Origin of the sequence: Microcystis aeruginosa NIES-4325 (assembly GCF_008974145.1) — a bacterium.
Classification (GTDB): domain Bacteria; phylum Cyanobacteriota; class Cyanobacteriia; order Cyanobacteriales; family Microcystaceae; genus Microcystis; species Microcystis aeruginosa_G.
On sequence record NZ_BJKP01000003.1, the window covers coordinates 1 to 57,671 of the forward strand.

The 57,671-nt window shown below is 42.9% G+C and carries 51 protein-coding genes and 1 pseudogene (2 of these 52 only partly in view); 31 read left to right on the forward strand and 21 right to left on the reverse strand.

All coding sequences use genetic code 11. The features are described from left to right. Nucleotides 1–172, reverse strand: a 172-nt coding sequence (locus MiAbW_RS19865) for a 4-Cys prefix domain-containing protein (protein WP_373996344.1), incomplete at its 3' end; no start/stop codon positions are given. A gap of 316 nt (nt 173–488) precedes the next feature. Here MiAbW_RS19865 and MiAbW_RS02095 point away from each other — a divergent pair. Beyond that, nucleotides 489–1,277: an ABC transporter permease gene (locus MiAbW_RS02095; protein ID WP_151694725.1), complete on the forward strand. Its 789-nt coding sequence runs from the start codon at nt 489–491 to the stop codon at nt 1,275–1,277. A gap of 186 nt (nt 1,278–1,463) precedes the next feature. Next, nucleotides 1,464–2,048 carry a pseudouridine synthase gene (locus MiAbW_RS02100; protein ID WP_151694726.1) on the forward strand — a complete coding sequence of 195 codons (585 nt, stop codon included), beginning with the start codon at nt 1,464–1,466 and terminating at the stop codon, nt 2,046–2,048. Between the two features lie 21 nt (nt 2,049–2,069). Here MiAbW_RS02100 and MiAbW_RS02105 read toward each other — a convergent pair whose 3' ends face one another. Continuing rightward, complete coding sequence (locus MiAbW_RS02105; RefSeq protein WP_045362028.1) at nt 2,070–2,498, reverse strand: hypothetical protein; 429 nt, start codon at nt 2,496–2,498, stop codon at nt 2,070–2,072. 198 nt (nt 2,499–2,696) lie between these two features. Here MiAbW_RS02105 and MiAbW_RS02110 point away from each other — a divergent pair, with 198 nt between their 5' ends. Continuing rightward, nucleotides 2,697–3,998, forward strand: a complete 1,302-nt coding sequence (locus MiAbW_RS02110; protein ID WP_151694727.1) for a hypothetical protein — start codon at nt 2,697–2,699, stop codon at nt 3,996–3,998. 424 nt (nt 3,999–4,422) lie between these two features. Here the strand turns inward: MiAbW_RS02110 and MiAbW_RS02120 are convergent, their stop codons facing one another. After that, a complete protein-coding gene (locus tag MiAbW_RS02120; RefSeq protein ID WP_151694729.1) occupies nt 4,423–5,949 on the reverse strand; it encodes a YifB family Mg chelatase-like AAA ATPase in 1,527 nt (508 codons plus the stop codon). A 181-nt stretch (nt 5,950–6,130) separates the two neighbouring features. Here MiAbW_RS02120 and MiAbW_RS02125 point away from each other — a divergent pair, with 181 nt between their 5' ends. Then, complete coding sequence (locus MiAbW_RS02125) at nt 6,131–6,472, forward strand: histidine triad nucleotide-binding protein (RefSeq protein WP_002803707.1); 342 nt, start codon at nt 6,131–6,133, stop codon at nt 6,470–6,472. 83 nt (nt 6,473–6,555) lie between these two features. Then, nucleotides 6,556–7,092, forward strand: coding sequence for a retropepsin-like aspartic protease family protein (locus tag MiAbW_RS02130; protein ID WP_151694730.1), 537 nt, complete (start codon nt 6,556–6,558; stop codon nt 7,090–7,092). 31 nt (nt 7,093–7,123) lie between these two features. Here the strand turns inward: MiAbW_RS02130 and hppD are convergent, their stop codons facing one another. Further along, nucleotides 7,124–8,209 carry a 4-hydroxyphenylpyruvate dioxygenase gene (gene hppD, locus MiAbW_RS02135; protein ID WP_151694859.1) on the reverse strand — a complete coding sequence of 362 codons (1,086 nt, stop codon included), beginning with the start codon at nt 8,207–8,209 and terminating at the stop codon, nt 7,124–7,126. Between the two features lie 133 nt (nt 8,210–8,342). Next, on the reverse strand, nt 8,343–9,047 hold the full coding sequence (locus tag MiAbW_RS02140; protein ID WP_151694731.1) for an SDR family oxidoreductase: 705 nt from the start codon (nt 9,045–9,047) through the stop codon (nt 8,343–8,345). Between the two features lie 131 nt (nt 9,048–9,178). Here MiAbW_RS02140 and sat point away from each other — a divergent pair, with 131 nt between their 5' ends. The 4 genes from sat (at nt 9,179) to msrA (ending at nt 14,943) form a co-directional block, all read left to right on the forward strand. Next, entirely contained in the window at nt 9,179–10,348 is a 1,170-nt protein-coding gene (gene sat / locus MiAbW_RS02145; protein WP_151694732.1) for a sulfate adenylyltransferase, read from the forward strand. Further along, a complete protein-coding gene (locus MiAbW_RS02150; RefSeq protein ID WP_151694733.1) occupies nt 10,345–12,420 on the forward strand; it encodes a caspase family protein in 2,076 nt (691 codons plus the stop codon). The genes sat and MiAbW_RS02150 overlap by 4 nt, the downstream gene beginning before the upstream one ends. Before the next feature lie 75 nt (nt 12,421–12,495). Continuing rightward, complete coding sequence (locus MiAbW_RS02155) at nt 12,496–14,142, forward strand: DUF6930 domain-containing protein (RefSeq protein ID WP_151694734.1); 1,647 nt, start codon at nt 12,496–12,498, stop codon at nt 14,140–14,142. Between the two features lie 138 nt (nt 14,143–14,280). Beyond that, nucleotides 14,281–14,943, forward strand: coding sequence for a peptide-methionine (S)-S-oxide reductase MsrA (msrA, locus tag MiAbW_RS02160; protein WP_151694735.1), 663 nt, complete (start codon nt 14,281–14,283; stop codon nt 14,941–14,943). Between the two features lie 50 nt (nt 14,944–14,993). Here the strand turns inward: msrA and MiAbW_RS02165 are convergent, their stop codons facing one another. After that, complete coding sequence (locus MiAbW_RS02165; RefSeq protein WP_151694736.1) at nt 14,994–17,393, reverse strand: ATP-binding cassette domain-containing protein; 2,400 nt, start codon at nt 17,391–17,393, stop codon at nt 14,994–14,996. Between the two features lie 196 nt (nt 17,394–17,589). On the opposite strand from MiAbW_RS02165, the gene sir reads away from it, so the two are divergent. The 3 genes from sir to MiAbW_RS02180 all read left to right on the forward strand — a co-directional run bounded on the left by sir (nt 17,590) and on the right by MiAbW_RS02180 (nt 22,116). Next, nucleotides 17,590–19,527, forward strand: a complete 1,938-nt coding sequence (sir, locus tag MiAbW_RS02170) for a sulfite reductase, ferredoxin dependent (RefSeq protein ID WP_151694737.1) — start codon at nt 17,590–17,592, stop codon at nt 19,525–19,527. A 247-nt stretch (nt 19,528–19,774) separates the two neighbouring features. Further along, nucleotides 19,775–21,034: a DUF262 domain-containing protein gene (locus MiAbW_RS02175; RefSeq protein WP_151694738.1), complete on the forward strand. Its 1,260-nt coding sequence runs from the start codon at nt 19,775–19,777 to the stop codon at nt 21,032–21,034. Nucleotides 21,035–21,036: 2 nt separating this feature from the next. Beyond that, nucleotides 21,037–22,116: an MAE_28990/MAE_18760 family HEPN-like nuclease gene (locus MiAbW_RS02180; protein ID WP_151694739.1), complete on the forward strand. Its 1,080-nt coding sequence runs from the start codon at nt 21,037–21,039 to the stop codon at nt 22,114–22,116. Nucleotides 22,117–22,137: 21 nt separating this feature from the next. Here MiAbW_RS02180 and MiAbW_RS02185 read toward each other — a convergent pair whose 3' ends face one another. Continuing rightward, on the reverse strand, nt 22,138–23,814 hold the full coding sequence (locus MiAbW_RS02185; RefSeq protein ID WP_151694740.1) for a DnaJ domain-containing protein: 1,677 nt from the start codon (nt 23,812–23,814) through the stop codon (nt 22,138–22,140). Between the two features lie 68 nt (nt 23,815–23,882). Beyond that, nucleotides 23,883–24,002 (reverse strand): annotated as a pseudogene (locus MiAbW_RS02190) (IS30 family transposase); the annotation flags it as partial. A gap of 347 nt (nt 24,003–24,349) precedes the next feature. On the opposite strand from MiAbW_RS02190, the gene MiAbW_RS02195 reads away from it, so the two are divergent. Together MiAbW_RS02195 and MiAbW_RS02200 are read left to right on the forward strand one after the other, a co-directional pair. Further along, nucleotides 24,350–25,411, forward strand: coding sequence for a CIA30 family protein (locus MiAbW_RS02195; protein WP_151694741.1), 1,062 nt, complete (start codon nt 24,350–24,352; stop codon nt 25,409–25,411). Nucleotides 25,412–25,497: 86 nt separating this feature from the next. After that, nucleotides 25,498–26,121, forward strand: a complete 624-nt coding sequence (locus MiAbW_RS02200) for a CPP1-like family protein (RefSeq protein ID WP_151694742.1) — start codon at nt 25,498–25,500, stop codon at nt 26,119–26,121. Here MiAbW_RS02200 and MiAbW_RS02205 read toward each other — a convergent pair. Continuing rightward, a complete protein-coding gene (locus MiAbW_RS02205) occupies nt 26,118–26,813 on the reverse strand; it encodes an HAD family hydrolase (protein WP_151694743.1) in 696 nt (231 codons plus the stop codon). The genes MiAbW_RS02200 and MiAbW_RS02205 overlap by 4 nt on opposite strands. 501 nt (nt 26,814–27,314) lie before the next feature. On the opposite strand from MiAbW_RS02205, the gene sds reads away from it, so the two are divergent. Then, nucleotides 27,315–28,286 (forward strand): solanesyl diphosphate synthase, encoded by a 972-nt coding sequence (gene sds, locus MiAbW_RS02215; RefSeq protein ID WP_151694744.1) that lies wholly within the window; start codon nt 27,315–27,317, stop codon nt 28,284–28,286. Here sds and MiAbW_RS02220 read toward each other — a convergent pair. Then, nucleotides 28,283–28,828, reverse strand: coding sequence for a hypothetical protein (locus MiAbW_RS02220; RefSeq protein ID WP_151694745.1), 546 nt, complete (start codon nt 28,826–28,828; stop codon nt 28,283–28,285). The genes sds and MiAbW_RS02220 overlap by 4 nt on opposite strands. Nucleotides 28,829–28,929: 101 nt before the next feature. After that, nucleotides 28,930–29,265 carry a 2Fe-2S iron-sulfur cluster-binding protein gene (locus MiAbW_RS02225; RefSeq protein WP_151694746.1) on the reverse strand — a complete coding sequence of 112 codons (336 nt, stop codon included), beginning with the start codon at nt 29,263–29,265 and terminating at the stop codon, nt 28,930–28,932. A 62-nt stretch (nt 29,266–29,327) separates the two neighbouring features. Here MiAbW_RS02225 and cimA point away from each other — a divergent pair, with 62 nt between their 5' ends. Together cimA and MiAbW_RS02235 are read left to right on the forward strand one after the other, a co-directional pair. Further along, on the forward strand, nt 29,328–30,968 hold the full coding sequence (gene cimA, locus MiAbW_RS02230; protein ID WP_151694747.1) for a citramalate synthase: 1,641 nt from the start codon (nt 29,328–29,330) through the stop codon (nt 30,966–30,968). Nucleotides 30,969–31,340: 372 nt separating this feature from the next. Continuing rightward, entirely contained in the window at nt 31,341–33,122 is a 1,782-nt protein-coding gene (locus MiAbW_RS02235; RefSeq protein ID WP_238707176.1) for a hypothetical protein, read from the forward strand. Nucleotides 33,123–33,294: 172 nt separating this feature from the next. Here MiAbW_RS02235 and MiAbW_RS02240 read toward each other — a convergent pair whose 3' ends face one another. The 4 genes from MiAbW_RS02240 to rimM form a co-directional block, all read right to left on the reverse strand. Continuing rightward, nucleotides 33,295–33,789 carry a hypothetical protein gene (locus MiAbW_RS02240; protein ID WP_151694861.1) on the reverse strand — a complete coding sequence of 165 codons (495 nt, stop codon included), beginning with the start codon at nt 33,787–33,789 and terminating at the stop codon, nt 33,295–33,297. A 64-nt stretch (nt 33,790–33,853) separates the two neighbouring features. Then, nucleotides 33,854–34,318 carry a hypothetical protein gene (locus MiAbW_RS02245; RefSeq protein WP_151694748.1) on the reverse strand — a complete coding sequence of 155 codons (465 nt, stop codon included), beginning with the start codon at nt 34,316–34,318 and terminating at the stop codon, nt 33,854–33,856. Nucleotides 34,319–34,382: 64 nt separating this feature from the next. After that, complete coding sequence (locus MiAbW_RS02250) at nt 34,383–35,162, reverse strand: ABC transporter permease (RefSeq protein WP_151694749.1); 780 nt, start codon at nt 35,160–35,162, stop codon at nt 34,383–34,385. A 273-nt stretch (nt 35,163–35,435) separates the two neighbouring features. Continuing rightward, a complete protein-coding gene (rimM, locus tag MiAbW_RS02255; RefSeq protein WP_151694750.1) occupies nt 35,436–36,014 on the reverse strand; it encodes a ribosome maturation factor RimM in 579 nt (192 codons plus the stop codon). Nucleotides 36,015–36,164: 150 nt separating this feature from the next. Here rimM and MiAbW_RS02260 point away from each other — a divergent pair, with 150 nt between their 5' ends. Further along, nucleotides 36,165–36,962 (forward strand): Tab2/Atab2 family RNA-binding protein, encoded by a 798-nt coding sequence (locus tag MiAbW_RS02260; RefSeq protein WP_151694751.1) that lies wholly within the window; start codon nt 36,165–36,167, stop codon nt 36,960–36,962. Here the strand turns inward: MiAbW_RS02260 and MiAbW_RS02265 are convergent. Together MiAbW_RS02265 and MiAbW_RS02270 are read right to left on the reverse strand one after the other, a co-directional pair. Further along, a complete protein-coding gene (locus MiAbW_RS02265; protein WP_151694752.1) occupies nt 36,945–37,739 on the reverse strand; it encodes a CPBP family intramembrane glutamic endopeptidase in 795 nt (264 codons plus the stop codon). The two genes, MiAbW_RS02260 and MiAbW_RS02265, sit on opposite strands and share 18 nt — an antisense overlap. Nucleotides 37,740–38,103: 364 nt before the next feature. After that, nucleotides 38,104–38,490: an AbrB family transcriptional regulator gene (locus MiAbW_RS02270; protein ID WP_151694753.1), complete on the reverse strand. Its 387-nt coding sequence runs from the start codon at nt 38,488–38,490 to the stop codon at nt 38,104–38,106. Nucleotides 38,491–39,021: 531 nt separating this feature from the next. Between MiAbW_RS02270 and MiAbW_RS02275 the strand changes: the two genes are divergently transcribed. From MiAbW_RS02275 to MiAbW_RS02285, 3 genes are all read left to right on the forward strand, one after another. After that, nucleotides 39,022–40,008, forward strand: a complete 987-nt coding sequence (locus MiAbW_RS02275) for a succinate dehydrogenase/fumarate reductase iron-sulfur subunit (protein ID WP_151694754.1) — start codon at nt 39,022–39,024, stop codon at nt 40,006–40,008. 59 nt (nt 40,009–40,067) lie between these two features. Then, nucleotides 40,068–41,069, forward strand: coding sequence for a CsgG/HfaB family protein (locus MiAbW_RS02280; RefSeq protein ID WP_151694862.1), 1,002 nt, complete (start codon nt 40,068–40,070; stop codon nt 41,067–41,069). Nucleotides 41,070–41,272: 203 nt separating this feature from the next. Further along, a complete protein-coding gene (locus MiAbW_RS02285) occupies nt 41,273–42,235 on the forward strand; it encodes a protochlorophyllide reductase (RefSeq protein WP_151694755.1) in 963 nt (320 codons plus the stop codon). Nucleotides 42,236–42,304: 69 nt separating this feature from the next. Here MiAbW_RS02285 and dnaK read toward each other — a convergent pair whose 3' ends face one another. Next, nucleotides 42,305–44,209, reverse strand: a complete 1,905-nt coding sequence (dnaK, locus tag MiAbW_RS02290; RefSeq protein ID WP_151694756.1) for a molecular chaperone DnaK — start codon at nt 44,207–44,209, stop codon at nt 42,305–42,307. Between the two features lie 449 nt (nt 44,210–44,658). Between dnaK and MiAbW_RS02295 the strand changes: the two genes are divergently transcribed. The 6 genes from MiAbW_RS02295 to eno all read left to right on the forward strand — a co-directional run bounded on the left by MiAbW_RS02295 (nt 44,659) and on the right by eno (nt 53,892). Beyond that, nucleotides 44,659–47,007: an HD family phosphohydrolase gene (locus MiAbW_RS02295; protein WP_151694757.1), complete on the forward strand. Its 2,349-nt coding sequence runs from the start codon at nt 44,659–44,661 to the stop codon at nt 47,005–47,007. After that, nucleotides 47,004–47,471 (forward strand): DUF29 domain-containing protein, encoded by a 468-nt coding sequence (locus MiAbW_RS02300; RefSeq protein WP_151694758.1) that lies wholly within the window; start codon nt 47,004–47,006, stop codon nt 47,469–47,471. Before MiAbW_RS02295 ends, MiAbW_RS02300 begins: the two co-directional genes overlap by 4 nt. A gap of 38 nt (nt 47,472–47,509) precedes the next feature. Continuing rightward, entirely contained in the window at nt 47,510–48,157 is a 648-nt protein-coding gene (locus MiAbW_RS02305; RefSeq protein WP_151694759.1) for a Uma2 family endonuclease, read from the forward strand. 1,434 nt (nt 48,158–49,591) lie between these two features. Beyond that, the gene (glgX, locus tag MiAbW_RS02315) at nt 49,592–51,670 is read left to right on the forward strand and encodes a glycogen debranching protein GlgX (protein WP_151694760.1); all 2,079 of its coding nucleotides are present in this window, start codon (nt 49,592–49,594) and stop codon (nt 51,668–51,670) included. A 115-nt stretch (nt 51,671–51,785) separates the two neighbouring features. Beyond that, nucleotides 51,786–52,547, forward strand: coding sequence for a DUF3887 domain-containing protein (locus tag MiAbW_RS02320; protein ID WP_151694761.1), 762 nt, complete (start codon nt 51,786–51,788; stop codon nt 52,545–52,547). A 46-nt stretch (nt 52,548–52,593) separates the two neighbouring features. Continuing rightward, nucleotides 52,594–53,892 carry a phosphopyruvate hydratase gene (eno, locus tag MiAbW_RS02325; RefSeq protein WP_151694762.1) on the forward strand — a complete coding sequence of 433 codons (1,299 nt, stop codon included), beginning with the start codon at nt 52,594–52,596 and terminating at the stop codon, nt 53,890–53,892. A gap of 204 nt (nt 53,893–54,096) precedes the next feature. Here the strand turns inward: eno and MiAbW_RS02330 are convergent, their stop codons facing one another. Then, nucleotides 54,097–54,462, reverse strand: a complete 366-nt coding sequence (locus tag MiAbW_RS02330; protein WP_151694763.1) for a phage holin family protein — start codon at nt 54,460–54,462, stop codon at nt 54,097–54,099. A gap of 108 nt (nt 54,463–54,570) precedes the next feature. On the opposite strand from MiAbW_RS02330, the gene MiAbW_RS02335 reads away from it, so the two are divergent. Beyond that, a complete protein-coding gene (locus MiAbW_RS02335; protein WP_002757335.1) occupies nt 54,571–54,738 on the forward strand; it encodes a YqaE/Pmp3 family membrane protein in 168 nt (55 codons plus the stop codon). 418 nt (nt 54,739–55,156) lie between these two features. Here the strand turns inward: MiAbW_RS02335 and MiAbW_RS02345 are convergent, their stop codons facing one another. After that, a complete protein-coding gene (locus MiAbW_RS02345) occupies nt 55,157–55,546 on the reverse strand; it encodes an AbrB family transcriptional regulator (protein ID WP_002798186.1) in 390 nt (129 codons plus the stop codon). A 300-nt stretch (nt 55,547–55,846) separates the two neighbouring features. Between MiAbW_RS02345 and MiAbW_RS02350 the strand changes: the two genes are divergently transcribed. The 3 genes in view from MiAbW_RS02350 to cbiB are tightly spaced (at most 2 nt apart) and all read left to right on the forward strand, a layout consistent with a single transcriptional unit that may run on beyond the window. Continuing rightward, nucleotides 55,847–56,290, forward strand: a complete 444-nt coding sequence (locus MiAbW_RS02350) for an Rrf2 family transcriptional regulator (protein ID WP_002738021.1) — start codon at nt 55,847–55,849, stop codon at nt 56,288–56,290. Next, nucleotides 56,238–56,711: a GFA family protein gene (locus MiAbW_RS02355; protein WP_151694764.1), complete on the forward strand. Its 474-nt coding sequence runs from the start codon at nt 56,238–56,240 to the stop codon at nt 56,709–56,711. The genes MiAbW_RS02350 and MiAbW_RS02355 overlap by 53 nt, the downstream gene beginning before the upstream one ends. Nucleotides 56,712–56,713: 2 nt before the next feature. Beyond that, nucleotides 56,714–57,671 carry the 5' portion of an adenosylcobinamide-phosphate synthase CbiB gene (cbiB, locus tag MiAbW_RS02360; protein WP_151694765.1) on the forward strand. Its footprint extends 23 nt past the window's final position, so the window shows 958 of its 981 coding nt (coding positions 1–958); the start codon lies at nt 56,714–56,716; its stop codon lies off the right edge, out of view. After that, nucleotides 57,665–57,671, reverse strand: the 3' portion of a protein-coding gene (locus MiAbW_RS02365; RefSeq protein WP_108936990.1) for a hypothetical protein. It continues 338 nt past the right edge of the window; 7 of the gene's 345 nt are visible here — the last part of the coding sequence; its start codon lies off the right edge, out of view; it ends in the stop codon at nt 57,665–57,667. The genes cbiB and MiAbW_RS02365 overlap by 30 nt on opposite strands.

Genomic DNA, 57,671 nt, shown 5'->3' on the forward strand with positions numbered 1-57,671 from the left:
CCTCATAAACAACCCCAAAACCGGTCGTATCACTCAATAGCCGACTTACCCTATATTGACCATTTAACAACAATTGAGAGCCGCAACTTTGACAGTAACGAGTATTCGAGTTATTATTACTCGGATGCTCCGGTTGAGAACAATCGGGATTAATGCAGTAACAGGGTTTCATCTCGGCTATCAGTTATTTTATCGGGTGAATAATTGAAGGTTCCCTTTACTTGTCTTTGAAAGCATTCTATCATAAGTAAGCTAAAACGGATTTTAACCGCCTATCCTTAGATTAGCTGAATCTCCTCAAATCCCTTTACTCTTGCCTTTTGCCTCTTGCCGATCCTTAAATTAGCTGAATCTCCCTTAATCCCTTTACTGTTGCCTCTTGTCTATCCTTAGATGATTATTTTTCTGGTCCGAAAAGATCGCCCTTGAAAAAGGGGACAATTATTAATTATTATTAAAAGTATATTTACTAATTAACCAAAATACCAGTGAAACTAGCTCAAGCTCAGACGATATTAACAGACACTTTAACCGTATTTTGGGGAGAATGGCTAGATTTACGGGCGAGAGTCCTTCAGATCGCCGCCACAGGTTTAGTTTCTCCCCTAATCTATATTATCGGTTTCGGGTTGGGGTTGGGAAGCGCCCTCGATCGCTCGATGAAACCCTCGCTCGGCGATTCTTATCTAGAATTTATTTTACCCGGAATGGTGGCCCTGTCCTCAATGGCGATCAGTTTCGGGGGAACCACCTTTTCTATCTGTGGCGATCGCTTATTTAGTAAAACCTTCGAGGAATTATTATTACTTCCCGTCCATCCCCTCTCATTATTTTTAGGCAAAGTTTTCGCGGGAATTTTGCGCGGTGTAATGACTTCTGCATCAGTGATTCTCGTTGCTATCTTATTTACAGGAAAATTTGTCAGTTTTCTCAATCCCCTCTTTTTATTAGTTTTAATCTTAAATTGTGCCGTCTTTGCCGGTTTAGGGGCAATTGTCGGATTGCGAGTTAAATCCCTCGAAAGTGTCGGTCTGTATAATAACTTTTTAATCGTGCCGATGTCTTTTTTAGGAGCAACTTTTTTCGATCCCCAAACCTTACCCTGGCCATTAAAAGTTATTGTTTATTCCTTGCCCCTCACCTATGCTAGTCTGGGATTAAGAGCCGCAGCCTACGATATAAATCAATTTCCTTGGTTCGCTATCCCCATTTTATTAATCGTCGCTATTCTTCTCTCGATTGTCGGTGCTTATCAATTCTCCCATCAACGGGATTAAATCAGTTATCAGTTATCAGTTATCAGTTATCAGTTATCAGTTATCAGTGGTTAGTAATCAGTAATCAGTGATCAGTTAAGTACCCAGGCAAAATTAATTAAACATATCTAACTACCTCTTGCCTTTTGCCTATTCTAACCAAGAAATTAATTTTGCACAACTACTTATCTCCTGACTCTTTTTCCCTTGAATAAAAATATCCTTTTTTATAAACCCTACGATGTATTATGTCAGTTTACTGATGAAAATGGGCGCTCGACTTTAAAAGATTATATTCCCATCCCCAATATCTATTCTGTCGGTCGTTTAGATAGGGAAAGCGAGGGATTATTATTACTCACAGATAACGGTCAATTACAGCATCGTTTGGGTCATCGTCAATTTGCACATCCGCGCACCTATTGGGTACAAGTCGAAAGAATTCCAGACCTAAACGCTTTAGAAAAATTGCGTCAAGGTCTTCCTATTCAGGATTATCGCACTCGACCGGCAATAGTTAATTTACTAGATTTTGAACCGGATTTACCCCCCAGAGAGCCAGCGATTCGTTATCGAAAATCTGTCCCCACCGCTTGGTTAGAAATTACCTTAACTGAGGGAAGAAATCGTCAGGTAAGAAGGATGACGGCTGCCGTTGGTTATCCGACTTTAAGATTAATTAGAACAGCCATTACTATTGACAAAAACAATAAATTATGCTTAACAGGATTACAACCCGGTCAATGGCGAGAAGTGACTGAAAAAGAGAGAAAAGCCTTAGAAAAATTGTAGATCAAATTATTGATAAATCAGCTATAGATTCTCATTTTTAAAAACTTCAAACACCTGCCGGCTGAAATATTTTAACTTATCAGCCACCTTAGGAGAGGGTTGATAATTGCCGACTAATTGCCAATTTTCCACCGTAGATAGTCGCCAAGCGGTTCCTTGATGGTTAAAAGCCTGCATTTCTAAGCCAATCAAACGCTGATGCTGATCCTCGCTATCGAGATGAAAACGAATTTGTACAAGAATACTGCGCCCTTGAATTCTGGGACTCCAACCGGGAAAATGGAAAGCGATATCGATCGAGTCAGGATCCGTTAACTCCCTTGTGTGGGGATCGTTGCGCCAAGGTTTCAGATCTGCCTTTGCATCGGGGAATTGTTGTTTAAACAGGTTGACGAGTGTGGCGATCTTCGCCGTTAATTCTAATCCTTTTGCCTGTTCCGACGCATTCATGCTCACCTCTGATAATTGCTTATAAAGTAACTATTTATACAGTTTAGCCCTGCTTTTTGCGACTATTGGAACAATTATAACGATATTTTCTTGATCGAGTTAAAAATGCCGCACCTGTCAATCAAGATAGCCGCCGCCAAAAAGACAAAATCAAAACTACACTAGAAAAGAGGATAATCGACAGGAACAGTATTTTCTATGAATCCCCAAGAGTCTCTATTACAATCGATCGAAAAATTAGGCTATCGGGTTACGGTGGGTGATGTGGCGGCAAAATCGGGTTTAGAGATTAACGCTGCACAACAGGGATTATTAGCTTTAGCGGCGGAAGCGGGGGGACATTTACAGGTAGCAGATACGGGGGAGATTATCTATCTTTTCCCCGAAAATTTTCGCTCGATTCTTCTGAATAAATATTGGCAATTGCAGTTAAAAGCTTTCGGAAGTAAAATCTGGCAAGTAGTTTTTTATATTATTCGCATTTCCTTTGGCATTGTTTTAATTATTTCGATTTTAATCCTGTTGCTGGCTATCCTAGCGATCCTGATCGGCTTAATGTTCAAAGATAGTGACTCGGATAATAATTCTGGAAATAACAACATTAATATTAACTTCTTTCCCACGGACTTTTTCTGGATTTTTTATCCCGATTTTGGTAATAACTACTACGAAAGAAGGGATAGGGAAGTTAAGGCAGATAAACCCCCTAGTAAGATGAATTTTCTCGAGGCAGTTTTTTCTTTTCTTTTTGGCGATGGCGATCCCAATTTTAAGTTAGAGGAGAGACGCTGGCAAACTATCGGTAAAGTAATTCAAAATAATCGTGGCTCGATTATCGCTCCACAAATTGCCCCCTATCTCGATAGTATTACCCCCAGTCAGGAGGAGACAGAAGATTATATACTTCCAGTTTTAACCCGCTTTAATGGTTTGCCGCAAGTGTCCGATCGAGGCGATATTATCTATTATTTTCCCGATCTACAGGTGACAACCAAAGAGAGAAAATTACAAACAGTTTCCCCCTATCTAAAGGAAAAACGCTGGAAGTTTAGCGAAGCAGATAGCGGTCAAATTATCCTAGCTTTAGGTTTAGGAGTGGTTAACTTTATCCTCGCTTTAGTTTTAGGATATTTGCTCAACAGTGATAGTGTCGATTTGAGCGGTTCTCTGGGGTCGATAGTCACAGGAATCTACGGTTTTCTCCTCAGTTATGCCGCTGCTTTTTTGGGGATTCCCCTCGGTCGTTATTTCTTTTTACAGTGGAGAAATGAGCGGGTTAATCAACGCAATCAACAGCGAGAAAAAAGAGCAGATTTATTAGCCCAAAGTAATCCTGAATTGGAGCAAAAACTGGACTACTCTCGTCAATTTGCTGACCAAAAAGTGATTACAGATGCTGATATTAGTTATTCTACCGATCAAGACTATCTCGAACAAGAGATCGAGCGCTCCGATAAAATCGATCGAGAATGGCAAAAACGCTTAGAATCGCCCGATTAATCTCTAAAATCCCCACCAACAAGTTTACTAAAAAGAGGGCGAATACAATTCGCCCCGACCAGAAAAAATTCTCTTTAAGTAAGTAGTTATAATTCAATTGAAGATAGATTCTGCCTGGTGCATCTCACATTTGCAGAAATACCGACAATCAGCAATTATCAGTGACTCTTAAATTATTACCAATGTATTAGCAGCTGCGTGTAAGCATCCCACCGAAAAGCTAGTGCGCGGGGGGTTTGGGGGGTAGAACCCCCCAAAAGCTTGGATTGATTGATAAAATCGGAAGTAATGCCAAATTTTAGCCGAGAGTTTCCCCGTAAAAATTCCAACTTGGTAGATTTGTAAAAATGAGATACACCCAATTTTGCCTCAGATTGCGCCGCTTATCGGCGGGGGGATCTGACAATTTTTAACACCTACCTACTCAACTTAAACGATCGAGAGTGCGATACTGAATTGCTTCGGCAACGTGGGAACTTTTCAGCATTTCACTATCTCCTAAATCGGCAATGGTGCGGGCAACTTTGAGAATGCGATCCATTGCTCGGGCTGATAAACCCAATTTTCTGATTGCCCCTTCTAAAATATGGCGACTGCTATGATCAAGAGCGCAAAAACGCCGCAAATGCTCGGAATTCATCTCCGCATTAGAGCAAATCCCGGTATTTTGAAAGCGATCGCTGGCCTTTTGTCTGGCCCCTTCTACCCGTTGCCGCACTTGCTCAGAAGCTTCTCCCCGACTCTCTTGGGTCATTTCTTCCGGTTTCAGGCGATTTACCGTCACTTGTAGGTCAATACGGTCTAAAAGCGGTCCCGATAATTTCGCCCAATACTGTTCCCGTTGTCGCGGTGAACAGCTGCAGGGTTGAACCGAATCGCCGTAATAACCGCAGGGACAGGGATTGGTACTAGCCACCAGGGTAAAACGGGCCGGAAAAGCGACGGAAAGACGAGTGCGAGAAATGCTCACATAACCATCCTCTAGGGGTTGTCGGAGATATTCCAAGACACTGCGCTTAAATTCCGTTAATTCGTCCAAAAATAAAATACCACGGTGGGAAAGGGAGATTTCCCCCGGTCGGGGATAAGTGCCACCTCCCACCAGCGCCGCTCCGGAAGCGGAGTGATGGGGACTGCGAAAAGGACGCTCGCGCACCAGAGAACCTCGATCCTTCAGTAATCCGGCGACGGAATGAATCTGGGAGACTTCTAGGGATTCGGCAAAGGTAAGCTGGGGCAGAATACCGGGTAAACGTCGCGCTAACATGGTTTTACCGCTGCCTGGCGGCCCGACAAAAATTAGGTTATGACCTCCAGCCGCGGCAATTTCCAGGGCCCGCCGGCCAATCGCTTGACCTTTGACATCCTTGAGATCGGGGAGATTTACCTGCGATCGCCCAAATTCCTCGGCAGCGTTAAAAGTCATCGGTGAATAGCGATCGGGTTCATTTAAGAAATTTACCACTTCCGATAGATGACGAAACCCATACACTTGTACGCCTTTGACCACGGCCGCTTCTTTGGCATTATCGGCGGGAACCACTAAACCCTTGATCCCCATTTTTTCGGCGGCGGCAGCAATGGGTAAAACCCCTGCCACGGAACGCAAACTACCATCGAGGGATAATTCACCTAAAAAGAGAAAATCCCCCAGTAAATCGGCTTCTACCTGTTCGGAGGCTCCTAAAATGCCGATACTAATCGGTAAATCATAAATCGGCCCCTCTTTGCGGATATCGGCGGGACTTAAATTGATGACAATTTTGCGGATGGGAAAGGCAAATCCGGCATTTTTTAGAGAAGCTTTTACCCTTTCTTTCGACTCCTGCACGGCGGTATCGGGTAAACCCACCACGGCAATTCCGGGTAATCCCCCCGATACATCCACCTCTACCCCGATTTTAATGGCATCGATGCCGATAATTGCCGCACTCCAAACCCTTGCTAACATTTTGGCTCAAGTAAAAATAAAGTGAGTTCTTAGGAAAATAAAACAGGATGTTAGGCTAGTTTTCCGTATAAAAATGATTTTATCTGGGAATTTACCTGTAAAATAACCGTATTTCTAGGGATGACCTAGCCAGAAAAGCTGAGAGCTTAATGGTATAGTTGAAGAAAAAGGCAATTTGTCTATGAGCGAGACTATTTTTAGCAAAATTATCCGGAAAGAAATTCCTGCCTCGATCGTATATGAAGATGATCTGGTTCTCGCTTTTCGAGATGTTAATCCCCAAGCCCCCACCCATATCCTCATTATCCCCAAAAAACCGATTCCGAAACTAGAGGAAGCCAGCGACAGCGATCGAGATTTATTGGGACATTTGTTACTAACTGTTAAAAAAGTGGCCGCCGAGGCTAAATTAAGTCAAGGTTATCGAGTGGTGATCAATAATGGGGAACATGGGGGTCAAACCGTCGATCATCTTCATGTCCATCTCTTAGGCGATCGCCCAATGGCTTGGCCTCCGGGTTAAACTCCTGTTATTTTACCGCATTTTTGGGCAATTATAGGGCTAGAAGCGTTCTTTTCCGAGTCGGTCTTCTCGATGTTAAACCCATGAATAAGTCTCTTTCTGCGATCGCATTGTCCAGCACCCTGCTGTTATTTCCCCTCACTGCCGCGACTCTCGCTCAATCGGAATGCTTTCTCCAAAGAGCAGATGGACAACACATAGATCTTAGCCGTCTCTGTGGCGGTTCATCCAGAAATAGGAAAAATTCCCCGCAAGTTTATCAGCTACCGATTCAACGCCGGGTTAACGGCATTCCCACGGTGATGGTAGTTTTTAATAACCGTCACTATTATGAAATGCTTTTTGATACAGGTGCTAGTGGCATTGTCCTCACCGATGCCATGGCGGAAGCGATGAAAGTCAAACGGGAAAAGGAAGTACTCGCTCATACCGCCGGCGGTGTCGTTACTGTTTATCTTGGTCGCATTAATTCTGTTAAAGTTGGCGAAGTGGCTTTATCTAATCAGATTGTTGGTATTTCTCCCCAAATGGAAGGATTAGGACTCTTGGGACAAACTTTTTTTGGTTCCTATGATGTCACGATCAAAAAAGATGTGATCGAGTTACGTTATCGTCCATAGTCTGATGGGACAAATGATCGCTTCTCTGACTTTAATCTAAAGTTCCTCGCTGTATTTGCTCCCGTTCGATCGCTTCAAATAGCGCCAGGAAGTTGCCTTCTCCAAAACCTCTAGCGGCATGACGGCGCTCGATTAATTCAAAAAAGAAAGTCGGCTGGGAAAAAATTGGTTTAGTGAAAATTTGCAGTAAAGTCGGCTTTTCTGGGAAGGAATGACTATTTTGTTCAAAATCGATGAGAATTTCCTGTTTTTTAATTTCTAACCATTCCCAATCAGCAATATTAAAATCTTTTTTCTGATAGCTAATTTGTTGATAATAACTGTTTGGAACTGACAAAAATTCTACCTTTCTTTCTCTTAATTTTTGAGTTAATCTTAAAATATTTTCTGTTTTTAAAGCAATGTGTTGAATGCCAGATTTTTGATTAATATCCAAAAATTCTTGAATTTGAGAACTGTTACTATCTGGTTCATTAATTGGTAACTTTAATTCAGTTTCGGGGTGAATAAGTACCTGAGAATAAAGACCAGAACGCTCCGTTTTAATAGTAAAAGTTTGCCGTTTTTTAAAGCCTAAATTTTCCTCATACCAATTGGATGTTAACTCTAAATTTCCCTGAAAAACATTTAAAACTAAATGATCAATTGCCAGAATACCCTGATTATCTTGTTCCCTCCTATCATACTCAATCAGATTAGGATCAGCTAAAATTGGCGTGATTCCCTGTCTTTCAATTAACGTATGTTTGAGATTAGCAATGCTAGAGATTTCACAGCTTTTTATCTTCCCCCTAGAAAAAGCAGTTTCCTGAATAAAAATATCCTGTTTAATTATCCTAGCTAAACTGTCTAAATTTTCCACTTGAAAAGCTACATCCGCCACCCCTTCAGGATATTTACTTAAAAATTCCGCCACGGGACTAAGGGAATTTAAGGGAGAAGATAAGATAAAAATAATCTGTTTAGTTTTATCTTTTTGGATGCCATTGCCAACTATTTCCGTGTGGGTGTGGAGATCAGCTAAACTTGCGATCGCCTGAAAATCCATCACCCGCACAAACCAATCTCGCCATTTTTTGGCCGATTCTACATAAAAATGAATATGATCAATAAACATAGATAAAGTCAAAAAACGGTGTTTTTCAGTGAGCAGTAAACAGTGAAAATAAAACTCCGAACTTGCCACTTAATGCTATTGACTGACAACTCAAATCTGAACAATGAACACTGATAACTGAAAAAGCTGACGGCTAAAAAAAGAGATGACTATCGGGTTGAATATTAATTTCCATGGGGACAGCTTGGGGTTCAGCATTCATGGCAAAATAGATAGCATCGGCGGCAGTTTGAGCGGTTAACATTTTATTGCGATCAACTTTTAAGCTCACCTGATCCCAAAAAGGAGTATCGACACCACCAAAATAGAATAAGGTCATTTTAATACCATAGCGTTTTAACTCATCGGCCAAACATTTACTAAAACCGACCACCCCGTACTTAGAAGCACAATAAGCGGCAGCCATAGCCATAGAATGCTTACCTAAAATTCCCACCACATTACAGATATGGCCGGCCTTATTTTCCTTCATCACATTAGCGGCAGCCTGACAGGTATAAAAACTCCCCTTCAGATTGAGGTCGAGCATTTTATCTAAATCTTCCGGCGTGATTTTATTATATTGTTTCATCACACCGGCTCCGGCCGCATTCACCAACACATCCAACCGGCCGTAATGGGAGACAATTTTTGCCATCAAAGTTTCCACCTGAGTCGGATTAGTGATATCCGTCGGCACAATTAACGAGGGACAAGACAACTCACCAGCTAAATTAGATAAATTATCGGCATTTCTGGCCCCTAATACGAGTTTATGACCATTAACAGCTAGTTTACGGGCTAAAGTGGCACCGATCCCCCCCGTAGCACCGACAATCAGGACAACTTTTTCGCTCATAATTATTTATAAATTTTTACAAATCTTATTGTAAACTGTTCCAACTGGAAAATCATCGCTAGTCCCAACCCCTTGATTAAGGGTTAACCAACTTCTGATAGGATAAACCGTGACAATGTAAAGAAATTTTTATGACCGTACTGACCGAAGGAATCGCGCCCCACGGTGGGCAATTAATCAATCGTATTGCTACCGCTGCCGAAAAAGCCGAATTTCTGGCCCTAGCTGAAAAACTACCGCGAGTTTCCCTAGATGAACGAGCGCTCTCGGATTTAGTTATGATTGCTATTGGTGGTTTCAGTCCCCTCAAAGGCTTTATGGAACAGGACGACTACGAAAAAGTCGTCGATGATATGCGTCTAATCAATGGTTTACCCTGGGCAATTCCCGTGACTCTTTCCGTTAGCGAAGAAGTGGCGGATCCCCTCAAAGAAGGCAACTGGATTCGTTTAGATGACAGCGAAGGCAACTTTGTCGGAGTCCTGGAACTAACCCAAAAATACCGTTATAATAAAGCCCACGAAGCAGTTAACGTCTATCGTACTGACGACCAGAAACACCCCGGGGTAAAAGTCCTCTATGAACAGGGAGAAATTAACCTCGCAGGTTCAATATGGTTACTTCAGCGCGATCCTCATCCTCAGTTTCCCAAATATCAGATCGATCCTCTGCAATCGCGCCAGATGTTCCACGAAAAAGCTTGGAAAACGATTGTCGGTTTCCAAACCCGTAATCCCATCCACCGGGCCCACGAATACATTCAAAAATGCGCCCTAGAAGTGGTAGATGGTTTATTCTTGCATCCTCTTGTCGGCGCTACCAAAAGCGATGATGTGCCGGCCGATGTGCGGATGCGTTGCTATGAGATCATGATGGATAAATACTTCCCCCAAGATCGCGTTATTCTAGCTATCAACCCCTCAGCTATGCGTTATGCCGGCCCCCGGGAAGCAATTTTCCACGCTATTATCCGTAAAAACTACGGTTGTACCCATTTTATCGTCGGTCGTGACCATGCCGGAGTCGGCGACTACTACGGAACCTACGATGCTCAGTATATCTTTGATGAGTTCGAGCCTGGGGAATTGGGAATCGTGCCGATGAAGTTTGAACACGCTTTCTACTGTACCCGCACTTCGGGAATGGCAACCACCAAAACTAGCCCCAGTTTACCGGAAGAAAGAATCCACCTTTCGGGAACCAAAGTCCGGGAACTGCTGCGCAAAGGAGAATTACCACCTCCAGAATTTTCCCGTCCAGAAGTGGCTGCCGAATTAATCCGCGCCATGCAGGGATCATGAACATAACTAGGCGAGAATTTGTCCAGCAGACAGGTTGGGGATTGCTGACTTTGGCGATTAGTCAAGGGACAGTTAACCGTCATTTGGCTGCTCTCGCCGCCCCTAATCCCCGAAAATTGGCTCTTTTAGTCGGTATTGACCAGTATAGGGCGAATATTCCGCCGCTGCCCGGTTGTCTTACCGATGTGGAGTTACAAAAAGACCTTCTCCGTTATCGTTTTGGCTTTCAGGATACTGATATAGTGACTTTAACGGGAAAAAAAGCCTGTCGAGAAGCGATCGAAGCGGCTTTTTTAGAACACCTGATCGCCCAGGCTAGGTTGGGGGATGTGGTCATTTTTCACTTTAGCGGTTATGGCAGTGTTGGGGCCAGAAAAGAGGTTTTTATTACTGCTGATGGGGCAGAAAATGCTTTACTTAAGGAGAATATCCTGCTGATGGCCCGCTGTCTAGCTACGGATAAGTTTAGCTTGATTTTTGATAGTAGTCATCTCCCCCAACCTCAGCCCTATCTCGGTAATCTTCGCGTTCGTTCCTATCCCGAAACCCTTACTGATCTTAACCCCGCCGAGTTAACTTTCGCTGCCGATATTAAAACCCGTTTTAACCTCAAAAATAAGCCTAGTAACGGCGTTATTCTAGCTGCCGCTAAAGCAGAGCAAATCGCCCTGGAATTGAGCGGTAATAGCCCCAATGCTGGCTTATTCACCTATGATCTCACCCAGTATCTCTGGCAAGCTTGTCCCAGTCCGACAATTGCCATCGCTTTTCCCCATCTCCGTCATCTTGTCGCTAGTCACAGCAGTCAACAACAGCAGCCGGCAATCCTAACCAGTAATCAAAAAAATAATTCTGCGCCAATATATCATACAACGCCAGAAACGTCAAGGGTAGGCGCAGCAATTGTTACAAATCTTATTGATGAACGCACCCTAGAAGTCAATCTGGTCGGCCTGCCCTTAGAAATCCTAGAAAATTACGGGATTAACTCCTGTTTAAGCTTTATTGAGGCGAATGGGGAGGAAATCAGCCTACAAATTCTCTCCCGTCAGGGTTTAAAAGCCAAAGCGCAATTATTATCACCAACCGCCTCCCTAGAAATAGGACAGATTCTACAGGAAAAATTGCGGGTTTTTCCGAGTCAAATCGGCTTAATCGTCGGTTTGGATAGTAACTTAACCCGAATTGAACGGGTAGATGCCACCAGTACCTTTGCCAGTTTGCCCGATGTGGCCGCCGTGGTTAACATTGGCGAACAAAGGGTAGATTGTATCTTAAGTCGAGTTGGTGACGAAGAAACTGGCAATTATCAGTTATTATCTGCCAATGGCTCCCTAATTATCGGTAGTTTAGGGGCGGCCAACGAAGCAATTAAATCGGGGATCAAACGGCTGCAATCGCAACTAGAAACCCTGCTGGCCCGCAAATTGTGGCACTTGTTGATTAATCAAGAATCCTCCGGTTTAGCCGTGATTGTCACCCTGGAAAGCCTCGATCAAACCTATATCTCCACGGTGCAAACCCAAAAAATCCCGGGCAGCAGGGGGAATAATACCGCTAAAAATGACCTAATTCTGCCCGTCGGTACGGAAATTCGCTATCAAATCGAGAATCAAGAAGAACAACCCCTCTACGCACTGATCCTTGTCCTCGACAGCGATCGCCAACCGCTTTTATACTGTTCCCGTCCGGAAAACCCCGATAATTTCAGCAATTCCAGCCCATTAGCCCCCTTTGTCGTGGCGGCCAAAACCAAGGCCACCATCCCCAATGACCGCCAAGGACATTGGAAAATTAGTCAACCCAAGGGCATCACAGAAAATATACTAATCCTCAGTCGCCATCCTTTCCCGAACACCTTGACCCTTCTCAATGCCACTCCCAGCATCAAAGGAGAAGCCAGCCAACTGCTCACCCTAACTAACCCCCTAGAAATAGCCAGAGCTTTCTGGAGCGATCTAAAATTAGATTTAGGCTTAAAAATGGATAGTTCTGGCAGTGTCATTGATGAATACGCCTTTGATCTAGGAACTTGGTCAGGTTTCCGGTTTATTTATCAAGTTATCGACTAAATCGATAGAATGATTCTATGGAATCCTTGAAAAGAAAAGGTTAAAATCCTAACACAGCTACCCCTAAATTTCCCGATGAATCTTCTGCCCCGGACAACCCAAAGCCGCCTCAAAAAAATTCCACAAATTCCCAGTGTTTGGGAAGGAGATCGTCGTGCTTTATCCTTATCCGAGAGAATGCCCCGGGCCACCCTAGAACCAAATCAAGAAAGCGGCGGCGAGTGCGTGATCTGGGTGGATGGTAGCGAGGGCTGTGTACGATCTATGGAAGTAGTTTCCCCCGAAACTGGGCCTGAGGCCATGGTGAGAACCTTAATCCGCGCCATCGAAACACCCCAAAGTCCCGCCCGGCCAGCCAGACCGAAAAAAATTATCGTCTGCGATCGAGAAACACAGTTTTTTCTGCGCGGGGTACTGCAAGATCTCGATATCACCATCGATTATGTCCCTAATTTGCCCCTGATCGATGATCTCTTTCGTGGATTCGACGAATTCCAAAGTAACCGCCCCCCGGCAATTCCCCCCGCTTGGCAGTCCGCTTTAGTGAAAACTGCTCACGAAATTTGGAAAGCTGAACCCTGGTCCTGTTTGGCTGATTACGATATCTTGGAAATTAAGCTCGATCGCCCCGATTTCCCGAATCTTTACGCCTGTGTCATGGGAATGCTCGGTCGGGAATACGGAGTCATTCTCTATCGTTCCCTAGCATCCCTCAAACAATTCCGCCAGTCCGCTTTAGAAGAAAAATCGATGGAAAGATTAGAAAAGGCCTTTCTTTCCCAAGATTGCTGGTTTTTAAGCTACGAATTGGCCGATGATGATGAGGACGATGATGAGGATGACTACGATCTGGCCTCAGCTGCCCCCTCCCAAATCCATCCCGTTTTCGGCAGCGTGCATCCCTACGAAGGTATTCGCCCCTATTTGGATGAAGAAGAAGCAATTACGGTATATTTGGCTTTAATAGCTCTGTTGCGCTTTTTTAAAGGCAATCAATCCGCTTTATCCGAAGAACCGATCGGAGAATTACAGCGTCGTTTTCGCATTCCCCTCGATCCCGAACAAGCAAAAGGGGAAACCGTGGCCGTGACAGTGGCCACGATGCCCGATCTATGTGCGGAATTTATGCAACTCTTGGAGGATGAGGAGGACGAGGACGATGAGGATGATGATGAGGAAGAATCCGTACTCAAGGAAGATCTAGTTCCTGATAATGCACATCTCAGTCTGGGAATGGTTCCCTGGCAATTATTAGATAAAATTCGCAGTCGTCCGAAAATCCATTATCAACCCCAATCCGTACCAACAAAAGGGGAGGGTTTCCCCGTGGTTATGATCCAGACCTCCCGACCAAAGGCCAAGGAAATTATCGAAAAAATCGAACAAGCTGGCGGTTTGGCGGCCATTGGTTTTAACCCCGGCGAAGATCCCCTCGAAGATACCCGTTATGATCTGGGGATTCTGAAAATGGCTAATGGGGACCTCTATCTCTTTGGGGAATTCGAGCAAGATGATCCCGACCACCGTAATGCTCGCCGCAATTGGCAAAAACGCATCAAAAATACCGAGGGTTATTGTGGTTTGATTATTGCCATGGGCGTAACTGGTTCCTCCTGCGGCAATCCCCAATTAAATGATATGTTAGCCCTCTACGAGGCAAAATCGATCGATAGTAAAGATTTAGACTTGGGAGTTTTGACTCTTATGCCTCACTTCGGTTAATTTTAACCGAAGTGAGGCAGCTTTTTTCAGTGAACAGTAATCAGTAATCAGAAAACTCTAATCTGATCACTGAAATCCCTAAAATTAAGCGATAATGTAAAGTAAAGTAAAGTAAAACTTTCTGGACAAATTCTTATTATGGTGTTATTCGGATTCGGAAAAAAATTAACTTTGCCTACAGTAAGGGAAGCACTACCCGGGCGCTCGGAAAAAATGCCCGTACCTAGCGGCCACTACGTTAACGGTCATCCTTTGCAGCCCCCCTTCCCTGGCGGTATGGAAAGTGCAATGTTTGGTTTAGGCTGTTTTTGGGGAGCAGAGCGCAAATTTTGGCAATTAGACGGAGTTTACACGACGGCCGTAGGTTATGCGGCTGGTATCACCCCCAATCCCACCTATCAGGAAGTGTGTACCGGCATGACTGGTCATAATGAAGTGGTTTTAGTGGTCTATGATCCCAGGGTGATTTCCTACGAACAACTGTTAAAGGTTTTCTGGGAAAGTCATAATCCCACCCAAGGAATGCGTCAGGGTAATGATACGGGAACTCAGTATCGATCGGGTATCTATACCTATAGTCCCCAACAAAAGCAATTAGCGGAAAAATCTCGATCAATCTACCAAGAAGCTCTCAATAAAGCGCGCTACGGTCAGATTACCACGGAAATTATCGACGCACCTGAATTTTATTATGCTGAAGTTTATCATCAGCAGTATTTAGCGAAAAACCCTGGCGGTTACTGTGGTTTAGGGGGAACGAAAGTGGAATGTCCGATCGCTCTTGATCTGAAGTCAAATTAAGTAGGGTTAGGAGTCAGTTATCAGTTATAATTTATAATTTATAATTTAGATCATAAAATATCTTTTCTTTTTTGCCACCAATAGGTAAGGAGAAAATAAATAAGGGAATGAAGAATTAACACTCCCCAATTCAATAACAAATTACTAATAGATAATTGATAAACTTGATTGGCATCCTCAAAGGGTAAAGGGAAATTAAAACTATTTTGTTCTTGCGCTTCTGCAATCATAGCTTCCACCTCTACTAATACCCCGTAGGCAGCAATCGACCAGCGACTAATCATCAACCATGATAGATATTTCCCCAGACCTTCTAAGCTAAATAATACCCCAGCAAAGATAATCTGAGGAATTAAAATTAAAGGTAAGGCACTATTTGCTTGAGTGATATTACTAACGCCAGCAGAAATTAATAAACCGAGATTAATCGCCGCAAATATAGTTAAAAATGTGGTAATAAAACAGCCAGTTAACCAAGTCATTAATTCCGGTTGCGGGTCAGTAAATCCCCAAAATATTACGCAGGTAATTACAATTGTTTGCAGAAAAGCTAAGGCTGCTAAAACCAGAATTTTTGAGAATAAATAGGGTAATAATCCCAGATTAACTAATCTTTCTCGCTGATAAATGGCTGATTCTTTGACAATTTCCTGTAGGGAACAGGCAAAACCTACCCACAATTGCGCGCAGGTAAAAACAAAGAGAGTTTTTAAGGCTAAAGGTGCCGATTGGATAGCATCTTCAAACCTGGGATTATCCTCCAAAAATAAAGGATTTTTGTCCCCTAAAACCATGGCCATTAAGAAAATTCCAATCGGGGCGGTTAATAGGTATAAAATTAAACTAAATTGATCACGGATAATTAACTGGCTATAGCGTTGACATAAGACCTGTAGTTGTTGCCAAAAAGATTGTTGAACCTGTTGCGGTTTACTATTATTTTGCTGAAATATTTTACCAATTCTTGCTTCAATATTATTTTTGTAGTAGTCGGATTGTTGGAAACGTTGACATTCTTGATCAACTTTTTCGCTAGTTTCCAGATGAATATAAATATCGGCAAAATCCCCCTGAGGTAAAGAGAAAAAATTTAAGGCCTCCCCCGGAGAACCAAAATAACATAAATTGCCCCCTTGACCAAGAAAAACTAATCGATCGCAGAGATTGATATTATTAGTAGCATGGGTAACTAGGAGAATTGTTCTGCCTTCTTTGGCCAATTTTGCCAGCAATTCCATCATCTTTTTATCTAAACCGGGGTCTAATCCCGAAGTGGGTTCATCTAAAAAGAATAATTTGGGATTGGCTAATAATTCTACCGCAATACTCACCCTTTTTAATTGACCACCACTTAAGTCTCTGACTAAAGTATTTCTTCTTGCTAACAATTCCACCTGCTCCAGGGTTTTCTCGATCACTTCTTGGCAATTAAAATCCGGAGGTAGCCTTAATTTAGAAGCATAATATAACACTTCTGCCACAGTTAAATCCCTGTGGACGATATCGTATTGGGGAACATAACCGATTTGGGTGCGATAGATATTAAAATTCTGGCGGAGGTCTTCCCCATTCAGATAAACAGTTCCCGAGGTGGTGGGTTCAATTCCCAATAAAGTCTTTAATAAAGTCGATTTTCCCGCACCACTTCCCCCAACAATCGCCACTAATTGACTCGGTTCGATCGGTAAGGAGATATGATTGAGAATTATCAAAGGTTGTTTCTTTTTATCCCGCACCATCCTGACGATATCTTCGGCATCCAGACGGATATTATCCCCTGTATCTAATAAAACTAAGTCATCTCCCTGCAACCGAAAACTATAGGGGCCGATTCTCACCGTACAACCGTTAGTTAAAATGGCACTACCCGATACTTTTTCTCCGTCGATAAAGACTCCATTGGTGCTTTTGTCGTAGAGAATATAACGATTTTGGTTATCGCTATCGATAATCGCGTGTTGTCGGGAAATTGTCGGAGCGTCTAAAACCACAGTGGCAGCCTTATCTCGTCCTAAAACTACACTGCGATTGCTTAGGGAGACCGATTTAAAAGCTAAAGATTGGCTTTTTACCTGTTGGTTAGGATGATAATAGGTGATCTTGACCGAATTTTTGACATCTTGACCGATATTAATCTCATCCCCATTTTGTAAAAGATAGCCATCTTTGGGAGTAATCACGCGATTGTTGATAAAAAGTTGATTGGAACTAGGATTAGTCCCGTCTCCATCGTAGATATAGTAATCATCTCCCTGACGACGAAAACAAGCTTGGACTCGACTCACCACCTTCCAGTGTTGGGGAACAACTAAATCCACCTGTTGACCATCCCGACCCAATTTATAATTAGGACGACTCAGATTAATAGAAGGGAGAAATTCTCCCTGATTGTTAAGAATAATGTAGGGTTCTTGACTAATAACCGTTTTAATGTTGGGAGAATTGGTCATAAAAATTCGATCGGTAGATGGCGTTCGCGGGGGACAGTAAGAAGCTAAGATAGAATTGATGTCTCGATCGCTACTGTTAACCTCAGAGTCTGGAACGAACTCTAGAGATCATGTTAGTAAAACTTCTTAGGATCGATCGAGCTTGTCTAAATTCCTATTCCTAAGACCTATCCACAGGTTATCGTGCTGTTAGACGATGGTTACAACTCCTATTTCTCCTACCGCCAAGGTTTCTAAAGTCGAAGGTATCAAAGAACGCAGTAATTATTTGCGAGAACCTTTGGCCAGTGAACTCCTCGAAGATACAACCCATTTTACCGATGCGGCGGTGCAGATCCTCAAATTTCACGGTTCCTATCAACAGGATAATCGCGACAATAGAGCCAAAGGTCAAGAAAAAGACTATCAAATGATGTTGCGTACCCGCAGTCCGGGGGGTTTTATTCCCGCGCAACTATATCTTACCCTCGATAGTTTGTCCGATCGCTACGGTAACGGCACTTTACGCGTGACAACTCGCCAAGGCTTCCAATTACACGGCATTTTAAAGAAAAATCTCAAAGCTACCCTCGGGGAAATTATCCGCAGTATGGGATCCACTTTAGCGGCCTGTGGTGATGTTAACCGCAATATCACCGCACCGCCAGCCCCCTACAAAAATCGCCCTGAATACGGCTATGCTTGGGAATATGCCAATAATATCGCCGATTTGCTCACTCCCCAAACTGGAGCTTACTACGAAATTTGGCTCGATGGCGAAAAAGTTATCAGTGCAGAAGAAGCACCAGAAGTCAAGGCATCGAGACAAAAAGATACAAATGGCATTAACAAAAACGATCCGATCGAACCGATCTACGGTCAACATTATATGCCCCGTAAGTTCAAGATCGGTGTCACTGTGCCGGGAGACAACTCCATCGATATCTACACCAATGACCTCGGTTTAGTGGTGATTACCGACGCAAACGGTCAATTACAGGGTTTTAACGTCCTTGCGGGGGGTGGACTGGGAAGAACCCACAATAAGGAAGAAACTTTCCCCAGAATGGCCGACCCGATCGGTTATGTGAGCAAAGAGCAAGTGTACGATCTAGTAAAAGCGATCGTGGCAACCCAAAGAGATTACGGTGATCGCGGCGATCGTCGTCACGCGAGAATGAAATATATCCTCGAAGAATGGGGAGTAGAAAAATTCCGCAGCACTGTAGAGGGTTATTTCGGACAAAAAATTGCCCCCTACCAACCCCTCCCCGATTGGAAATATCAAGACTTTTTGGGATGGAATGAACAGGGAGACGGAAAATTATTTTTTGGTCTTTCTGTGGAGAATGGCCGGGTCAAAAATGAAGGCAGTTTTCAGCTAAAAACCGCCTTAAAAGTGATTATCGAGCGTTTTCAGCTACCCATGCGCTTGACGGCTAACCATAATATCATTCTCTACGACATCGAACCCAAGGATCAACAGGCGGTGGAAGCGATCCTGAAAGAACACGGAATTATCACCAATCCCGCCGAAATTGACCCTTTAACCCGTTATGCCATGGCCTGTCCCGCTTGGCCCACCTGTGGATTAGCGATTACCGAGTCAGAAAGAATTTTACCCAGCGTGATTGAACGCATTCGCACCCTGCTTAATCGCTTAGGATTATCCAAAGAGGAATTTGTCATCCGCATGACAGGATGTCCTAATGGCTGCGCGCGCCCCTATATGGCAGAATTAGGATTTGTGGGTAGCGCCCCCAACTCCTACCAACTCTGGTTAGGAGGAACAGCCGATCAAACTCGACTAGCGCGCCCCTATTTGGATAAAATGGCGATCGATGATCTAGAAAAGGTCTTAGAACCGATTTTCGTTTACTTCCAACAGGATCAACAAAATAACGAGACCTTCGGAGAATTCTGTCATCGAGTCAATTTCCCTGCTTTACAAGCATTTTCAGCCACCTACACACCTAAAATGACCGAAACTACCACCACTGAATTAAAACCCAAACGCGTCCGTAAAAATCAAAACCGTGTCAGCGTCCCCGATGATATGTTTGTCCGTCTCAAGGAAGCTTCGGAAGCGGAAAAACGGCCGATGAATCAAATCATCAATGCGGCGCTAGAGGCCTATTTCAGCCAAAAATCCTAATCAGTTATCAGTTAACAGTTATCAGTGACCAGTTGCCAATTTAAGAGAATTAACTTTTGAGAGTTATCGGGGAAGATTACCAATAACTCTTAATTCTCGTATAAGTAGCTGGTTATAATTAAATTAAAAATGGATTTTAGGTTTGATCCCCCCTGCCCCCCTTGATAAGGGGGATGCCGATAGGCGGGGGGATCTGAAAGTTTTTAATACCTATCTACTTATATCCTCAGTCTATGCTTAAAAATGAATGAGGGAAGTCCAGTCATATCAATTTGTACCCCTCTGGTGGGAAATTATGACAATCTCACGAACTAAAACAAATCCTTGGCAAAAACGTTCCCAAAAGGATGTTAAAAAATTATCAGATAATGAAATTAATGAAAAATATGAACAAGGTGAACGAAGAATATTATTAGAAATAAATCGAGAAAAGTTGCCTAGTTTTGCTGATTCTTTAAAGAAACCTAACTATATGGAAACGCGTCCTTTCTATCAGAGACGGGATCGCTGGGACGCACAAAAACAATCGAGACTAATTGAATCTTTTTTGATGAATATTCCCGTACCTCCTCTGATTCTCTATGAAACTTCCTATAACTCCTATGAAGTAATGGATGGTCAACAAAGAATCACAGCAATTGAGAATTTTTATAACAACAAATTACAATTAACAGGTTTAGAGATCTGGCCTGAATTAGAAGGAAGAACCTATAAAAGTCTTCCTGCAAAAATCAAAGATGGTATCAATCGACGAGCCATTTCAACTATAGTTGTTATTACCGAGTCTCTATCGGACCCAGAGGAATCTTTATCTTTAAAACAACTGGTTTTTGAACGCCTCAATACAGGAGGTGTATCTTTGAGTCGCCAAGAAATAAGAAACTGTCTTTACTCTGGGAAATTCAATGAACTTTTATTAAAGCTTTCTGAGAATACTATTTTTGCTAAAGCTTGGGATATTCCTATTAATGATAAAGAAGAACTTAAAGAAAATGGATTTTATAAAAAGATGGAAGATGTAGAATTAATCCTACGTTTTTTTGCCCTGAGGGATATTGATCAATATACTGGTAATTTATCTAAATATCTGGATAATTATATGATGAAAAAAAGTCTTAATTTTTCCGACGAGAATATCCAAGAGTTTGAGCAAGTATTTAACCAAACTATAGAGTTAGTATCTAACATTTATCAGGATCAGTTATTTAAGCCTTTCGATAGTAAAACCAAAACATATAAATCGAAAGCTTATAAAGTTTACTATGATGCAGTGATGATCAGTTTCAGCAACCATTTATCTCATTATCAAGAATTAATTACTAAAAAATCAGCGATAATTGATGAAACTATCAGCTTATTTACTCAAGATTCCCAGGGAATTACTCATCAAGATAAAAAATTTAAAAAAGGACTTTTCACTGGAGAAGGGGATAGCAAAGATGATTTTAAAGCTCGTATTCAAATTTTTGATTCTCTGATTCAACGAGTTCTTAAGCAGAGTATTTGAGAATGTTTGAAGGACTTTTAAATAACCTAAAGGATGAGATAAAGACCATTCGATCAATAATTAATATCAGTGAAAAACTTAGAGAAATTATTGCGGATAATCCTTCACAACTCAACACAGAAGACTTAAAATATCTTCAAGCAAATGCTCCTTTAGGAGACAAGTGGCTAGTTAACGATCATTGTTCATCTATCACAAGGTTATATGCTCTTTACGAAAATTTCGTCGAAAATCTAGTGGGAGATTGGACTATTTTGCTGCCTGAATTATATAGTTGCTATCAAGATTTACCTGAATCTGTAAGAAATCAGCATCAGACTGGTTGTGCTACATTACTGGGCAATGAAAATAAAAGAAATCGCTTCGATTCTCTTTCAGAGAGGGACATTATCAAAAATTTATTTGATACTGAATACGAAAATACAAGTAAATATAATCTCACATCAGCTGCTTTTTTATTACATGAAGCTAATCTTAGAAAACAGCAATTAACCAGACTTTTAGCCAATGCTGGCATATCTGCAACTGATTCTTGGCAATGGATAGAAAATCATAAAAAAGTTAAGAATTTTATTGACAATAATAGTAGGGGTAGTGTGAAAAATGAATTAGATAATTTTATAGAACTTCGTAATAATTCTGCTCATGGTAAAGAAATAGATACCGTTCTTAATGCCAATGAGTTACTAAAATTATGTGATTTTGTCGAAGTTATATGTCAAGCTATGAGTGAATTAGTTCTTTATTGCTTTGTTTTTAGGAAGATCGAGATAGGAAAGCTTCAAAAGCTCGGTAAAGTTGTCAATTGGTATCAACAGCAACAAGCTTGCGCTGTCAAAATATCAGATGAGCCACAGGAATCCAATAAAAGACTAGAAGTCGGTAAAAAAGTTTTTTTAGTCAGTGAAAATAAAAAAATATGTCAAAATGCTATTATTGAAAGTATTCAAATTAATAAAAATGGCAAAAATACCCCTCGCCGAAGAATTCCAATAAGAGAGATAAAAGATTCTGAAATAGGCTTAAAATTTGACAAAGAAAGTCAAAAAGGATTAGAAGTTTATTTAGTTATTTTGGACTGATTGAAATAAATATAGCGTTTTTCATATTGATTGTTGCGAGATAGAAAATAAAAACTGATCATAAGCTCGATTAATTTTTTGCATAATTTTAATCGCCATGGCGGAAGAATTGTGATCGGGGTGATACTGACGAGCAAGCTGATAATATCTTTGTTTAACTTCTGGCCAACTGGCATTCTTAGAAACTTCTAAAACCTCCCACCAATCGTCAGAATCAGAGGGTGATATTTCTAATTCTTCTAATATTTCCGACCATATTTTTACCTTACCTCCATAACTACCTGTAATTAAAAATTGACCATCAGGACTAAATTTTAAGGGAGCAGTTCCCCGTAAAGTTTTAATTAATTCTCCAGTTTGTCCTTGCCAAATTTTGATTTCTGTTCGGGAAGCACTAGCAATTAAATGACGATGAGGATTAATAGCAATACTGATAATTGCCTGCTCGTGTGCCTGCCAACTTTTAATAATTTTTCCTGTCTTGATATCCCAGATTTTAATCGTTTTATCCCCACCGCCACTAATTAGATATTGACCATCATTACTAAAAGCTAAACTGTTAACGGCTACCTTATCACCGATAAAAGTTTGATAAGCATAACTATGATCAAATCGCCATAATTTAATAGTTTTATCATCACTACCACTAGCAATAATTTGGCTATCGGGACTAATAGCGCAGGTATTAACTGCCTCCTCATGACCAATTAAAGTTCGCTTTAATTCTCCTGTATAATAACTCCAGATTCGCAGAGTTTTGTCATTACTAGCACTAACAATAAATCTTTCATTGGCAGCAAAAGCTAATTGTAAAATTACACCATCGTGGCTATCGGGAGCATTTACACGAGCGAAAAAACTACTTTTATACTGCTTAGTTTCTAATTGCCACTGACTAATTCTGCCATCGAATCCACCAGCAATGATCGATTTACCGTTAGGACTTATAGCCAGAGTTTGGATCGACTCATTAACTCCCACAAAGGAATAAATTAATTTACCCGTTTCTCGCTGCCAAAGTTTTATGGTTTGATCTTCTCCCGCACTAGCGATAATTTTACCATCAGCACTAATATCGATCGCCCCAATATTTGCCTGATGACCTTTAAGAGTTTGGAAACACTGCCAAGATAAATGCTCTGGAATAGTAATTTCTGTAGAATATAACTGTGGATTTTCCTGAACAGATACTTCTGCTAACAGTTGCTGTAATTCTGCCTCTAGATTTTCATATTTTCCCGTAACTTCTTGCCAAAATAAAGCTGCTTCGTACTCTCTAGTAATGCGCTCAAAAAATTCTAGATTGTCATAAAAATTATTGTCGGAGTAGGTGGGAGATAACATTTTCATCAGTCCATAGACTCCTAACCCGACTCCCCCACCAGCGATCGCCATAGAACCCACACCAACAGCGAAAGCTGTACCTTTAACCGCGACTCCCACACCCCCAAAGGTAGAGTAGATACCGATTCCGCCAAGGCTTCCCATCCCCAAAGCTAACCCCACGGTGCGATCGTTTGTTTCTAGTCCTGCATAAATTGCCGAACTTGTCAGGATGCCAATCCCCGTCATTCCCACTAAACCGACGCTGATCCCGCCAAATCCGCCGACTAAGCCGATATTTCCCAGATAAGCGGATAAATTGGCTCCCGTGACTCCACCGATGGCAGGAACAACAAAATCGAGCTTTTTAGCCATATTTTTCCGAAATAATCCAGTTAGTCCTGGCGTTTCTCCTAGAGATTGTAGCTTAGTTTAGCGCCAATTTAAATCTGAATTGCATCACTATCTGATCCTATTTCATGAAATACCTCAAATGGGGTGGCATAGTCAAGACATTTTCGGGGATGATTGTTAATTAACTCCACAACTTTTTCCACTTCCTCCCGTTGGGTTTCCTAGACTGGTTATAGCAAATTAGTAGTTTTAATGAGCTTAAAAACTTAGATAGTATGGAATCGAACAAAGTAAAAATATTTTGGGTTAGAATTAATATCCTGCAAAATTAAGTTCTCGAGCCGCTATCGGGTCAAAATATCTAAAAGCACAGATAAATTTGACATCATCTTCGGTTTTATGAATAGGATAGTTGTCTCTTGTCTTTTTTCTCCTCCTGTCTCGGAGTCTCCTCACCTAACAGAAGATTTTTGATGTTTACAGGAGAGCTTTTGATCTCAAACAGCCAAGCTAACTCGATACAATAAAAATTAATGGCAGTAAGGAGATAAAAGTTATGGCTGAGTCAAAAAGTTGGGATTTTCAGAGATTTTGGCAAACTCTGGACTATTTTGATAGTATTCCCCTCTGGAGTTGTCTGCAAAAACTGCTCGGTTTCGGGGAAGATAAAAAAATTCAGCTAACAAATGAGCAAGGCATGAAGACTATTTTAGTCATTGGTGGTGAAAACGCGATCGGTAGAAAGGTAATCGCTCAACTACAGCAGCAAAACTATCAAATTCGCGCTTTAGTCGATAATATTGATGATGCACGTCAATTATTCGGCGAAAATGTCGATTTATTCGCTCTGCAAACCCCGCAATTATTCACGGGGATTGATGAGATTATCTACTGTCAAGGGGAGAATAACCGCCATAGTTTGGCTAATTTACTCGATTTACTGAAAAATGCCGGTATAACCGCCGAAAAAACCCTCTTTGACTTTAGCAATCCCAGCAGTGACATAAAAGAAATCTGGGGTGCGGTGGATGATGTGGTAATGGGAGGAGTGAGTGAGAGTCAGATAACCCTAACCGGGGGACGCGCGCTCTTTTCTGGTATCGTTAGAACCGAAAATAACGGCGGTTTTGCCTCAGTTCGTACCAGAAACCTGAATCCTCCCCTAAATTTATCTAACTACGAGGGAATAGAATTACAGGTACAAGGGGACGGAAAACGCTATAAATTAATTCTGCGCTGTGAGGGACGTTGGGATGGTATCGGTTACTGTTATTCTTTTGATACACTTGATCGCACCAGGCAAAGGATTTCTATTCCCTTTCGCGATTTAATCCCGGTAGTGCGCGCCAAAACCCTGCGGGAGGCAGTACCCTTTGATAGCAGTAGCGTCTATGCTTTGCAGTTAATGCAGAGTAAATTCGAGTACGATGGGGCCATAAATCCCCGTTTCTCCCCGGGGTTATTTGCTTTAGAAATTGTCACAATTAAAGCCTACGGGGGTAAAAACCGCTTAATTATCGTTAAAGAAGGAGAAATCGCCGAAAAAAGCCTTTTAGATGCCAGTGGTTATCCCTACGAAGCGATCGATTCTGCCCAGATTTTCGCTAAACTTAATTAATTTAAATAAGCTTGCATCTCAAGTTAAACTACAGAACATCGGGTTAAGATCATGACTATCGGGAGCATAATTAAGGAGGTATGTTCATGAGTGAACAGAATCCCTACGAACAACTTGGGGTTACTGAAGAATCCTCTTTTGAAGAAATTCAAGAGGCCAAACAAAGACTGGTGCAACAGTATCAGAATGATAGCAAAATTGTCGAATCGATCGAGGCGGCCTACGATTCCGTCCTCATGGATCGACTGCGGATGCGACAGGAAGGTAGAATTAAAGTACCCGATCGCATTCGTTTTCCTGAACGTCTGACGATTCCGGTGGAAAGTAAACCAGTTACTAGCAGCAAATCTCCTCACTGGTGGCAAAGCTTAATCGATACACCTTCTGCACAGGATATCGGCGTACCAGCAGTGATTTACGCTTGTTTAGGAGCAATAACGCTGTTAGTTCACGATCATCCCAGTGGCTCCCTTTTATCGCTGCTCCTAGCTTTTGGCGTTTTCGTTAATATCTATTTTTTCAACCGCAAAGAAAAACGTTTTGGCCGCGCCTTACTATTCACTTTCGCTGGTTTATTGCTAGGAGTCGCTCTGGGAGCGGGATTAGCCAGTTTAGTGGCCAAGACTGATTGGCATATTTTCGGCGATCGCCAAATTTATGCGCTCGTCACTTTTCTGATCTTTTGGGTGATTAGTAGTTTTTTCCGTTAACCAATCGCTCGTAGGGATCCTAAGATCACGTCCACTGCTTCCCCAAGGTTATTGACGATATAATCAGGCTCGTAGCTCTCTAAACGGGAACGGCTGCGAATACCCGATAATACGCCAATAACCTTAATATTTTGGCTCTTAGCGGCGGTAATATCCGCTTCCGTATCCCCCACCATCCAAGTGTCGGCAGCCGCCGGCAGTTCCTTAGCGGCCTTAGCCATAAGCAGGGTTTTGTCGCGCACGTCGTTGGTTTTGCTGTAATTATTATTTAGACAATAACGACGATTAGCGGCGAAAAAACGACCGATATCGTGGCGATTAAAGGCATGATCTAGCTCGGATACCCGCCGCATCGTCATGACGACTAAATCGATCTTTAAATCTTGGATTTTCTGGAGAGTTTCCAAAGAACCAACCACTGGGCGATCGTGGACAAGATAGGGTAAAGTATGAACAGTTTGACGACGAAGATGGGCAAATTTACGCGCTTGATCTTCATCTAATCCTGACATTTCCCCGATACGCTTCTCAGAAACCTGATCCCGTTTTAACTGCCAGAATTCCGCTTTCGATAATTCCCCGATAATTTGACCTTTATAGGCGGTTTTCTGTAAACATTCTTGATAAACCCGGTAATATCGCTCCGATACGTCCATTATCGGGCCGTCAAAGTCGCTAATTAGTCTCAACATCGTTCTAATACTTCTCGCTTTATTAATTTTTATATACAAGTTACCCTAGAGTCTTGACAATGACAAGAGTTTTGTCGGGAAAAAGATTAGGAACCAGGGAAGTGGGGTGTGGGAAGTGGGGTGTCGGGTGTCGGGTGTCGGGTGTCGGGTGTCGGGTGTGGGGTGTCGGGTGTGGGGTGTCGGGTGTGGGGAGGTGGGGAAGTGGGGAGGTGGGGAAGTGGGGAAGTGGGGAAGTGGGGTGTGGGGGGAAGTGGGGAAATTTCAACTAAAACCCTAAAACCCTAAAACCCCAACCCCTAAAACCCTAAAACCCTAAAACCCCAACCCCTCACTGTTTACTGATTACTGATCACTGATTACTGATTACTGATCACTGATCACTGATCACTGATCACTGATCACTGATCACTGATGCTTCCCCTTCCCTAGTCTGGACGGTTAGCTTAAAATAAATGTAAGGATATGTAAACTTTCGTAACTATCTCGCCAATTGGCTAACCAATGATCCCAACAACTTCTTTATTCGCACCCGTTGACGATGATCTCCGTCTTTTGACCGATAACTTAAAAAATCTCGTCGGCGCTCGTCATCCCATTTTAGCGGCGGCAGCAGAACATTTGTTCGAGGCTGGTGGTAAACGCGTTCGACCGGCGATCGTGTTGCTGGTATCTCGCGCTACCATGTTAGACCGGGATATCACTCCCCGTCATCGTCGATTAGCGGAAATCACGGAGATGATCCACACTGCCAGTCTCGTCCATGATGATGTGGTAGATGAGGCAGAATTGCGCCGCAGTGTTCCCACCGTTAACAGTTTATTTGACAATCGCGTGGCGGTTTTAGCAGGAGATTTCCTCTTTGCTCAATCCTCTTGGTATCTAGCTAATTTAGATAATTTAGAAGTGGTAAAATTGCTCTCGGAAGTGATTCGCGATTTTGCTGAAGGGGAAATTCAACAGGGAATTAATCGCTTTGATACCAGTATCTCTTTAGAAGCTTATCTAGAAAAAAGTTACTACAAAACAGCTTCTTTAATTGCCAACAGTGCCAAAGCGGCTGGGGTATTAAGCGAGCAATCGGCCGAAGTTAATCATCATTTATATAATTATGGTCGTGATTTAGGATTAGCTTTTCAAATCGTCGATGATATTCTCGATTTTACCTCCCCCACGGAAGTATTAGGAAAACCCTCTGGCTCCGATTTGATCAGTGGTAATATCACCGCTCCCGCTCTCTTTGCTATGGAGGAAAATCCCTATATAGAATTGTTAATCGAACGGGAATTTAGTCAGGAAGGAGACATCGAAAAAGCTCTTGATTTTATTCACTCTAGCCAAGGTATTCATCGCTCAAAAGAGTTAGCCAATCAGTATGGTCAAAGTGCATTAAAACACCTTGACTGTTTAGCTTCTTCTCCCTCAAAAGATGTTTTAATCGAGCTAGTGGATTACGTTTTGAGCCGAATTTATTAGGGAATAATAGTTCTCGCCGTAGCAATAGTCCAAGCATCGACTAATAATAAAAATAGGGTGAGAGTAAAGAGAATTCCATACATCCAAGGCTGAGAAAGGGGGCGAATATCAGTCATATTCAGGTTAGTTTTTTCCTCGATTATTTTGACCATGCGATTAAATCCCGCTACTCGCATCGGCAATAAATAGGCTTTTTCTGAGGAGCAATCAAGGAAATAATAAACTAAACCACCCTGTCCTGTACTGCGACATTTAAGTTCTTTTATATCTGTCCAATTTAACCACCAACCAGAGCGAAGAAAAGCGGGAAACCATTGGGGATAGCTAACTTGTATCCCTGTCTCTGATAAAGTAACTCTTTCACTTAAAGCTCCGTATAAAGCGATTAATCCTAAGCTAATTCCTACCCAGAGAAAATTGGGACTAACGGGGGAATTAGTGACTTTTGCTAAAAAGGGTAAAGGAAGGGTTAACGCCACATATAAACTTAATAAAGTTACCCGAATTATTGGTGATATCCGAAAAATTATTGTCTCGTTCATTTGATAACCTTAATCAGTAAACAGTAATCAGTGAAAAGAAGGCTGCGAACTTGCCACTTAATACTTTAACACTTTAATACTTAATACTGTTCACTGAAAACTCAAAACTGCTCATTGTTCACTGCGTCTCCTTGTCCCCAAAAACCATCGTATTTAGTCACTTCAATATCACCAAAAACTTTGACTTGACAAGCAAGACGACGGTTATTATCGGGGTTATGGGGAGGTAAAGAAAGACGCGCTTTTTCCTTCCAATTGATAGCAGAAACTTCGCCAACAATTGCCACCGCACAGGTTCCACAGCTGCCGATGCCGCGACAATTAATTAACTTGGAACCGCCGTTATACAAAGAAATGTCATGTTTTAATAATATGCGACGGAGATTTGCACCTCGATCGCATGTGATTGTTTGACCGTAAACTGTTATTCTAGGCATTAGGGGCGTGATTTTAAGTCGCTACAGTTATTAATTAATATTAACACTTATTGACTATTTCTATGAACAATGGTAAGCGCATTTGGGTCTATGACACTACTCTCCGGGATGGGGCCCAGCGAGAAGGTATTTCCCTCTCCCTAGAAGATAAAATTAAAATCGCCAGAGAATTAGATCGGATGGGTATTCCTTTTATCGAAGGCGGTTGGCCCGGCGCAAATCCTAGAGACGGTCAATTTTTCTGGAAAATGCACGAAGAACCCCTAAAACAAGCGGAATTAGTCGCTTTTTGTTCTACTCGTCGCCCCCATATTGAAGCCCGGGAAGATCGGATGTTAACCGCCATTCTCGCCGCTAGAACCCGTTGGGTGACAATTTTCGGCAAATCTTGGGATCTGCACGTCACAGAGGGCTTAAAAACCAGTCTGGGGGAGAATTTAGCCATGATAGCAGATACGATCGAGTATCTACGCTGTCAGGGAAGACGAGTCATTTATGATGCCGAACATTGGTTTGATGGTTACAAAAATAATCCCGAATACGCCCTTTTAACCCTGAAAACCGCCAGGGATGCCGGGGCTGAATGGTTAGTTTTTTGTGATACCAACGGTGGCACTTTACCCCAAGAAATCGCCCCTATTGTTGAGAAAGTGCGGGAGCAATTGGGCATCGATCCTGATAACGAAAATGGGACTAAATTAGGCATCCATGCCCATAATGACGCAGGAACCGCCGTAGCTAACTCCTTAGCGGCAGTTAACGAGGGCGCACGCATGATTCAAGGCACAATTAACGGTTATGGGGAACGCTGCGGCAACGCCAATTTATGTACTTTAATTCCCAATCTTCAGTTAAAAATGGGCTTTTCCTGCCTAGAAAAAAATCAATTAGGCCGATTGACGGGAACTAGCAGAAAAATCAGCGAAATGGTCAATTTAGCCCCGGATGATCATGCTCCCTTCGTCGGACGTTCCGCTTTTGCCCATAAAGGCGGAATTCACGTTTCTGCGGTGGCGAAAAATCCCCTCACCTACGAACATATTAACCCAGAAGCGATCGGTAATCAGCGCCGCATCGTCATTTCTGACCAATCGGGATTAAGTAATGTCTTAGCGAAAGCGCGCAGTTTTGGCATCGATTTAAATAAAGATGATCCCACCTGTCGGCAAATATTGGAACGTTTAAAAATCTTGGAAAGTGAGGGTTATCAATTTGAAGCAGCCGAAGCTAGTTTTGAGTTATTAATGCGGGAAGCTTTGGGCCAGAGAAGCCACCTTTTTGAATTAAAAGGATTCCAAGTTTATTGTGATATGCTGCGGGATAGTGGTAATGCGATTGCAACAATTAAAGTACGGGTAAAAGAGGAAGATTTATTAGAAGTGGCCGAGGGTAACGGGCCTGTGGCTGCTTTAGATCGGGCTTTAAGAAAGGCTTTAGTGAAATTTTATCCCGAAATTGCTAACTTTCACCTGACCGATTATAAAGTGAGAATCCTCGATAGTGGTTCGGGGACGGCAGCGAAAACTAGGGTTTTAATCGAGTCCAGTAACGGTCAACAAAGATGGACTACCGTGGGAGTGTCTAGTAATATTTTGGAAGCTTCCTATCAAGCAGTAGTAGAAGGAATTGAATACGGTTTATATCTGCTGCAAAACAATCAACTAGAATTATCGGGTCAATTTTGTCCTTTGGGGATAATTTAGGGAACATTTATCAGTTATCAGATTTGAGTTTTCACTGAACAGTTAGCTACTGACTCCTATCTCCTGTCTCCCTTATACCTTTTAAACAGGATAAAATAACCTGGGTAAGAGCATCTCAAAAGGTATTGACAATTGGCCAGTTTTGTGATCCGCTGGCTGTGTGAGCATTTCAAGTGATACCAGTCAATCAGAATAGTTAGGAAATCGACCAAATGGGTCGATTTTTGCTTAACAATTGAGATGGCAAATGCTCCTCAAATATTGCTGAATCGCCCTCTGGGTAAGTAACTTACATAAAGTTCATTTTGTCAAGGATTGTTAAGATGCGCTTACCCTGATAACATAACGTTTATGCTATCATGTCCTTATTCTATGATAACAATCTATATGATAAAGCTAAAAGTCTTGAAAAATTGGATTAATTCAAATTATAAATCTTGGTCTAACTTAAAAGCCTTTTTCATCCTTGCTCTTACCATCTGGATCGCTCATTTTTGCTACTCTGGCAGCTTTGGATTATATGAAGATGACTATAATAGAGTTTCTAAAGTCTTTGATCTAGCTTGGGCTGAAATAGGTAATTACATTCTACATTTTAGCAATTCTCAAGGACGACCATTACACGATGGGTTAATTTATCTACTGTCATTTTTGGGATTCAGACTAGGGGGATTACAATCAATCTATTGGATTGGATACGGTATTCTTACTATTAATACTTTTCTTTTTTATTTACTATTAAAACGCTTGTCTGCTAACCAATTGTTTGCCATGACAGGTGCGCTGGCTTTTTGTTTATTTCCTGCTGATACTACCAAACCCTTTCTGACTCACTCACTCGGAATTCAACCATCTTTAACATTTCTACTGGCAGCAACTCACTGTTATCTATCCAACAAAAAAATATTATCTTATGGGTTTATTCTTGGAAGTCTACTCTGTTACGAAACAATTTTTCCAGTATTTTTAGCAGTGCCTCTCCTCCAAAGGCAATGGAATCTTAAGCTCAGAAGAGAATTACTGAGACATATTATAATTCTAGGAGGGATGATTATCTCTATTGTTATCATCAGAAAACTCTCTATTGGTGGGGTGGGAGTGATTAAAAATCCAGACTTTATTTCCACCATTAGATGGTCATTAAGTAATCAAATTTATGGACTTTTCATTTCCATAAGTATGTTTTTTTATCGTCCCTTTCAAGCTTTATTATACCTACTGCAATCAAAGGGTGAATTGATAATATTAATTTCTTTTTGTTTGGCTGGATTCCTATGGGTATTATCAAGGCTAGATTTTGCACCATATCGCCAAAATGTTTCTAGTCAAAACTCAGTCTCTTGTTCGGAAAATTTTAATTATTTTCAGCATTTGACTAAACTAACTTTAGTTGGATTTATTTTGTTAATTCTAGCCTATCCTCTTACTTTGACAGAACTTGCCACAGAAATTAGTGGTCGAGCTTCACGGGTTCATGTAGCAGCAGCAATCGGAGCATCTATTATAGTTGCTTGTGCCTGTTCGGCTATCTCATTACTAGCTAATCGATATCGACTCAAGAATCTTGCCGCTGCTATTTTAGCGGCATTCTTTGCATTATTGATCGGTTTTGGGATCATGGTACAGCAAGACTATCAGCGCAGTTGGCAGTATCAACGAGCCTTTTGGACAGATGTCATACACTTGGCTCCAGATTTAACTGATGGAACTGTTATTCTTGTTGATGCTCTTCTTCCTTGGGGTGAACAAATCCATCCTTTTGCTTGGTCGATGCCCAGTGTAGTCGGTCAACTTTATCAATTCCCTTGGCAATGGAAAAACGTTCCTAAACTATATAGGCTCAATCCTGATTGGCAGCAAAAAATACCTGCCAATAGAGAAATGGCTTTAAATAACGAAAATGGATTGCTGTCCTTTTATTACCCTTGGGAATCGCCTCGACAAGTTAAAACTTCGCAAATTATTTTGTTACAGGAAAAGGATGGGAAACTTGTTCGCACAACTACTCCAATTGTTGTCGGGACTAAGAAATTCTCCTTTAAACCCCTGACTAATTCAACTCTAGATTCTTTCGAGAAAGGACATTTGTACGATTATTTAATCACTCCTAACAATAAAAAATCTGTCAATTATTTTCAACCTTTTTCAGGTTAGTCAATGTCGAGGAAAATTTATCCTTTCTGATTAAGTTTTTGCCGTCTTTAATCACTCTTTTATCCCAATTCTCTCTGGGCAAATTACGGATTGAATCTAAGTACCCTCTTAACAAGCAAAATTTAGAGGGAGCAAATTTTTGTAGTCAGACTTTGGAGCAGTTAAATAACCCCTAGGATAATAATCTAGTGACGACCGAATTTTGCCAACGACGAGCCAAGGCGCGCAGATACATATTAACGGGAAACTGATAATATTCGATAATTAACCAGAGTAAACAAATAGCATGGCAAATAAAGGTTAAAATCGACCAAAATAGAGGCACCCATGACAGAGGACTACCCTCGATTGGAGGAAAAAGATAGGCCCCCGTAGCCACAATTGCTGTGGGAAAAATCACAAATCCTAAACCGATAATTAAGTAGAAACCTGCCATCTCCATTCCTTCTCTCGGTAAACCCTGCCAATACTTACCATTCCAATACCAAGTTAAGGGTAATTGACTATCGGCCATTTTTAAAACCTGTTGTTCTAAATTGGCAGTAAAAATGTGTTGACAAAAGTTACAAGCATAGGCCTCCATGAGTGGTAAAGTGGCGATTTTACCATGGCGACAGACGGGACAAGAATAGCTATCGTGATAGTTTAATCGGGTTGGCTCGGTCATGGTAATGTGAGTACGAGTAAAAAAGGCCATTGCAGATAATTAACTTTTCCCTATTGATAACTAATTAAGCAAGATTATAAGGAATTGTCCCTAGTTTTTGCAGTTGTTTTTCAATATTAGCCTTTAATTGGGTCCGGGAGATTTCTTTTCCTGTTTGAGAGGTGTGGGCATTTTCCAGAAAAATAATACTATCTACTTTTTCTACGGCAAATAATTGGAATAAAAGATGGGTTACGGGAATCAGGAGCGTTGATAGGGGTGAATTGGGGGTATTTTGAGCAGATATGGCCATTTTTTCCGTAGCAAAGGCATAGATTACCCTTTTTTCTTGCTGAGGCTGCTGCCGATGAGCTAAGGTGGTTAGTAACCAATCACCTTGGCTATTCTGAACTACATAGTATTGTAAATGTTTTAACTGTCTAGCAAAAGCTGCAAGGACAGGATTAACCGCTTCTTCCATGACTACGGTTGCCAGTCCGTAATTGACCGCTTCTCGACTTAAAATATGCAGTTGTGCCTTTAATTTCATGGCTAATCATGTCTATAAACTAATCGATGGCGATGACATTCATCCCTTGATTCAGCAAGGCCATTTAAAATTGTCGTCGTGAAAAGATGAGGATGGAGATACCCAATAATAGACCAGTATAAACGAGACTGTAGAGGGCATTACCGATTAAGACATCAGCACTAGGCAGCAAACCATAAACGGCCTCGTTTCTAAAATTTAATCTCTCCAAATCTGGGAGAATTAGATAAATATTTTTAGTGATAGCGAGAATATTGGCATTTTTGCTGATTATACCCAATTGGATCAGATCTTTGCTGATGTGACCCATGAGATAGACCCCAAAAGTCATTAACGTGGCTAAAATCGAACTGGTAAATACTCCAAAAGCGATCGCCACGGCCGCAATGAGAATTAATTCCAAACCGAGATAGAAAACCGAGACAATCAGGGGTAAAGCTTGAAAAGATACTTTCATCCCCAGCAACATCACCAGGTAAATCACCAACATTACCCCCAACATCACCGCTAAAACCCCGGACAACCCCAAGTGTTTACCAAGGATAAATTCGGCCCGACTCAGGGGTTTAGGAATCAAAACTAAAATAGTTCTCTTGTCAATTTCCTTATTAATTAGCCCTGTACCCACAAAAACCGCGACAATTACCCCTAATAATCCGATAGCGGCTAATCCCAGGTCAAGAAAGATTTTCTGATGGGTTCCCACCGCAATTTCTGGTAATAAACGCCAAGCGAAGGCCATCAACAAGGCAAAAAACCCGATAAAGTAAAGAATGCGATCACGAATAACCTCGCGAAAACCATTAGCTGCGATTGCCCAGATTCTCAGGATGCTGATACCCATAGCCTTTCATCAAAATAATATCTGTCTTTCCTTTTGAGATTACCCATTTCCAGGGTAAAAGTAGATCTACCCTCAAAATCAAAAATTGTCGCGGTTGGTTAGCAGTGCGTAGCGATAACTAGGTATTAGGTATTGTTACGTTAGCTAAAAAAGCAGCTAATCCTTACTGTTCCAGTGTTCCCTTATCTTTGCAGGCAGCTGACCCCTTGGTTTTGTTGTGGTTGTCCTCAAACTGCATAACCGTCCCAATCCGCCATCATTAAATTAATAAGTCTAGGATAAATTGATCTCTAATAACCCCGGTGGTGGCGCAATTTCGATGCGTGCCGCTTTCAGATCCACCAGTGGCACAATTTCTTTGACGAAGGGGACTAGGGCCCGGACCCCTGAGTCGGAGGATGGACTTTTTTTCTTGACAGAGGCGAGATTTGCTTCTAGTTGCACTGCTAAAATATCATTACCCGCCCAGAAAATATCTACTACAACCCCGATTTTTTCTCCTGTCAGGTGATGATAAACTTCTAAGTTTACTAGCTCACTAACATGATATTCATCCGCTTTTAGGCGAGGTTTTTCTAGTTTATTCGCCCATAATTTATATCCGCGCAAAGCCTCGGCCTGTTCCCGATTTTCAACCCCCTCTAACTTGATAACATAAACATTTTTGCCCGGTAGCTCACGTCCCCTGAGCAGAGTAATTTCTCGGATTTCTCCCCCTTGTGATCCTTGTATTCCCCTAATACCGGGCTTCTGAAAACGTTCGGGAAAATCTGACACCGATAAAACTCGCAATTCTCCCTCCAGTCCCTGGGGTGCTACTATTGTCCCAATTTCTAGCCAATTTTCTTCCATTGTCTTGACATTTTTTGCTATAGCTTTCCCTAGTATATAGCCTTTTTTGCCTCGCTCCTAGATTTTTAAAGTCTTGGTAAGGTAAAATTTTTAGTTGACCTCTACTCCTGACCATTTTTTGACTTTTTACTGGTGACTTTTTACTGAATTATGACTATTTGGCAAGCGGATTTTTATAAATCTTCATCTTCTTCTTCTCTTAGCACAGTCTGGCAATTGTTAATTTTCGATCCTCTCGGTCATCTTATCTATGAAAATTCCTGTCCCCAATCCCAAGCTAATAGCGACTGGTTAACCCAACAGTTACAGCAAGCTTGTCAAGTCTCCTGCCCGGAAATTATCCAAGTTTTTCGCCCCCAATGCGCCAATTTATTTCTCCTAGCTGGTCAAAATTTACAGATCAAAATCGAGTTAACCCGTCACGTTAACGCCATGAAAAAACAGCTAGAATTGCGGCAAATCTCTATAAATATCGACTCTACTCCACCACAACCCCTACCAGACCAATTTTTAGGTCAAGAGTGGCGTTTTGCTCGTTTTCCCGCCGTTGATTTAGTTGACTTTTTTGGCGATCGCCGAATACCGATTCTTTCCCTACCAGAGGCCTTTTCTCCTTTAAAATTAGGTTTAGCCTCTACTTTAATGATCCCAGGTGTGGTTATTACCGGGGGTAAAAAATCTCTTGCGATCGCTCGTTGGATAGAGGAAATTAACCCAGTATTTATCGATCATATTCCCACAGAAACGGGGCGATCGGGCGGTTTAGTCTTGGAATCGGGACTAAATGAACGTTGGATTTTTCTGACCTACGAAGATGAAGAAGTGGCCCTGGCAGCCAATGTTTATCAAGCAACCAAACAGGAAAGCCAAGGTTTGCACTTTCTTCTCATACAACCAGACGATTCCGGTCGCACTTTTACCAGCTTTTGGCTACTGAAACAAGTTTAACCCCCAAGCTGTCCCCAAGAGGCAAAGAATACCCGCTAAACCCGCTAAAGGTTGGTTATAGATACCTTTAACCCAAACTAACCCAGAATCGCTGTAAGACATCAATTCGGCACTGTCTAGCAAGGCTAATCCCCACACCCAACCGCTATGAAGTCCCCAAGCTAATCCTAAACTACCATGATCGATCGCCCGCGCCCAGACCAGAACCATCCCCATCAGAAATAAACCGGGTAGTTGCGGCAGAGTTTGCTGACGTTCCCAAAGCAGATGCAACAGGGCAAAAATTAGGCTAGAAATGGCTCCCGCCATCCAAAAACCGTATTCTTGGCTTAATTGGCTCAAAAAGATGCCCCTAAAGATTAATTCCTCGATAATACCCACCCAGAGGGCCACTATCAACAGGGGTAAACTCAAGGCAAAAGCGCGAGTTAGGTTTTTTGGCTGCCAGTGTACCCATGTTAAAATCCCCTCTAGGAAAAAAATTATCCCTAATCCCACCACTGCCAAGATTAATCCTTTAGTTAGGGAGATAAATAGGGAAAATGACCAAATTAATCCGTAATTATCGAGGCTGCTCCCCTCTATCTTGAATAATCCCCAGATAATTAAGGGAGCCAAAACGTAAAGAGAGGCCACTAAGGGCAATTTTTGGTCAGGTTTTGTCCCTTGCAGCGGTTGCCATCCCAAACGACTCCCTAAACCAATGGCAATCGGCAGCCAGAGAATTAACCAGGCTAACAGGAAAATAATAATTTTTATTAAGGCAGCCATGTCCATTGTCAATTAGGTGCTACGGAAGTGGGGGTGTGGGGTGTGGGGTGTGGGGTGTGGGAAGAATAAATAAAAATAATCTCGTGCCGACCGCCGCCTGTCTCCTGATAGCTAAAACAACAAACCCTCTAGGGATAAAATAACTGTGGAACTTTGCCCTGGTAAAGCCTAGCTCCAGCAAAAATCTATCTCTAGGGGGTTGCCAAAAAGAAGAAAAAGTGCTTAGGGAAACCCCCTCAAGTTGATGAAAGAGGCGGTCAAGGGTTAGAATTAGGGGTAAGAATCTATATTGTCTTTTTGGTCGGTCTTGTCAAAACTAGCCCTTTTGACTGCCGATTTTTTTTATCCCTATCCCTACTCCGTAACCTATTTAAGCTTCTACCGATTCTTCTGATTCCGTTTGTTTGAGGTGGATGTGCTTGTAGCCAAGTTTGATTTCAAACTCATCGCCGGGCTGCAAGTTCATTTGTTCGGTATAGGTGGAACCGATGACGATTTGACCATTTTTGTGGACACTAACCCGGAAAGTGGGTTCGCGACCGCGGCCATCTTTAGCGCCGTCGGGATCGAGGGGAACCCCTTTTGCACCCAAAACAGCATCGTAAAAGTCGGTTAAATTGACCCGAACTTGGCCATCTTTACTTTGGGAGTAGTAACCACAACGTTTTGCCGTTTCGCGACGGGGTAAGTGGGATAACTCTTTGACTTTTTGAAGTAGAGCTTTCCCGGTTAGGGGAGTAGGAGAGATATCACTCATGGTACTTTTTAATGTCCCTTGATTTTTTAGTGACTGTCAATTAAGTTTACACTGACAAATTGATCATACCAAAAATCTTGCCAAAAATGTCTAGAGGGGAATAATAAATTTTTTAAAACTGATGGTTCGGTGATGACAATCGTGCTAAGAAGACCCCAGACTAGGTAGTAAGTGTAAACCTTGTGGGGGAGAGGAAATTTTTGGTCAAGACTCTCGCAATTTTTGGTCGGGTGCGAGGAAAACAGGAGGAGAAAGTAAGGACATAAAATGGATTAAGCTATACCTAGCAAGGAATTGAGAAACTATACTTGTGGTTGGAGTTGGCAAAAAAGTAATGACCCAGAGCAGTAAATCCGGGGTGATTAAACTGTTTTCGAGCGACTTGCCCATCTATCATTAGGCCTAGATACCCACCCCTTGGCTCAACCGACCAGGGCAAATCTTAAGGATTAATTACCATTACTAGCTCCCCTTTGGCCCGTTAACATCGATTATCCTGAGTATTAGGAGTCCCTCATCCCCGTGCCGAGTATGGAAGTTTATTTTAAAATTCTGCGTCAACGCCCCAACGACATCCCCTACCTAGAAAATTTTACCCTAGAGGTGGAGGCAGGAAATACAATTCTCGACTGCCTTAATCGCATCAAATGGGAACTTGATGGAACTTTGGCCTTTCGTAAAAATTGCCGCAATACAATTTGTGGCAGCTGTGCGATGAAAATTAACGGTCGTTCGGCCTTGGCTTGTCAACAAAATATCGCCAGTGAATTAAACCATTGTGGCCAAAAAGATGCCGGAGAAATTCCCGAAATCACGATCGCCCCTCTGGGTAATTTACCGATTATCCGGGATTTAATCGTCAATATGCAACCGTTTTGGGACGATTTAGAAAGGGTTGAACCTTATATCAGTAGTCAAGCACGCACCATTCCCGAACGAGAATTTCTGCAAACTCCAGAAGAAAGAGCCAATCTCAATCAGATGGGTAACTGCATTATGTGCGGGGCCTGTTATTCGGAATGTAACGCCAAGCAAGTCAATCCCGATTTTGTCGGGCCCCACGCTTTAGCAAAAGCGCAGCGCACCCTAGCAGATTCCCGCGATGGTAATCAAGAAGGTCGCCTAGAACTTTATAACCAAGGCACCGCAGGGGTTTGGGGTTGTACCCGTTGCTATTTCTGTAATGCGGTTTGTCCTATGGAAGTGGCTCCTATGGATCAGATCGGTAAAATTAAACAGGAAATACTCGCTCGCAAGTCGGCCGATAGTAGTCGTCCCATTCGTCACCGGAAAGTTTTAGTGGAATTAGTCAAAGCAGGGGGATGGGTGGATGAACGCCAATTCGGCCTCTATGTGCTGGGCAATTATTGGCGCGATTTACAGGGTTTATTAAGTATTGCTCCCTTGGGATTGCGGATGATTGCTAAGGGTAAATTTCCCACTTCCTTTGAAGCTTCCGAGGGAACCGAGGAAGTGAGAGGTTTAATTACTGCCATTCAAAATTCTCGCTCTCGATAGTTAGAGTAATTTTGAGATGATTATGATCTATATTCTATATGACTGGAGAACTCATTATCATGTTCGATCGAGATAGTATCCGTGGTTTTTCTGCCCTGCTCACCCTTGTGGGAGTCACTTCTAGTTTGGGTTTTAGCTTCAACGCACCGGCTTTCTCCCAAGCTACCTCTAACAATTTACCTTTACTATTAGCTCAAAAAAGCGAAAAGGTGCGCGTAGCGGTTTTAGACTTCGATTATAGCGGTCTCAGTAATCCCCAATGGTTAACATTTCTCAATGGTGGGGCCAGTGGTGTCAGTGATATTCTCGTCAACAAATTAGTGGAAAGTGGTCGCTATACAGTGATTGAGCGCAGTCGCATTGATGCTGTCCTCAAAGAACAAAATTTTGGGGCTTCCGGACGGGTAGATGCCGCTACCGCCGCTCAAATCGGGCAAATTTTGGGGGTAGATGTGGTGATTATCGGTTCGATTACTCAATTCGATTTACAAAAAAAACAATCCGGTGGCTCGTTTATTATTTTTAGCACCGCCAAGACAGAAACCGATGCTTTTGTCAAGTTAAATGTCCGAGCAATTAATACCACCACGGCCGAAATTATTACCACCGCTCAGGGAGATGGTACTGCCAATCAATCCGATGGTTCAACCGTGGTTTTAGGGGTTGGGGGTGGTTCCCAAACCTCCAATGAAGGGAAATTACTCAGTATTGCCACCGATAAGGCAGTGGCGCAGGTGGTTGATAATCTCAATAATAAAGCCGACCAAATCGCCGCTACACCGCGCTCGCTCCCGACTGTCACCGCTTTAGTGGCTGCCGTGGCGGGAAATCAGGTAATTCTCAACAAAGGTACGGGAGAGGGATATCGTGTTGGTTTACGCATTTCCATCGAACGGACGACTCAAACGGTCAAGGATCCGCAAACGGGTAAGGTTATCCGTCAGATTACTCAACCGATTGGCACTCTCGAAATTGTCGAAGCTGATGGTCAATCTAGCGTCGGTCGCATCATTACCGGTAATGGTTTTAAAATCGGTGATTTAGCTAAACCGATTCGTTAATTGGGGATTGGGGAGTGGGAAGTGGGGAGATCGGTAAACTTAAAACTCAAATCTGATCACTGATCACTGATAAGTGAACACTCACGAAAATTTGAAGTTATGTAAAGCGAACCCTGGGGTCAGGTAAGACAACCGATAAAATTTATGATTGGAATCCCTTGCATATTCCCTAGACCAGAGCGATTAACGAAAATTATCAAAAAATGGTACAAGATAAAAAACCTACGGTGATCATTACTGGGACAACTTCTGGAGTCGGTCTCTACGCCGCTAAATCCCTTGCTCAAAGAGGTTGGTTTGTGGTTATGGCCTGTCGGGATATCCCGAAAATGGAACAGGCGGCCAAGGAATTAAACATTCCCCGGGATAACTACTGTATTGAATTTATCGACCTCGGTTCCCTCGATAGCGTCCGGCGCTTCGTTAAAAATTTCCGGGCCTTGGGCAGACCTCTAAGCGCTTTAGTCTGCAATGCCGCTATCTATATGCCTTTGCTCAAAGAACCCTTAAGAAGTCCCGACGGTTATGAATTGAGCATGGCCACCAATCATTTAGGTCATTTCCTGCTCTCGAATTTGCTCTTGGAAGATCTAAAAAATTCCCCCTCCCCCGACCGCCGTTTAGTCATTCTCGGCACTGTCACCCATAATCCCGATGAATTAGGCGGTAAAATTCCTCCTCGTCCCGATTTGGGCGATTTAGACGGGTTTGCCCAGGGTTTCAAAGAGCCGATTACTATGGCCGACGGCAAAAAATTTGAATCGGTCAAAGCCTACAAAGATAGTAAGGTGTGTAATGTTCTCACCATGCGGGAACTGCACAAACGCTACCACGAATCGACCGGAATCACTTTTACTTCCCTCTATCCGGGTTGTGTGGCCGATACACCCCTTTTCCGCAATCATTACCCCTTTTTCCAGCAGTTTTTCCCCTGGTTCCAGAAAAATATCACCGGTGGCTATGTTTCCCAAGAATTAGCTGGGGAAAGAGTCGCCATGGTGGTTGCTGACCCCGAATACCGTCAATCTGGTGCTTACTGGAGTTGGGGCAATCGTCAGAAAAAAGAGGGTAAGTCCTTTGTACAACGGGTTTCTCCTCAAGCTCGCGACGATGAAAGAGGCGCAAAAATGTGGGAATACAGCGCTAAGTTAGTCGGATTAGCCTAATTTCTGATTTTGAGCCTGAAAAAGGACACAAGTTAACTTGTGTCCTTCCCGAAGCTAGAAACTTAATTTTTATTTAGTGTCGGAGAATTCGGCATCGATGACATCATCGCCGCCACCAGCACCACCAGAGGGTCCATTTTTATCATTGCCACCGGTGGGATTGCTAGGGGCTGCTTGCTGATAGATACTGCTACCGATCGCATAGAGGACTTGTTGTAATTCCGGTAGGACAATTTTGATCTTACCATCATCGTCTTTTGCGATCGCTTCTTTCAGTTCTTTAATCAACTCTTGGGCTTTAGTTTTCTCCGATGGGGGAACCTTATCGCCTAACTCGGCTAACTGCTTATCAGCTTGATAAACCAGGGAATCAGCTTGATTTTTGCGTTCAATGCGTTCGCGACGTTCTTTATCAGCTGATGCGTTCGATTCTGCCTCATTTACCATGCGTTCCACCTCATTTTTGGGCAAGGTAGAAGCACCGGTGATGCTAATCGATTGTTCTTTTCCTGTACCTTTATCTTTAGCGGTGACATTTAAAATACCGTTAGCATCGATGTCGAAAACCACTTCGATTTGAGGCAAACCCCGGGGCGCAGGGGGGATACCATCGAGTCGGAAAGTTCCCAAACTCTTGTTATCTCTGGCTATTTCCCGTTCCCCTTGCAGGACGTGGATTTCTACGTTAGTTTGTGCGTCTACTGCCGTAGAGAAAACTTCCGATTTTCTGGTGGGGATAGTGGTATTGCGGGGAATAATCCGCGTCATCACACCGCCCAGGGTTTCCACACCCAGAGACAGAGGACAAACATCAAGCAGAAGAATATCTTTAACTTCACCAGCAAGAACACCACCTTGAATAGCGGCACCCACAGCTACCACTTCATCGGGGTTAACGCTTTGGTTCGGATCTTTGCCTAGAACTTGTTTAACTAATTCTTGAATGGCGGGAATCCGGGTTGAACCACCGACGAGAACCACTTCATCGAGGGCAGATTTATCGATTTTGGCATCACGGATGGCATTTTCTACAGGACGCCGACAGCTATCGATTAAATCGGCGCAAATTTCCTCAAATTTAGCTCTGGTTAAGGTCGTATCTAGGTGTTTCGGTCCTTCGGAGGTAGCGGTGATGAAGGGCAGGTTAATTTCCGCTTGGGTAACGCTAGAAAGCTCTATTTTGGCTTTTTCTGCCGCTTCTGTGAGACGTTGTAGGGCTTGTTTATCTTGACGTAGATCGATTCCTTCAAATTTTTCGAATTCTTCGGCTAAATAATCAACGATTTTTTTATCGAAGTCATCACCACCGAGATGAGTATCTCCAGAGGTAGCCAGAACCTCAAAGACACCATCACCCACTTCCAGAACCGATACGTCAAAGGTTCCCCCACCCAAGTCAAAAACGAGAATGGTTTCGTTAGCTTTTCTCTCTAATCCGTAGGCAAGAGAGGCGGCAGTGGGTTCGTTGATAATGCGGAGAACTTCAATCCCAGCAATTCTCCCCGCATCTTTGGTGGCTTGACGTTGGGAGTCATTAAAATAAGCAGGTACAGTGATGACTGCTTGGGTAACGGTTTCGCCCAGGTATTTACTGGCATCTTCCACCAGTTTCCGCAGGACCTGGGAGGAAATTTCTTCGGGGGCGAATTGTTTGCCCTGGGCCGGACAGTCTAATTTAACGTTGCCGTTGCCGTCTTGAAGAGCTTTGTAGGATACTTCTGTGGCTTCCTTGGCAACTTCGTTGAATTTCCGGCCGATGAAGCGTTTGACGGAATAAAAAGTATTGTACGGGTTCATTACCGCTTGACGTTTGGCGATTTGTCCTACTAGGCGATCACCATTTTTGGCGTAGGCGACGACTGAGGGAGTGGTTCTAAATCCTTCGGCGTTAGCGATAACGGTGGGTTTACCCCCTTCCATAACCGCGACGCAGGAGTTAGTCGTCCCTAAGTCAATTCCAACTACTTTTCCCATAATCTTTGTGCTGCTCCGATACAATTATAGTGACTTCTAGAATCGGAACTGTACTCGGTTTTTAGGCGATACCCACCCCTATCAGTTCCTTCGTTATCTCTATAGTGCAAAATAACCCCGCTTTCTTGATAGTGTAGGTATCCGAACCTTTTTGGTAGTATTACATCGGTCGAGTTATCATACTAAATCCAGTTATCAAAAACTAATTAGGGTTTCCTGAAAAAGTTTTTTGTGGGGGCAGGGTATGGGGTGTGGGGTAGTGGGGCGCACCGGAGTTGGCAGAAAAAGCTGATCACTGATCATTGAAATCCCCAACAGCCAACACCGATCGAGAAAAAATTTTTTCTGTACAGGGAATACTTAAAATAGAAAGGGGAACACAAAATCAAGTTGCCGGTATTTTTTTCTCTGGGCATGGTCGCACAGTTTGTAGAATTTAGCTGAAATTTATGAATCATTTTCTGCATTCTTTCACTGTTTTTCCTGATTCTGCCCGAAAATCTCGCTCTTTCTCCCTAGGTAAACTTCGCAGACCCTTAATCTTCCTGTTTACCGTCGGTTGTCTGACTAGCGTGGTCGGTTATCGTTTCTATAATCAGCCGAAATTGGCCGTCGGGACTATTTCCCCAGTCACAATTATCGCCCCCGAAGATGCCAGTTTTGAAGACCAAGAAACCACCGCCCTCAAACGCCAAAAAATTCGGGCTGGACTGCTTCCCCGGCTGAAAAGAGACCCCCAAACCACCGCCGAGATTGAGCGATCGCTGCGGGAAACCTTAGGGCAATTAAGTCAAATTAGCCCAATTCTATCAAAAAATTCGATTTTACTGGGCAGAACTATTTCTAACGCCACACTGGAAACGCTGCTCACCTTTTCTGCCGCTCAATGGTCAACTCTACAAAGCGGACTCAACTATGAAGAATCTTTTCCAAAACCCTTGACAAAAGAGCAAGAATATGCTATTAAGGAAATCCAAGCCTATCGTCAGCGCGTGACGAAGGGAAACTTTGAGCAATTTATCGATCGATTGGGGCAATTACGGCAAATACAGGAGCAAACCAGCCAAAATTATTGGCATTCCAGCTTAAATAAACTCAAATATGCTGATCTGATCACAGTAGCCCAAATGGGCGATCGAGAGTGGCAAAACCTAGAAAAAGCCGTCCTGCAAGCGAGTCGCCGGATTTTGGCACAAGGCATTCCCCCAGGGATTTCCACCAGTCACCTACAGGATACGATCGCCGTGCAGATTAGCAGCGATCGCCTAACCCGTCGCCAGCAGCTTTTAGCCGAAAATATCCTTCTAGCAGCCCTAGAGGGACAAACGAACCTGATAGAAGATCGAGAGGCAACCAAAGAACAAGCCACTAAAGCGGTGGAAGCGGTAGATATGGTCATATCTAGCACTCAAACCGGTCAAATTATCGTTAAAGCAGGCGAAAAAATTACTCAAGCCCAGTTTGTTCTGATCGATGGCTTTGGTTTAAGCGAACGGGGCATTAACTGGATGGGTTTAGGGGCAACGGCAATCCTTGTCACCAGTGCGATCGGGACTTTTTGCCTCGTTGCCCAGGGTCTCCATCGGCCCCTGCGTCACCGGGATTTTCTTCTCTTGGGTTTACTAAGTTTTACCACACCGATCCTAGCGCTCGCCCATATTCCCTTTACCAATCTGGCAGCCGTGGGTTTATTAGTCAGCAGTTTCTATGGCCCGACTCTGGCCGTCACCCAAGTCCTCTTAACTGCTGGTCTTTCCCTATTCAGCATCCAAGGCATCAGCGCCGATTTAATCGCGGGTACGATGGGGGGACTATTAGCGGCTATGATAGCGGCAAAATTGCGATCCCGGGATGAATTATCGCTGCTAGGAATGGGAATCGGAGTCAGTCAAGGTGGTGTTTATCTGCTCACCTACCTAATCGTTAGTGCCACCGCCAGCACGATCATCTATACTCTACTACCCACGGCCCTCGTCTATGGTCTATCGGGAATAGCTTGGACGGTAATCGCCCTAGGATTATCCCCCTATCTAGAACGCTGTTTTGATGTGGTGACTCCCATTCGTCTGGTGGAGTTGTCCAATCCTAATTGTAGTTTGCTCAAACGTTTGGCCACGGAAGCGCCTGGTACTTTTCAACATACCCTTTTTGTCGCCTGTTTAGCTGAAGCAGCCGCCCGAAAACTGCACTGTAATGTGGAATTAATTCGCACGGGAACCCTCTATCACGATATTGGGAAAATGCACGATCCTCTCGGTTTTATTGAAAATCAAATGGGTGGTCCGAATAAACACGATGAAATTAACGATCCCTACGTCAGCGCCGAGATTATTAAAAAGCACGTTAGCGAAGGGTTAGTCATGGCCCGCAGACACGGTTTACCGCGAGTCGTCCGCGATTTTATTCCCGAACACCAAGGCAATCTCTTAATTTCCTATTTTTATCAGCAAGCTTTGCAAAAATCCGCCCAAAATGGTCAAGAAATCGTTGATGAGGCGGCCTTTCGCTACGATGGTCCGATTCCCCAATCGCGAGAAACGGCGATCGTTATGTTAGCCGATAGTAGCGAGGCCGCTTTGCGATCGCTGAAGGAGGCCTCCCCAGAACAAGCTATGGATATGATCAAAAAGATTTTTCAGGCCCGATGGCGCGAGCAACAATTAGTAGATAGTGGTATTCGTCAAGAGGAATTACCAATTATTGCCGAGGTTTTTGTACAAGTTTGGCAACAATTCCATCATCAACGTATTGCCTACCCGAAAGCAGTTTTAGAAGTCTCCTCAGCCGAAAAAATATGAAAAGAGATACTTGGCTAAATCAGTTACAATTTCTCTACGAACAAGATGAACATCTCTGGTTGACTGAAACAATTAAACTTCTCAAGGAAAATCGTCTAGCTGAGTTGGATATTCAACATTTAATCGAGGAGTTGGAGGCTTTGGGCAAACGGGATAAAAATCGAGTTGAGAGTTTTTTAAGACAGATAATTATTCATCTTTTGCTGTGGCAATATTGGTCAGAAGAATTTGAATTAAATCATCGGCATTGGCAAGGAGAAATAGCAACTTTTAGAGTTCAGCTAAATGGATACTTAAGCACAAATCTAGAAAAATATCTCCTAGATAACCAAGAAAGAATCTATCAAGATGCAGTTTTTATTGTCGGACAAAAAACTGAAATATCTCCTCACAATTTTCCTCTAAATTGTCCCTATTCTCTCGAACAAATGCTTGATAGGCATTGGTTGCCAGAGCGAAATTAGTTAAATCCCACAGGAAAAAATCAAGGATAATTACCAAAATGTTACTAATTACTCTCAACGAAAATACTTTATCTTTATCTCCAGGCAGTCAAGTTATTTTTCCGCATCAGACTTGGGAAGATTACAAAAGATTGCTGAGTTTACGTCTCCATAAAACCTATCCCAAACTCTATTTTAATCACAAAACGCAAGAAATTAGGCTTATGTCTCCCCTACCAAGTCATGGCAATCGTGTTGATACATTAAGGGATTTAGTAAAAATTATCCTCCGTCGTCAAGGTAAAGACTGGCAATGTTTTGATCCGATTACCTTGAAAATGCCGGGAGAAGCGGGAGTAGAACCAGATACTTGTTTTTATATTGATAATAGACAGGCAATTTTAGGCAAAGAAAGAATTGATTTAACTGTTGATCCTCCTCCCGATTTAGCCATAGAAGTGGATTTTACTTCCCTGACTGATGTAGAGGCTTATCAATTGCTAAAAATCCCTGAATTGTGGGTTTATCGTCGGGAAGAATTAAAAATATATGTGTTAATAGAAGACAGTTATCAAGAAAGCGAAAACAGTCGTCTCTTTCCCGATAGAAATATCAAGAACCTTTTGCCATATTATGTAGAATTAGGCTGGAATCAAGGTTCTAGTCTTGCTTTACGTCAATTTGAAGCTTTAGATAATTTTAGTTAATAATCAATGCTGGTTATGGTGGTTTTCTCAACTAGACTAAGTGAGACTAAAGATTAGAAGTCATTCCAGCCTGTTAGTAATTGCTCTTGGGTTTCCTGAACAAGTTTTTGAATTGGCGTTGTAATAAACAAGAGAGGGGCTTATATAGCAAAGTTCGGGGTGGTTAGGACAATCAATCGCTGAAAACCTTGACCGATAAGAGTTTGAAAATTGAAAGCGTCCTAACTAACTCGTTCTATGCCATATTACCCCAAAAATCTCAACGGACAACATCAAATAAATTTATTTTTATCAATTCAAATACTAGAGGAAACAACTCTAGCAGTTATCTTAAGGGTGAGGTACGAAGTTTCTGGTTTTAGGAAACACTGGAACTAGAGATGATGCTAAATCTCGTCATACTCCCTTCCCAGCACAATTTGGGAATTTTGTCAAAAAAAATTTGACTTCGCAACAAAAATACACAAAAATTAGATCAACGTTGTTAGGGAAAAAAGGGATAATTGGCGAAAGTGTTTGGTTTTGCTAAAAGGTAAAGTCTAGATTTAGCAATGGTTTCAAGGCAAGCTAGACCTTAAAAACTTCAAAAAAGCACAGAAAAACTCACCGTAGCATAATGCAAAATTATACCAGAATCGCTGGAAGTATTGCAACCTCGTAAATAAATAGAAATTATTCTCAATAAATTCTTGAGTAAAAATAAATATTACCAATTGTAAATTTAAATATTTTTAAGTATTGAGGGTATTTACATATAAAATACTTATCATTTTGCCCTGACTGCCGCTCACTTGTCGCTGCCCACAGTCATCACTGGGTAGATATACTTGATCCTGTCATAATCTCAGATTTATTAAACTTCTGAAATCGGAGAGTGAGCAAGGAATCAAGTTCTTTTTTATGTTTAGAGTTCTTGCATAATTAATTTTTGATAGTTCAAAAATGAGAAAAATAGGCATAAAATTGCATAAAATCCATAAACAGAGCATTTAATTAATTAATGCTCATTCTTAATTCTCCATGCTACTGGCTAATTACTCCTCACCTAACGGAATATTTTTGATTTTTGCCAAAGGTCTTATGATTAACTCCCAAGTTATAGCGGTGTGCAGTCGTATGAGGTACAGTGTCACGAGCTATAAACCATGCTAGGCAAAGCTTGGTTTGTATCTCACTCAAGCGCTTACCGCTATATGGTGTTTCTTCCATCTCCCCACTTGTCACTTCCCACTTCCCACTCTCCTACACTTTTTAAACAGGATTTAGTATAATCTCATAAGCTAAGACGCATTTGAAGTGCTTATTCTTAAGATTAGCCGAATCTCCCCCAATCCCTTTACTGTTGCCTCTTGCCTCTTGCCTCTTGCCTCGTCTCAACAAGCAATTTAAATTACGAACAGCTTACTACTCCCAATCACTTCTTACCTCTTGACAATGACCTTAAAAACCGATCACGGTAAAAGCCATCCCGTCGGGGCGACTGTCTTGGCTGATGGTGTCAACTTCTCACTATTTTCTAAGTATGCCACTGCCATAGAATTATTATTATTTGATGATGCTAATTCTCCCGTACCTAGCCGGACTATTCTCCTCACCCCGCAAACAAACCGCACCTTTTTCTATTGGCATATTTTCGTTCACGGCATTGGAGTCGGTCAAGTGTATGCTTATCGAGTCTATGGTCCGGATAATCCGATCCAGGGTCATCGCTTCGATCCTGATAAAGTAGTTCTCGATCCCTATGCGAAAGCGATTGTCGGTGCGGAAATTTATGATCGACAAGCTGCCGGCGAAAAAGGCGATAATTGTCATCGAGCTTTGCGGGGTCTGGTAGTGGATCCAGGCTGCTACGATTGGGAAGATGACGCACCGCTACGCACTCCCTACTCTGCCAGTTTTATCTACGAAATGCACGTCGGCGGCTTCACCCGTAACCCGAATTCTGGCGTTAGTGAGGAAAAAAGAGGTACTTTTGCGGGATTAATCGAAAAAATACCCTATTTGAAAAACCTAGGCATTACTGCCGTGGAATTGTTACCGATTCATTACTTTGATCCCGCTTCGGCCATGCCGGGGTTAACTAACTATTGGGGTTATAGCACGATCGGCTTTTTTGCGCCCCATGCCGGTTACAGTAGCGATCGCTCACCCCTGGGTCCTTTGAATGAATTTCGAGATCTGGTGAAAGCTTTACACAAAGCGGGGATCGAAGTGATTCTCGATGTGGTTTTCAATCATACCGCCGAGGGGGACGAAATCGGGCCGACTCTTTCCTTTAAAGGTATCGATAATCGCACCTACTACATTCTCGACCCTGAAGATAAAAGCCTTTATAGCAACTATACCGGCTGTGGTAACACCCTCAAGGGCAGTCATCCCATTGTGGGCAAAATGATTCTCGATTGTTTGCGCTATTGGGTGTCGGAAATGCACGTCGATGGTTTTCGCTTTGACCTAGCGGCCGTATTATCGCGCAATGTGGACGGGGAACCGATCCTGCAAAAAGGTTATAACATGATCTGGGCGATCGAGTCTGATCCCGTCTTAGCTGGCACAAAACTCATCGCTGAAGCTTGGGACGCGGCAGGATTGTATAGTGTCGGTCAATTTGTCGAATTTGCCGATTGGTTTTCCGAGTGGAATGGTCCTTTTCGCGATGATGTGCGCGCTTTTGTCCGGGGAGATACCGGCATAGTCACGAAATTAGCGGCGCGGATTTTAGGAAGCCCCGACATATACCACAGACCTGATAACGATGTCAATAGAAGTATAAATTTTGTTACCTGTCACGATGGCTTTACCCTTAACGATCTAGTGTCCTACGACGAGAAACACAACGAGGCTAACGGCGAGGAGAATCGGGACGGTTGCAACGATAATTTTAGCTGGAATTGTGGGATAGAAGGGGAAACCAATAACGAGGCGATTAAAACCCTGCGACTGCAACAAATAAAAAATCTCTTAACGATCCTGTTCATTTCCCAAGGAACACCTATGCTGTTGATGGGGGACGAAGTGCGACGCACCCAAAAGGGCAACAATAACGCCTATTGTCAGGATAACCAGTTAAGTTGGTTCGATTGGAGTGCGGTAGAGCAAGAGTTCGATCTTTGGTGTTTCGTAAGGAGACTGATCGATTTTAATAAAAAATTAGCTCTTTTCCGTCAAGAAAAATTGCTAGAAGTCACCTATACCAGTCTTGAACCCCATCTCAGTTGGCATGGCGTACAGTTGAGTAAACCCGATTGGTCGGAAGATTCCCGCAGTTTAGCTTTTTCCCTGCGTCATCCCAAGGCGAACGAGTATTTACACATTATGCTGAACGCTTACTGGGAATCTCTCAACTTCCAGTTACCCCCCCTATTCCCAGAGGAAAAATGGCATCGTGTCATCGATACTGCTTGGCAATTGTCCGAGGCAGCCTGTGATTTAGATGCCGCGGCCGCTGTTGAATCGGAAACTTATCGGGTGCAAGCGCGTTCGGCGGTAGTTTTAATCGTTAAACCAGTATAACAAGAGGAGAGATATTGCCCGATCGACCGATCTTGAATGCTTTAACTAATGAACAATGGCATCAATTCAATCGTCAAGTGGAAAAACGTTATTTATTTGCGGAGCAATAGCTGAAATGATGCGGCTTTCATTAGCGAAACGGGTATCGATTCTCTCTTTGTGTTTAATGGGTTTTTCCCTGCCTTGGATCGCGTTCAGCGTTTCACCAGTACGGGCGAACCCAGAACCGAATGCGATCGCTCTTGGTGATCCTGTCCGGGAAGAAAAGCAAGCTCGGCAGTTAGTAGAATGGTTGGGAGCTAAACAATACGACAAGGTGATTGCAGCTTTGTCACCCCAACTAAAACCCCTCTGGACTGCCGAAAAACTGCAAAAGGTCTGGGAAAGCCAAGTAACTGACCATACTGGACCGTTTAAGCGTATTGTCAAAAGCAAGCTACTCGATGCTATCAATGCCAATCTGGTGATTGTCACCGTTGAATTTGAGAAAGTTACCGAGGATGTGACAGTTACCTTTAACCGGGCTGGTCAGATAGTTGCCGCCGATTTTCCCGAATTTCGCAGTATTTCTGAGATTGGCACCGCTTTTGTGACGGCCTTGGCCAATAAAGACTACGGCCTGGCCAGAGGTTATCTACACCCTTTCCTGAAAGCTGAGGTTTTCCCCACCAGAGTGCAAGGCGCTTGGGAGAATTTACTTAAGCGTACCGGCCCCGTGCGTCGGATCGTAGGAACTCAGGTCAGAAAAGGTTCCGGTGCGGACGGTGTGGATATGGTGTTGGTGACGATTCAATTTGAAAAACTGACGGATACTTTAATCCTTGTTTTTGATGATCAAAAGCAGATTGTCAACGTGGATTTCCCTTTAGGCAATTAGTAATCGGCCGAAATTACCCCGTAAATTGAGTTGGAGACGATAAGTTATGTTAGATAAAATCGAAGTTCCCATCGAAGCGATCGCCGCTAGGGAGATTCTAGATTCCCGCGGCCGTCCCACGATCGAAGCGGAAGTGCTGTTAGAATCGGGGGCGATGGGTTTGGCCCAGGTTCCCAGTGGCGCTTCTACGGGTAGTTTTGAAGCCCACGAATTACGCGATGATGATCCCCAGCGTTACGGTGGTAAGGGTGTCCTGAAAGCGGTTCGCAATGTCCACGAAAAAATTGTCCCGGTTTTGGAGGGGATGAATGCTTTCGACCAAGCTAGTATCGATTTAGCTATGATCGATCGCGATGGTACGGTCAATAAACGGGAATTAGGGGCTAATGCTATCCTAGCCGTCTCTCTGGCTACGGCCAAAGCGGCGGCGGCGGATCTGGGATTGCCTCTCTATCGTTATCTCGGCGGTCCGATGGCCAATGTGCTACCCGTCCCGATGATGAACGTGATCAATGGTGGTTCTCACGCTGATAATAACGTCGATTTTCAGGAGTTTATGATCTTCCCCATCGGGGCCGATTCTTTTAAGGAAGGTTTGCGTTGGGGAGCGGAAGTATTCGCCGCTTTGGGTAAGGCCTTGCACGAACGCAAATTACTGACCGGTGTGGGCGATGAGGGCGGTTATGCTCCTAATTTGGCTTCAAATCAGGAAGCTTTGGATATTTTGATTGAATCGATCGAACGTGCCGGTTATAAACCGGGGTCGCAGGTGGCTTTGGCTATGGATGTGGCCGCCAGTGAGTTCTATCGGGATGGTCAATACATCTACGATGGTTCGGCCCATTCTCCCGCCGAAATGGTGGACTTTTTGGCGAGTTTAGTAGATCGCTATCCGATTATTTCTATTGAAGACGGTTTACACGAGGAAGATTGGGATAACTGGAAATTATTGACCGATAAACTGGGGGCGCGGATTCAGTTGGTGGGCGATGATTTGATGGTGACTAATCCTATCCGTCTGCAAAAAGCGATCGATCTGGGTATTGCTAACTCGATCCTGATTAAACTCAATCAGATCGGTTCTTTGACGGAAACCTTACAAACGATCGCCTTGGCTACCCGTCACGGTTATCGTTCTGTAATTAGTCATCGTTCCGGAGAAACGGAAGACACCACAATCGCAGATCTGGCGGTGGCTACTAATGCTGGACAGATTAAAACCGGTTCTCTCAGTCGCAGTGAACGGGTGGCTAAGTATAATCGCTTATTACGCATCGAAGAAGAATTGGGCGATCGGGCGGTGTACGCGCCGAAAGTCGGCCTAGGTCCAAAATTCTTGGCCTAAAATTTGAAAAAAGTTTGCAGTGATCGAAAAAGGGTGTTATACTAAGGGTACTGATAACTGATAACTGGTCACTGACTATTGTGGTACTTCGCTGAAACCCTTTTCGGCGAAGTATTTATTTTTGGCCTTTTTTTGCACGAAGGTATGATTTTTGGATCAAATGTGTTATACTAAGGGTACTGATAACTGATAACTGGTCACTGACTATTGTGGTACTTCGCTGGAACCTTTTTCAGCGAAGTATTTATTTAAGAGGGTATTGACCAGAGATAGGACGATGGGCGCACCGATAAAAGCCACTAAACCCTTAACCGCGAATCCAGGAACGAGAATCGAGGCTAACCAGAAACAAAAGCCATTGAGAACAAGGATAAAGCCACCGAGGGTGAGAATAGTAATCGGTAGGGAAAGCAGCCCTAGAATCGGTTTAACCAGTGCGTTGACGAAACCAATAACCGCCCCCGCAACCATGGCCACAATAAAGCTATCGACTTTAACGCCGGGGAAGATAATATCAACCACCAATAAACTAAGGGCGGTGGCAAGAATATTCAAAAGAATGCCGATCATAAATTTCTCCTTAATTTTTCTGCGATCACTGCCATTTTATGGCAAATTTAAGGAGAGCAAGCTTAATATAGAATTAAGATTCACTCAAGTCTTTTTGAGGTATGGACAATGTTTCTTCGCCTAGTTTGTGCGTTTTTTTTGCCGCCCTTAGCCGTATTTTTGACCACGGGACTGAGTTTAGCCTTTGTTATTAACATTATCCTAACTTTAATTGGTTATGTCCCCGGCATTATCCATGCTTTCTGGATTGTCTCCAAAGAAGCGGAGAATTCCTAATTAGCAGCCCAGAATATGCCAGTTTTTCTAGTTGCTGCATTAGACATCTCCAATCATTAAGATTTTAGCTGGGTGGATCAGGCTTCTAGCCTGATTTCTGGAGAGGTATATTACACGCAGTTAATAGGACAAAATTAACCAGATATATCGAACGGAGTCTTTTATCTAGATACTTAAAGACCGATTGAGGATAAAATACCGGCTCTCTTAGGTTTGGTGGGGAAAATGTGTTCTAAGATACAGTCTTGGGGCAGTGAGTGGAACGAACCACAGAGACACAAAGGACACAAAGATTGATCGCTACTATATGAGTTAAACTTATCACACAAAGAATAAGAGAGCCAAATACCTAGTTTCAGTGGACAAGAGCTTATCTCATAGCAAGGAGAGAGTGAAAAGGCTCTCTCCTTAATTATTGCTATTCGTCGTCGTCGCTGGCACCAACTTGCTTGAGATGAATATGTTTTCTCCCCAAAGTAATTTCAAATTCATCTCCCGGTTTAAGTCCCATTTTTTTGGTGTAGGCCGAACCGATGAGGAGATTATTATTAGATTGGACACTGATCCGGTAGCTGGCCGAGCGCCCACCTCGTCCGTGGCCATTGGCACTGCTATCTAAGTCAATTCCCTCGGCATCGATTAAAGCATTGAGAAATTTCATCATATTAACGCGTTCAATACCATTTTTTGTCATGGTATAGTAGCCGCATTCCCGGGCTTTTTCCTCTTTGCTGAGGTTGCCTAGCTGTTTAACTTTCTCAATTAGTTCGAGGCCGGTCAGGGGTTCTGGATTAGTAGTTTTGTTCATTTAAGTTCGCAGTAGATAAGTAAAGGTTAGGGTCATCAAGGCCAGTCGAGGAGAATTGCTTCCCCTGACCAGAAACAATCGGGTTACGATTGCTCTCTACACTCATCTTACACGGTATAAACTAAAAATTATCACTTGCTTGAGGAAATTGATTGTAATTGATTAGACTCTATCTCTCGATCGAAATCTTAACAGAATTTATCAATGTTGATCGAGATACTGAGGTAAGGGAGGTTAGCCTTTCTGTCATCAATGAGAGCAGGGGGTAGGATAGAGATAAAGAAGTAAAAATGAGGGATAATGAAGCTAACAACTAGGGGTCACTATAGTGTTAAAGCCTTGCTGGATCTTAGTTTACAACCGAGGGGAACTCCCGTATCGGTAAAATCGATCGCTCTGCGTCAAGATATCCCGGCTGCTTATCTAGAGAAATTGCTGATAGAAATGCGACGAGCGGGGTTAGTTCGTTCTTTTCGGGGATCGCAAGGGGGTTATCAATTAGCCAGGCCAGCAAATCGTATCTCTTTGGGGCAAATTTTGGAGGCAGTGGGAGAGACGATCGAGCCATTATCAGGCTATCATCCCAGGGACGAACAGGCAGAAGATTGGGTGACATTTACTATCTGGAAACACCTCCATGAGAAATTAAAAGAGGCCCTGGGGAAGATTACCTTAGCCGATTTATACTACGATGCCCGTAGCTGGATCGCCGCTAGGGGAGAGGAAACCAGCTTTATTGTTTAGTAGTTTAGAAGTTATGACAGCAACAACTCAAGCAAAGATTTATGGGGGAGGTTGTCACTGTGGAGCGATCCGTTTTCAAGTGGCGATCGAGCATGATCAAGCTCTAGACTGTAATTGTTCGATTTGTCAGAAAAAAGGTTTTCTGCATCTGATTGTTCCTTCAGCACAATTTACCCTCCTAAGCGGTGAAGATTTCTTAAGTACCTATACATTTAATACCCACACAGCCCAACATTATTTTTGTCGTGTTTGTGGTATTCATCCTTTCTATCGTCCCCGCTCCCATCCTGACGCTATAGATATAAACCTGCGCTGTTTGGAGGGTAATGTCTTAGGGGATTTTCAGATCCAGTTCTTTGATGGGGCTAACTGGGAAGACAATATTGAGAAAATTCGGGATGTCGATGGTAAAAGGGAGTAATTGTGAAGGAAACGGCAACGGCGATCATTTTAGTATTAGGGGCAGTTTTAGATTATCTGATCGGCGATCCCTGGGGATGGATTCATCCAGTGCAGGTGATGGGGGCGATTATTGCCGTTGCCACAAAAGTTATCCTTAATTGGACGCGGGAAAAAATTCGCCAACGTTTAGGGGGCATAATTCTGGGACTGGGTTTAATTATCTTGACTGGGGCCTTAACTTGGCTAGGAATCCAATGGTTAGGTCAGGTCAATTTGCTGCTGAGTTACCTAGTACAAATGATTCTCTTGGCTAGTTGTTTAGCCGGTAGAAGTTTACGCAGGGCTGCCGAAACCGTCATCGCAGCTTTACAAGCGGAAAATATCACCTTAGCTCGTTGCCAACTAAGTTTATACGTTGGTCGCGACACAGATAATCTCAGCCGCGAAGAAATCCTCCGCGCCCTATTAGAAACCGTCAGTGAAAATGGTGTGGATGGAGTTACCGCGCCGCTTTTTTATGCCCTTCTCGGTGCCTTTCTGGGGGTGGGACCAGTTCCCCTCGCTTGCGCTTATAAAGCCGCTAGTACCCTCGATTCGATGATTGGCTATCGTCGGCCACCCTACACCCATATTGGCTGGTTTAGTGCCAAAAGCGAGGATGTTTTGACATGGCTACCCTGTCGTTTAACGGTCTTAACTCTCGCCCTGATTTCGGGCCGGCCGGGGCGGGTTTTAAGCATTTGTTGGCGCGATGCCCGTCGGGATCCTAGTCCTAATTCCGGTTGGAGTGAATGCGTCTATGGGGCGATTTTGGGGGTGCAATTGGGGGGTAAAAATCAATATCGGGGCCAGATTGTGGAAAAACCTTTATTAGGCGATAACCTCAACCCGATTACCGTTAAAACCGTCGAACAGGCTTTGCATTTAACTCGTACTTGTGTATTACTTTGGTTGGCGATCGCTGTTAGCTGCCTAATTG

What these genes read in the sequence shown, in the direction of transcription:
- MiAbW_RS02280 (WP_151694862.1), top strand. Translation starts at nt 40,068, where the DNA reads ATGTTCGATCGAGATAGTATCCGTGGTTTTTCTGCCCTGCTCACCCTT.
- MiAbW_RS02285 (WP_151694755.1), top strand. Translation starts at nt 41,273, where the DNA reads ATGGTACAAGATAAAAAACCTACGGTGATCATTACTGGGACAACTTCT.
- sir (WP_151694737.1), top strand. Translation starts at nt 17,590, where the DNA reads ATGGTTACAACTCCTATTTCTCCTACCGCCAAGGTTTCTAAAGTCGAA.
- MiAbW_RS02195 (WP_151694741.1), top strand. Translation starts at nt 24,350, where the DNA reads ATGGCTGAGTCAAAAAGTTGGGATTTTCAGAGATTTTGGCAAACTCTG.
- MiAbW_RS02225 (WP_151694746.1), bottom strand. Translation starts at nt 29,265, where the DNA reads ATGCCTAGAATAACAGTTTACGGTCAAACAATCACATGCGATCGAGGT.
- MiAbW_RS02265 (WP_151694752.1), bottom strand. Translation starts at nt 37,739, where the DNA reads ATGGACATGGCTGCCTTAATAAAAATTATTATTTTCCTGTTAGCCTGG.
- dnaK (WP_151694756.1), bottom strand. Translation starts at nt 44,209, where the DNA reads ATGGGAAAAGTAGTTGGAATTGACTTAGGGACGACTAACTCCTGCGTC.
- MiAbW_RS02355 (WP_151694764.1), top strand. Translation starts at nt 56,238, where the DNA reads ATGCCCGTAGCTGGATCGCCGCTAGGGGAGAGGAAACCAGCTTTATTG.
- cimA (WP_151694747.1), top strand. Translation starts at nt 29,328, where the DNA reads ATGAACAATGGTAAGCGCATTTGGGTCTATGACACTACTCTCCGGGAT.
- MiAbW_RS02245 (WP_151694748.1), bottom strand. Translation starts at nt 34,318, where the DNA reads ATGAAATTAAAGGCACAACTGCATATTTTAAGTCGAGAAGCGGTCAAT.
- MiAbW_RS02125 (WP_002803707.1), top strand. Translation starts at nt 6,131, where the DNA reads ATGAGCGAGACTATTTTTAGCAAAATTATCCGGAAAGAAATTCCTGCC.
- MiAbW_RS02250 (WP_151694749.1), bottom strand. Translation starts at nt 35,162, where the DNA reads ATGGGTATCAGCATCCTGAGAATCTGGGCAATCGCAGCTAATGGTTTT.
- MiAbW_RS02130 (WP_151694730.1), top strand. Translation starts at nt 6,556, where the DNA reads ATGAATAAGTCTCTTTCTGCGATCGCATTGTCCAGCACCCTGCTGTTA.
- MiAbW_RS02120 (WP_151694729.1), bottom strand. Translation starts at nt 5,949, where the DNA reads ATGTTAGCAAGGGTTTGGAGTGCGGCAATTATCGGCATCGATGCCATT.
- MiAbW_RS02300 (WP_151694758.1), top strand. Translation starts at nt 47,004, where the DNA reads ATGAAAAGAGATACTTGGCTAAATCAGTTACAATTTCTCTACGAACAA.
- MiAbW_RS02180 (WP_151694739.1), top strand. Translation starts at nt 21,037, where the DNA reads ATGTTTGAAGGACTTTTAAATAACCTAAAGGATGAGATAAAGACCATT.
- MiAbW_RS02155 (WP_151694734.1), top strand. Translation starts at nt 12,496, where the DNA reads ATGAATCTTCTGCCCCGGACAACCCAAAGCCGCCTCAAAAAAATTCCA.
- MiAbW_RS02330 (WP_151694763.1), bottom strand. Translation starts at nt 54,462, where the DNA reads ATGATCGGCATTCTTTTGAATATTCTTGCCACCGCCCTTAGTTTATTG.
- MiAbW_RS02335 (WP_002757335.1), top strand. Translation starts at nt 54,571, where the DNA reads ATGTTTCTTCGCCTAGTTTGTGCGTTTTTTTTGCCGCCCTTAGCCGTA.
- MiAbW_RS02140 (WP_151694731.1), bottom strand. Translation starts at nt 9,047, where the DNA reads ATGAGCGAAAAAGTTGTCCTGATTGTCGGTGCTACGGGGGGGATCGGT.
- eno (WP_151694762.1), top strand. Translation starts at nt 52,594, where the DNA reads ATGTTAGATAAAATCGAAGTTCCCATCGAAGCGATCGCCGCTAGGGAG.
- MiAbW_RS02105 (WP_045362028.1), bottom strand. Translation starts at nt 2,498, where the DNA reads ATGAATGCGTCGGAACAGGCAAAAGGATTAGAATTAACGGCGAAGATC.
- MiAbW_RS02275 (WP_151694754.1), top strand. Translation starts at nt 39,022, where the DNA reads ATGGAAGTTTATTTTAAAATTCTGCGTCAACGCCCCAACGACATCCCC.
- MiAbW_RS02220 (WP_151694745.1), bottom strand. Translation starts at nt 28,828, where the DNA reads ATGAACGAGACAATAATTTTTCGGATATCACCAATAATTCGGGTAACT.
- MiAbW_RS02270 (WP_151694753.1), bottom strand. Translation starts at nt 38,490, where the DNA reads ATGAGTGATATCTCTCCTACTCCCCTAACCGGGAAAGCTCTACTTCAA.
- MiAbW_RS02295 (WP_151694757.1), top strand. Translation starts at nt 44,659, where the DNA reads ATGAATCATTTTCTGCATTCTTTCACTGTTTTTCCTGATTCTGCCCGA.
- MiAbW_RS02260 (WP_151694751.1), top strand. Translation starts at nt 36,165, where the DNA reads ATGACTATTTGGCAAGCGGATTTTTATAAATCTTCATCTTCTTCTTCT.
- glgX (WP_151694760.1), top strand. Translation starts at nt 49,592, where the DNA reads ATGACCTTAAAAACCGATCACGGTAAAAGCCATCCCGTCGGGGCGACT.
- MiAbW_RS02165 (WP_151694736.1), bottom strand. Translation starts at nt 17,393, where the DNA reads ATGACCAATTCTCCCAACATTAAAACGGTTATTAGTCAAGAACCCTAC.
- msrA (WP_151694735.1), top strand. Translation starts at nt 14,281, where the DNA reads ATGGTGTTATTCGGATTCGGAAAAAAATTAACTTTGCCTACAGTAAGG.
- MiAbW_RS02345 (WP_002798186.1), bottom strand. Translation starts at nt 55,546, where the DNA reads ATGAACAAAACTACTAATCCAGAACCCCTGACCGGCCTCGAACTAATT.
- MiAbW_RS02240 (WP_151694861.1), bottom strand. Translation starts at nt 33,789, where the DNA reads ATGACCGAGCCAACCCGATTAAACTATCACGATAGCTATTCTTGTCCC.
- sat (WP_151694732.1), top strand. Translation starts at nt 9,179, where the DNA reads ATGACCGTACTGACCGAAGGAATCGCGCCCCACGGTGGGCAATTAATC.
- MiAbW_RS02350 (WP_002738021.1), top strand. Translation starts at nt 55,847, where the DNA reads ATGAAGCTAACAACTAGGGGTCACTATAGTGTTAAAGCCTTGCTGGAT.
- MiAbW_RS02305 (WP_151694759.1), top strand. Translation starts at nt 47,510, where the DNA reads ATGTTACTAATTACTCTCAACGAAAATACTTTATCTTTATCTCCAGGC.
- MiAbW_RS02150 (WP_151694733.1), top strand. Translation starts at nt 10,345, where the DNA reads ATGAACATAACTAGGCGAGAATTTGTCCAGCAGACAGGTTGGGGATTG.
- MiAbW_RS02320 (WP_151694761.1), top strand. Translation starts at nt 51,786, where the DNA reads ATGATGCGGCTTTCATTAGCGAAACGGGTATCGATTCTCTCTTTGTGT.
- MiAbW_RS02175 (WP_151694738.1), top strand. Translation starts at nt 19,775, where the DNA reads ATGAGGGAAGTCCAGTCATATCAATTTGTACCCCTCTGGTGGGAAATT.
- MiAbW_RS02185 (WP_151694740.1), bottom strand. Translation starts at nt 23,814, where the DNA reads ATGGCTAAAAAGCTCGATTTTGTTGTTCCTGCCATCGGTGGAGTCACG.
- MiAbW_RS02235 (WP_238707176.1), top strand. Translation starts at nt 31,341, where the DNA reads ATGATAACAATCTATATGATAAAGCTAAAAGTCTTGAAAAATTGGATT.
- sds (WP_151694744.1), top strand. Translation starts at nt 27,315, where the DNA reads ATGATCCCAACAACTTCTTTATTCGCACCCGTTGACGATGATCTCCGT.
- MiAbW_RS02205 (WP_151694743.1), bottom strand. Translation starts at nt 26,813, where the DNA reads ATGTTGAGACTAATTAGCGACTTTGACGGCCCGATAATGGACGTATCG.
- rimM (WP_151694750.1), bottom strand. Translation starts at nt 36,014, where the DNA reads ATGGAAGAAAATTGGCTAGAAATTGGGACAATAGTAGCACCCCAGGGA.
- MiAbW_RS02200 (WP_151694742.1), top strand. Translation starts at nt 25,498, where the DNA reads ATGAGTGAACAGAATCCCTACGAACAACTTGGGGTTACTGAAGAATCC.
- hppD (WP_151694859.1), bottom strand. Translation starts at nt 8,209, where the DNA reads ATGTTTATTGATCATATTCATTTTTATGTAGAATCGGCCAAAAAATGG.
- MiAbW_RS02110 (WP_151694727.1), top strand. Translation starts at nt 2,697, where the DNA reads ATGAATCCCCAAGAGTCTCTATTACAATCGATCGAAAAATTAGGCTAT.